The sequence below is a fragment of the Kribbella sp. NPDC026596 genome (assembly GCF_040638415.1).
Lineage (GTDB): Bacteria > Actinomycetota > Actinomycetes > Propionibacteriales > Kribbellaceae > Kribbella.
Window position 1 is genome coordinate 1 of the sequence record NZ_JBEZYF010000056.1, and the last position, 57,671, is coordinate 57,671.

The following is a 57,671-nucleotide window of genomic DNA, read 5'->3' on the forward strand; positions in this document are numbered from 1 at the left end:
GGAGCGCCTCGCTCGCGGCGCCGATCCTGTCCATCTCCGCGATCGCGGGTTCGATGGTGCTCAGTCTCAGCTTCGCCGCCGACAGCGCCGCCGCCACGATCCGTGACGCGGTCCGCGCGCCGATCGTGGTCACCGGAGCCCCTGATCTCTCAGCGATCCCCGGTGTGGGGGTTGTGGATGCCGGACTGCCGATCCAACTGGTCCGGATCGATCGAGACGACGCCCAGCTCGAGGACGCCGAGGGCATCGACCCGGCGATCGCCGCCCGGACCCGCGACCTCACCACGCTGTCCGGCGACCTCGGCCGGCTGACCGGCAATTCTGTTGCCATCAGCAAGGAGATGTCCGGTCTCGAGCACTACCGGGTCGGCGACGAGATCCCGGTGACATTCCTCGACCGGACCGCGGCCAAGCTCCGGGTGGTCGCGATCGTCAAGGACGCATTCGGCGTGAATCCGTCGCTCCTGCTCCCGCTTCCCCTCGTCCGCGAGCATGCTCCGAAGGCCGAGCCCGAGCGGCTCTTCGTCTTGCCGACGGAAGGGGTCGCCGCGACCGAGCTCCTGGCCCGGCTCCCCCAGGCACAGCCGGCGACCGACTGGGAGAACGAGCAGGCCGAAGGTGTCCGCAAGGGGAACCAGTTCGGGCTGATCCTGCTGCTCGGCCCGGCTGCGCTCTACAGCGCGATCGCCATCGCGAACACGCTTCTGATGGGCAGTCTGCAGCGGCGGCACGAGTTCGTCACCTCACGGTTGCTCGGCGCGACGCCGGCCCAGATCCGCCGGATGGTGCTGTGGGAGTCCTCACTGGTGGGAGCCGTCGCACTCACGCTCGGTACGGCGATCACGGTGACGGTCGGGATCCTGATCCGGCATGCGCTGACGGCGGGGGTGGCCGACGTACCGGTGACCGTGCCGTGGGCGATCCTGCTGGGGATCGCGGGAATCTGTCTGCTCCTGGCGGTAGGGTCCGCTCTGGCCCCGACGACGTACATCCTGCGCCGGTCGCAGCCGTCCGCAGCGGTGGAATAGACCGGTATCGGGCGGATCGACGGTCGCAAGGGTGGGTCGTGGCCGGGAAATTGCCGTTCACCAGGGACAATGGGCACGGCGCCGGACCGTCGCGGCGCCGTACCGGTTTGATCGAGGAGTTCGTAGACCCGCATGGCACGCCGTACCAGCACCACCGCCGAGCCCGAGGACTTCGAGGAGCACATCCTCGACGTCGATGTCTCCGACGAGATGCGCACCAGCTACCTGGAGTACGCCTACTCGGTGATCTACTCCCGGGCGCTGCCGGACGCGCGGGACGGGCTGAAACCGGTCCAGCGGCGGATCCTGTTCTCGATGGCGGAGAACAACATCCGCCCCGACCGCGGGCACGTGAAGTCGGCCCGCGTCGTCGGTGAGGTCATGGGTAAGTACCACCCGCACGGCGACGGTGCGATCTACGACGCCCTGGTCCGGACCGCACAGCCGTGGTCGATGCGGGTCCCGCTGATCGACGGGCACGGGAACTTCGGCTCCCTCGACGACGGCCCCGCCGCGATGCGGTACACCGAGTGCCGGATGGCGCCGCCCGCGGTGGCGATGACCCACGGCCTGGACGAGAACGTCGTCGACTTCCGGCCGAACTACGACGGCCAGGAGGAAGAGCCGTCCGTGCTGCCGGCCGCCTTCCCGAACCTGGTGGTCAACGGCGCCACCGGGATCGCGGTCGGGATGGCCACCAACATGGCCCCGCATAACCTGGTCGAGGTGATCCAGGCGCTGCGGCACCTGATCAAGACCCCGGGCGCCGATCTGGACGACCTGATGCGGTTCATCCCCGGCCCGGACCTGCCGACCGGCGGCAAGATCGTCGGCCTGGAAGGCATCAAGGACGCGTACGCGACCGGCCGGGGCAGCTTCAAGATGCGCTCCACCGCCCGGATCGAGAACGTCACCCCGCGACGCAAGGGCATCGTGGTCACCGAGCTGCCGTACGCGGTCGGCCCGGAGAAGGTGATCGAGAAGATCAAGACCCTGGTCCAGGCCAAGAAGCTGCAGGGCATCGCCGACGTCAAGGACCTGACCGACCGTACGCACGGCACCCAGCTGGTGATCGAGGTCAAGAACGGTTTCGTCCCCGAGGCCCTGCTGGAGCAGCTGTACAAGCTGACCCCGCTCGAGGACTCGTTCCACGTCAACAACGTCTGCCTGGTCGACGGCCAGCCGCGCACCCTCGGCCTGAAGGAACTCCTCGAGGTCTACCTCGGCCATCGGTACGACGTGACGCGCCGGCGCAGCGAGTTCCGCCGGAAGAAGGCGCAGGACCGGCTGCACATCGTCGACGGCCTGCTGATCGCGATCCTGGACATCGACGAGGTCATCCAGATCATCCGGTCCAGCGACGACGCGGCCGCCGCCCGGACCAGGTTGATGGACATCTACGACCTGACCGAGGTGCAGACCAACTACATCCTCGACATGCCGCTGCGCCGGCTGACCAAGTTCTCCAAGCTCGAACTGGAGACCGAGAAGGGCGAGCTCGAGCGCGAGATCGAGCGGCTGACCGCGATCCTCGAGGACGAGGCCCTGCTGAAGAAGACGGTCTCCGACGAGCTGGCCGAGGTCGCCAAGACCTACGGCACGCCGCGGCGGACCGTGCTGCTGGAGTCGTCCGGCGCGACCAAGACCGCGGCCGTGCCGCTCGAGGTCAGCGACGACCCGTGCTGGATCCTGATGAGCTCGACCGGTCTACTCGCTCGGACGAACGGTGTGGAGCCGTTCGGCACTGGCGACACCCGGGCCAAGCACGATGCGATCGTCTCGGCGGTGAAGAGCACGGCGCGTGGTCAGTACGGTCTGATCACCAGTGCCGGTCGCTTGATCCGGCTCGAGTCACTCGACCTGCCCGCCGTGCCGACGACCGCGCATGCGCCGAACCTGCAGGGTGGCGCGCCGGTGGCGGAGTTCGTGTCGCTGGAGCCTGGTGAGAAGGCGCTCGCGCTGACCACGATGGACCCTGACTCGGTCGGGGTCGCACTCGGTACGACGGGTGGTGTGGTGAAGCGGGTCGTGCCGGACCACCTGAGCAACCGGGACTCGTGGGAGATCATCCGGCTGAACGACGGCGACGAGGTGATCGGTGCGGTCGAGCTGACCACGGGTGAAGAGGCGCTGTGCTTCATCACCTCGGACGCGCAGCTGCTGCACTTCTCGGCCTCGGCGGTGCGGCCGCAGGGTCGGACCGCGGGCGGTATGGCGGGTGTTCGGCTGGCCGCGAAGGCGAAGGTCGTGTTCTTCGGTGCCGTCGACACCAACCGCGAGGCACAGGTCGTCACGATCGCCGGCTCGTCGTCGGCGCTCCCGGGGACCGAGGTCGGCGCGGTGAAGGTGACGCCGTTCTCCGAGTACCCGGGCAAGGGTCGTGGCACCGGCGGTGTGCGGTGCCAGCGGCTGCTGAAGGGTGAGGACGGGTTGCTGCTGGCGTTCGCCGGTTCGGCGCCGGTTCGAGCCAGTGCGAGCAGCGGTGCTCCGGTCGAGTTGCCGCCGATCGACCCGCGGCGCGACGGTTCCGGCGTACCGGTGGCTCAGCCCATCGCCGCGTGCGCTCCCGATCTGGCAGGCTGACCCCCGTGAAGAGACTGCTCGCGCTCGGCGCGGTCCTGGTGCTGGCGCTTGCGGGCTGCAGCGACAAGAAGGATTCCGGTGGCAGCGACGGCGGTCAGTCGGGTGACGACGCTGCCGCGCTGCTGACGGCGGCGAAGAAGTCCATCGACGACGCGGCCAGCGTGCACATCGTGCTGGCCGGGCGGGACCTGCCGGACAACGCGCAGACCCTGGCGAGTGGTGACGGCGTCGCGACGCACGCGCCGGCGTTCAAGGGCAAGCTGACCGTGCGCTCGGGCGGCTCGCCCATCGATGCCGATGTGGTGGCGGTCGGGAGCAAGGTCTACGCCAAGCTGCCGTTCACGCCGGGCTTCATCGAGCTGCCGCCATCGCAGCTGGCCGGCCTCGGCGCGCCCGACCCGGCGATCCTGCTCGACCCGGCGAAGGGTCTCACCGCGGTGCTGCCGACGGTGAAGGACCCGAAGGTCAAGGGCGAGAGCCGTGAGGGTGCGAAGGTCCTCACCGAGATCACCGGCACCGTCCAAGGCAAGTCGCTACAGGGCATCTTCCCGAAGGCGCCCGCCGACCAGGACTTCCCGAGCACGTTCAAGATCGACAAGGACACCAAGCAGCTGGTCTCCGCGACCATCACCGGCCCCTTCTACGCCGGCGCGACCAGCAGCTACGACATCACTCTCGACAAGTACGGCGAGAAGGTCGAGATCACCAAGCCGTGAGCGAGGACTCGCCCGTCGGCCGCGCAGTGCCGGTGAGCAGCCCGAGGACCCGGCTTACGCTCGCCTCGATCGCCGTCGCGTTCGCGGCCGCGGATACCTACGTCGTCGTGCTGGCGCTACCCGACATGATGGCCGGGGTCGGGCTGTCGGCGGATGAACTGCAGCGGGCGGCACCGATCATCTCGGGGTTCCTGCTCGGATACATCGCGGTGCTGCCGCTCATCGGGCGGATCGCGGACGTGGTCGGGCGGACGCCGGTGCTCGTGGGCGCGCTGGTGCTGTTTGCGGTCGGGTCGCTGATCACAGCCGGCGCGTACGACCTTCCGCTGGTGGTAACCGGTCGGTTTCTTCAGGGTGTCGGCGGCGGTGGACTGGTGCCGGCGACCCTGGCGCTGGTGGCTGACCTGTGGCCGGCTGATCGGCGAGGGTTGCCACTCGGTGTCGTCGGTGCGGTCCAGGAGCTCGGCTCAGTACTGGGGCCGTTGCTCGGCGCGCTGGTGCTCGCGGTCGCCGACTGGCGGTACATCTTCTGGCTCAACCTCGTCGTGGCAGTCGTGCTCGCGGTGTTGCTGCGGGGCTTGAAGCTGCCACCTTGGTCCGCGGTCGTCGGGGTGCTGGCGTGCGTCGCGCTCGGGCTCACTCTCACCGCACCCGAGCGACTGGCGACCGGTGTCACGCTCGGCCTGCCCTTCGTGCCGTTCACCGGTTCGTCCCGGCTGCTCACGCCGATCGGAGTCGCCACGCTCGTACTGGCGCTCCTCTGGCTCGGCCTGGTGCTGTGGCGGAGTCGTGGTCACCTGGCAGACGTCTTGTCGCGGGTCGATCTCGTCGGGGCTGTCCTGCTGGCTCTCGCCCTCGCAGGCGTCGTACTCGCGTTCGCCACCGCGGATCCCGAGCGTGAGTTGATGGCGCCGGCCGGTCCGTGGTTGCTGGTCGCCGCTGCTGGCTTCGCGATCGCGTTCGCGGTGTGGCAACGCCGTACGACGCGAGCGATCGTGCCGCGTGGACTCTTAGGTGCGCGGCCGGCTTGGGGCTCGCTGGTTGTCAGCTTCCTCGTCGGGTGTGCGCTGATCGCCGCGCTGGTCGACGTACCCGTGTTCGCTCGTACGACACAGGGCGGCGGGCAGTTGGCCGCAGCGCTCGTACTGCTGCGGTTCCTGATCGCGCTCCCGGTCGGTGCGGTCGTCGGCGGCTGGCTGACCCGACGCTACGGCCTCGGCCTGATCACGGGCGCCGGCCTCGCGTTGTCCGGCGCGATGTTCGTGCTGATGGCGTTCTGGAGTCGTACGGCGCTCGACCACTGGCCTGCCACCGTCGTACTCCTGCTGTGTGGCTTCGGCTTCGGCCTCGCCCTGTCACCCGTCAACACCGCCATGCTCGGCGCAACGCCGGCCGACAGCCACGGCTTGGTCAGTGCACTGGTCGTGGTCGCGCGGATGGTCGGCATGCTGGTCGGCGTCTCCGCCCTCACCGCCATCGGACTCCGCCGGTACTTCGCACTCGCCGACGACATCCCATCCCCGAACGAGCTGTGCCCGTCCTCCCCCGGCAACTGCCGCCCGTTCGTCGACGCCCTCCGCGACGCCGCCGTTTCACAAGTTCACGCAATCTTCGCCGGCGCCGCCATCTCCGCCTTCCTGGCCGCCACCCTCGCCGTCCTACTCCTCGGCCGACGTGGTGTTGTGCACAGTTGATGATCATCATGCGGGAACCTGTCTCATCTCGCGTACCGTGATGCTGTGACCCGACCTCCCGACGCCACCGGCCGCGCTGGCCTGTGCTCGACGTTCTGCCGGGAGTTGCGTGAGCCGCTTCCTGGTACGGCGGTCGTGGCCGCGGGATGGGTGGTCGTCGAGCAGCCCGGCCCGTGGGGTGCGAAGGCGCCGACGCAGAGCCACCTGGACCCGGAGTTCGGCGGTGACTTCGACGACGCGTGCAAGAAGGTCGACGTGCGCTTCGGACTGATCCGCTCCCCCGGTCGGCACTCGGACGCGACCGAGAGGTCACACCAGGTCTTCGTCGCATCGACCGCGCCAGGGCGGACGTGGCTGCTCGGCGGCTGTGTCGGTGATCCCACCGAGCTGGATCAACTCGACCTCGACGCGGTGGCTCGCGGTGACCTGGGCTCGGTGACGGCATCGCTACCTGCCCTCGCTCCGGTCGAGGGTCCTCTGGTGCTGGTCTGCACCAACGGCAAGCGGGACGAGTGTTGCGCGCTGCTCGGGCGGCCGCTCGTCTCAGCCCTGGCCAAGATCGCGCCGTGCCGGGTGTGGGAGGCGAACCACCTCGGCGGTCACCGGTTCGCGCCGACCGCGACCTTCCTGCCGGCCGGCACCATGCACGGCCACCTCACCCCCGAGAGCGCCGCCACCGTCCTCGACGCGGCTGCTCGCGGCGAGACGGTGCTCACCGGCTTGCGCGGCCGGTCGACCTGGACCAAACGCGGTCAGGCCGCGGAGATCGCCGTACGCCGCCTGACCGGAGAACTAGCGCTGGATGCCCTCACCGTCGCGGGCGAAGACCTCGAATCCGTGACGGTGTGGCACCGCGACGGCCGGTTCTGGACCGTGCCGGTGACCAGCGCACCCGCCGATCCACCTCGTCCGGAGTCCTGCGGAAAGGAGCCGTTCGCGATGTCGATCCTGCAAGTCGGAACCCCTGTGCCAGGTGAGGCCCGATGACCCCCGGGTTCGAGGACCTGCTGGCCGCCAACGCGGAGTACGCCGCCGACTTCCATTACGGCGGTTTCGACGGCATCGCGCACGCCGGCGTCGGTGTGGTCACCTGTATGGACTCCCGGATCCCACCGCTGGAGATGCTCGGGCTGAAGCCGGGCGACGCGAAGGTGCTGCGCAGCGCCGGCGGCCGGGTCACCGAGGTGACGATGACCGGTCTGGTGCTCGGCGTGCAACTGCTCGGCGTGCGCCGGGTCATGATCATCCCGCACACCCGCTGCGCGATGGCCGCAATGTCCGAGGACGCTCTGCGTGCCAAGGTCGAGCTGGCCGCCGGCAAGCCGGCCGGCTACCTCCCGATCCACGTCATCCCCGATCAGCTCGAGGCACTGCGCCGTGACGTCGCCGCGGTCCGCGAACACCCGCTGATCGGCGAGGACATCCTCGTCGGCGGCTTCATGTACGACGTGGACAACGGCCACCTGAGCCAGATCGACTGACGCCCGAGGAGACCAGCCAGTGACGGGTGGCCCGCTCGCCACGCCTGCCCTGCGGACGTTGCCGTTGGGAACCTTGCGACCAACCGGTTGGTTGCTCGAGCGGCTGCGCCTGCAGGCCGACGGGATGGCCGGGCATCTGGACGAGTTCTGGCCGGACGTCGCGCGAAGTGGCTGGATCGGTGGTGACGCCGAGGGCTGGGAGCGCGGACCGTACTGGCTCGACGGCATCACCGGGATCGCCTACCTGCTCGACGACGATCGGCTGAAGGCGAAGGTCCGGCGCTGGGTGGACCACATCCTCGATCACCAGCACCCGAACGGCTGGTTCGGGCCGCGCGCGGGCGAGGCGACGTACGCCGATCACGACGTGTGGCCGCGGGTCATCGTCTTGAAGGCGTTGCTGCAGCACCTCGACGCGACGGGTGACGAGCGGGTGGTTCCGGCGGCCCTGAGGTTCCTGCGGTTGCTCGACGGCATGCTCGACGAGTGGCCGCTGCTGGAGTGGGCGCGGTCGCGATGGACCGATGTGGTCTGGGTGATCAACCAGGTGCACGATCTCACCTGCGAGGACTGGCTGCTGCCGCTGGCGGCCAAGTGCAAGGAGCAGGGCTTCCACTGGATCGAGTACGCGCCTCCCCCGGAAAGGGTGCCGCAGGCAACCTTGCTCGCGGCTCAGGAGCGGCACGGCGGCAACTGGATGAACGACGACTACCTGTCGTCGCACGTCGTCAACGTCGCGATGGGCCTCAAGGCGATGCCGGTCTGGTGGCGTCACGACGCATCCGCCGATCAGCAGCCGCGCCTGCTCCGGCTGATGGCGGACCTGGACGAGTACCACGGGCAGGCCACCGGCGTCTTCAGCGGCGACGAACACCTGGGCGGCCGCCACCCCAGCCAGGGCATCGCCCGGCATCCGATCACCGACAACCCGTTCGCACCGACCACAGCGCCCCTCGGTGTGCAGGTCCGCGGGCGCCGCATCCCCTGGCCCCTGGAACACGGCGCCGCGGCTGCACCTCCGTCCGGAGTTGCCTCAGCCGACGCACCGCTCGAAGACCTGACCCTGATCCCTTACGGCTGCACGAAGCTCCGCGTCACCGAACTCCCCCGGACCACCGGCTAACGCTCGTCGACCACCTCGATCTCGTCGACGGCCGACGTACCTTCGCGGACCAGGGCGAAGGCGGCCTTGGTCTCGGCCAGGGTCGGGGCGAGCTCGCGAGCTGCTTTCAGGTCGTCGGCCGACTCCCAGCGCCAGACGCCGACCCACTGATCCTCGAGGCGTCCCAGGCGAGCCTCGGTCAGGCCCGGGATGGTGGCGCGGACCGCGTCCACGAGGTCGTTGTGCCGGGTGCGGATGTCAGCGGCGTCGTCGGTGGTGGCTTCGAAGCGGGTGATCGCGATGAGCGACATGACTAAACTCTTTCTCTAGAGTTGGCTTATAGTGAACGAATCTAGAGATAGACTCTAGTCATGACTGTTGTCAAGCGACCTAATCGCCGGGCGGAGAAGGCCCAGGAGACCCGGCGGCGGATCATCGAGGCCGCGGCCGACCTGTTCGTTGCCGACGGGTACGGCGCGACCAACCTGCAGGATGTGGCCGACCGGGCCGGCGTCGCCGTACAGACGATCTACTTCGTCTTCGGCAACAAACGCGTGCTCCTGAAGGAGCTGGTCGACGTCACGATCGCCGGCGACAGCGAGCCGATCGCCACCATGGACCGCCCGTGGTTCACCGACGCGCTGGCCGCGCCCACGACCCAGAGCATGCTGACCGCATACGTCCCGGGGTCGAGCGCCGTACTCGCTCGCGTCTCACCGATCCTGCGCGTCCTCGAAGCCGCCGTCGCGAACGATCCCGAGGTCGCCGCCCTCTGGCCTCAGGACGAGGACCTCCGGTACGTCGTCCAACGCGCAGCCGCTGACGCCCTCGTCACCAAGCCCGGCGCCCGCAAAGAGGTCACCACCGACGAAGCCGCGGACGTCCTTTACGCCATCCTCAGCCCCGAGCTCTATCTCCTCCTCACCCGCGACCGCGCCTGGCCCCACGACCGCTGGGTCGACTGGGCAACCTCAACCCTCCACAGCCAGCTCTGCGCGCCAGGCGTTTAGCTGACGGTCACCTTGCCGGTGTCGAGTTCGTAGTAGGCGGCGACGAATTTGAGTCTGCCGGACTTCTCCAGCGGGCCGACCACTGGCGACTGGCGGAGTTTGGCGAGGACCATGTCGACGTTGGCCTGGATGGCATTGGTGAGCAGGTCGCCTGGCTTGCCGGCGACCTGGCGGACCGCCGGAGCGAGCGTGTCGACAAGGTAGCCGATCGCGCCGGCCTTGGAGGTTCGGTGGGTGGCGTCGAGCGCCTTGATCGTGGCGTCGAGGGCACCGCAGCGCTGGTGCCCGAGAACCATCAGGAGTGGCGTGTGCAGCTCGGCGACCCCGAACTCCACGCTCCCCGTCACCGAGTGGTCGAGGGCTTCACCAGCACTCCGTACGACGACCAGATCGCCGAGGCCCTGGTCGAAGACGAGCTCGATCGGGACGCGCGAATCAACACATCCGAGGATCGTCGCGAACGGGTGCTGCCCCTTGCTCACCGCGATCCGCCGGGCGATGCCCTCGTCGAGCTCCTCGTCCCGCTCCGCGACGAACCGCGCATTGCCCTCCATCAACCGCACCAACGCTTGATTGCCATCGACAACCAAAGGCGCCGGCACAGCTGGGTCCGGCGGTTTCGTACCGCCCGCGGGCCGGCCGGACGTCGTACCTGACGTGGTGCTGTCGGCGCATCCGGCGAGGGCTCCGGCGGCGAGAGCGGCGGCAGTCAGGAACCGCCGGCGGGATGGAGTGCTCACGGGTACTCCTCACAGAAAGGCGGCGTGGGCGATCACCGCCTGTCGAGGGTATCTTATTGCATACTGTCTGCAGTACGCCAGGTTGTTCGGAGTCTCTTAACCCGGACCGGGAAATCTGATAGACACCCCGTTTGACGTCCTCCCCGCCTTCGAGGACGGGGATTCCAATCACTACACGGAGGTAGCGAGTTGAGGTTCACGCTTCAACGAGATCCGTGTTGGCGTCTCTCGGCGTGCACTGACGGCCCGTCCGGCCGCGATATTCACCGCCGCGTTCACATCCGCATGCGCCTGATGCCCGCAGGCTCTGCACCGGAATACCGCTTGGCTCTCACGGTTCTCCGGTGCGCGATGCCCACAGACGCTACAGGTTTGCGACGTGTACGCAGCCTTCACCTTCTCCACACGTCCAGCAGCCTTGTCCTCCAGACGACACACCAAAGCACCCCAGCCGTTGGCCAGAATGCCGCGGTTCAGACCGGCCTTGGCACGGCGCCGGTTCGACATGTACCTGCCTGGCCGTTGGGGATCTGGCTTCGGCTTCGGACGGCTGATCATCTGGGTGATGCGCAAGTCTTCCACCCGGATGACATCGAACCGTCGCGCAAGATCGGTGCTGATCTTCTCCACCCAATCCTTACGGCGGTCGCCGGCACCCGCATGCAACTTGGCGATCGCGGCCTTCACTCGCTCCCGCCGATTGGAGCCACGACAGCACCGGGCGAGGCGGCATTGCAAGTACTTGAGCCGTGCCTGTTCGGTCTCCGACAGCCTCGGAGAGGTCAGAAGCTGTCCGGTGGACAGGGCGGCCGAGACGGTGACGCCACGGTCGACACCGACGACCTCACCGGTACCAGGTGCGGGTATCGGTCGGGGGATGACAGCGAACGCTATGTGCCAGCGGCCGGCTCGGTCACGGGTAACCCTGTACGACTTCGCGTTGGGGATGGCACGGGACAGGCGCAGACGCACCCAGCCGACTTTCGGGACGTTGACTGCCGCCCACTTCCGATTCACCGCGACCGTCCGGGACGCCTGGGGCCCGACAATCCGGAACCCTTCGTGCAGCCCAGCTCTGCGCCACCTCGGCCGCTGGTGAGTACCTGCGTAAAAGCTTCTCACGGCCTGGTCGTAGTCTCGTAGGGCCTGCTGCTGGACGGTCTGCGAGCCTGCGCGCAGCCAGCCGAACGCGTGTCGTGCCTCGGTCAGTTGCCGCGACTGCTCTACATACCCGGGCGTCGGGCCCTTGTCGCGGGTCCACATTGCCCACTGCTCAAGCGCCAGATTCCACACGTACCGGGCGTGCCTGCACTGTTCCAGCAATGCAACGTGCTGCGCGGGAGTCGGGTACATCCGGAAGCGGGACATAAGATCCATCCAATCAGTCGGGACCGACAGTCCCCGATCCCCGAAGGGAGGCGGTCGCGGCTTCTCTCCGCCCTGCGAAGCGGGATTCTCCGCGACCAACCCGTATGAGACTCCGCCCCAGCTCGTTCTCACGTTCACTGCTCGTCGGCGCGATCGCCCTCACCACGGTTTTGTCCGGCGCTCCGTCGGTCCAGGCGACCACCATCACCGGCTGCCTCGACGAGTCCGTCACCGGGACGGTCGAGGAGCAACGTCTCGACAACGGCGTCGCCGGCGGGCCGTCGGTCCCGGCCGAGATCCTCCGCCGCTCCGGCTTCGACCGCCAAGTGGCGCTCTTCAACCGCCTGCTCTGCTCGGTCCCCAACCCGGACGCGGCCGCGGCTCTCGTCGGCACGCAAGGCCAGGCCCTCTGGCGCACGGCGATTCACCGCGCCCAGCACACGCCCGTCGGAGCCGACGCCCTCCCCGCCACCGACGACCGCGGCCTGTACTGGGCGCGCCTCTCCATGGCCCTGGCGCTGCGGCAGTGGCAGCCCGGCTTCGGCCTCGGTACGACGGAACGCGCCGACTTGATCCGATCTCTCGAGTACACCTCTCGCGGCATCACGAGCAGCCGGTTCGCGCCCGGCGTACGGAAGATCCTGGTCACCGGGTTCGACCCGTTCACGCTCGACGCGGACATCCGGATCGGCAACCCGTCCGGAGCGAACGCACTCACCCTGGACGGACAGCGCTGGACGATCAACGGCAAGACCTACGAGATCCAGACCGTCATGTTCCCGGTCCGCTACACCGACTTCGACGAGAACATGGTCGAGAACGCGCTGGCGCCGCACTACCGTCCCGGCCCGCAGCGGGCGGACCTGGTGATGACGGCGAGCCAAGGCCGTGTGGGGATCTTCGACCTCGAGGTGTTCAACGGCCGGCGTCGTTCGGTCAGCTCGATCGGTGACAACAACAACATCTGGGGCGGCGGCACGATCTCAGCACCCGTCGTCTCCCCCAGCATGCCGGCCGGACCGGAGTGGATCACCTCGAGCCTCCCGCTGGCCCGGATGGCCCAGGCTGACGTCACGCCGTTCCGGACCCGCGTCAACACCTCGGTGCTCGAAATCCCGGCCGGCCAGACCCAGCCGGTCCGCCAGCCGAACGGCCCGACCCCAGGCTCGATCGCCTCGGAGGGCACCGGCGGCGGTTACCTCTCCAACGAAGTTGCCTACCGCAACACCCTGCAGCGCGATCTCCTCGACCCGTCGATGCCGGCCGGTCACCTGCACGTCCCGGTGCTGTCCTTCGACCCCGCCAACAAGACCGCCATCACCGACCCGACCTATGAAGCCAACCGCGAAGCCATCGTGAGCGGAACCCACGCGGTCCTCCGAGCGGCGCTCGGGTAGTACAGAAAACTGATCATCACTACGTATGGCGTGCTCAGTTTTCTGATCACGCCATACGTAGTGATGGCCACTCAAAGATCCAGTACGTCGGACGTTGGGACGGGCTGGCCGGTGGTGAAGGACTGGTTGGCCGCCAGGCCCGTGACCAGCGCCAGGGCGGCCTGCCGGGCGTCGGCAACGTCCGCGTCCTCGGTCGGGTCGTCATCCAGAAGAGCCGCGAGAACTCGGGCGTCGGCACCGCCGTGACCCGCATGGTCGTGAGGGACGGTGTGATCGATCGGCGGTGACCAGAGCGGCCTGAGGGTGATGCTGGTTCGACCTGCCGTTGGTGCGGCGAGGTCGCCGTGGACCGCTCCCCTGGCCGACTCGACCCGCTGGTTCGGCATCGTCCATGTCGACTCTTCGACATTCAGCTCCAGCCGGCCACGCGAGCCGTTGAACATGACGCGATAGCCCTCGGCCGGTGAGTAGGTGGTGAGGTGATAGGTCATCGTTGCCCCGGAGTCGTACGACACCAGGACCGCCATGTCGTCCTCGATCGATACGCCCGGCGCGAAGACGTTGCGATCGCGGTGATAGCCGTCCTCGGCTTCGGCGTCCAGATAGAGCTCGCGCAAGGTGGCGTTGTCGGCAAGGTGGAGCGCGAACGGATCATCCAGCGCGGCCGAGGATCCATGGACTCTCGAGTAATCCCGCGCGTACCCGTGCCGCTGGTCAGGACCGTAGAACGCCAACTGGCCTTGGGCGTAGACGATGCGTGGCTCCGCGGCGAGCCACCAGTTCACCAGGTCGAAGTGGTGGCTCGCCTTGTGGACCATCAGGCCACCTGAGTTCGCCTTGTCGCGGTGCCACCGCCGGAAGTAGTCGGCGCCGTGCGACACGTCGAGCATCCACTCGAAGTGCACCGAGTGCACGTCCCCGATCGCGCCCTCGGCCAACAGCTCACGCACGCGGCGATGCACCGGATTGAAGCGGTAGTTGTACGCCACGGCCAGCTCGCCGCCGGTCTCCCGGACGGTGTTCAGGATGCTCTGCGCCTTGGTCGCGTCGGTCGTCATCGGCTTCTCGCTGATGACCCGTACGCCGGCCCGCAACGCCTCCTCGATATAACGGTCGTGAGTCGCGTCGACGCTCGTCACGACGAGCAGCTCGATCCGCTCGACCCGCAGCATCTCGTCGAACCGCGCCGGCGGCCACTGATGCGCAGTACGACGACCTGCCGCGAGCAGCATGCGGTTGTGGAAGGCCATCCGGACCGAGTTCGGGTCGCACAACGCGACGACCTCGTACCCGTCCCGCTTGGCCAGGCCTTCGGTGAAGAGCTGGGCGCGGTTGCCGGTGCCGACGATCGCGGTCCGTACGGGTGTTGGCATTCAGGACCTCCTATTGCTTGACCGCGCCGGCCAGGCCGTTGACGAAGAAACGCTGCAGCAGCACGAAGAGCAGGATGATCGGCGCGAGGGTGATGACGGTTCCCGCACACAGCAGCGTCCACTCGGTCGAGTTCTCGCCGATGAACGCGTACATGCCGATCGCGAGGGTGCGCAGCTCGGGCCGCCCGAGCGTGAAGACGAGCGGGATGAAGAAGCTGTTCCAGGCCGTGATCGCGGTGAACAGACCAACCGTGGCCAGCATCGGCCCGGACAGCGGCAGCATGATCCGGGCGAACGTCTGGTGGAAGTTGGCCCCGTCCACCTGGGCCGCGTCCTCGAGCTCTCGGTCGATGGCCATGAAGTAGCCCATGAACAGGAACGTCCCGAAGACCACGCCACCAGAGGCCTGCACGATGATCACCGACCACAGGCTGTTCAGCAGATGCAGCCGCTGCATCAGGTCGAACACCGGAATGATCGTGTAGCCGTGCGGCAGGAAGAGCGTCGCCGACACCAGCCCGAGACAGAAGCCCCGGCCCGGGAACCGTGTGCGGGCAAGTACGTATCCCGCGCAGGACGTGACTACTAAAGTGATCACTACCGTGCCCAAGGTGATCAGAATTGTGTTCATGAAGTACCGGCCGAACGACGCCTCCTGCCAGGCGTTGAGGTAGTTCGACCAGAGGAAGTGCGAGGGCAACGGACTGAGCCCGTCGGTGAAGAAGTCATCGTCGCTCTTCAGCGAACTGCCGAGCGCCCAGAACAACGGGTACAACCACGCCAGGCCGCTGACCAGCAAGGCGACATGCGTCATCACAGTGACCATGCGTCGACGAGTCATGCGATCCCTCCGGTCCCCCGCCGCCGTGCGAGCGAGCGCAGTACGACGACCTGGACGACGGAGAACGCGATCAGCAGGACGCCGTAGATGAACGACGCGGCCGACGCCAGACCGATGTCGGGCTGCACCGCGTTCGCATTACTGCCGCCGAACGCCAGATGGTAGATGTAGGTGTTCACGACCTCGGTCGCGAAGTACGGGCCGCCGCTGGTCAGCACCTGGACCAGGTCGAAGATCTGGAACGTCCCGATCACCGCCAGGATGACGATCACCACCCCGACGGCGCGCAGCATCGGGATGGTGATGTACCGGAAGGTCGCGATCCGGCCGGCGCCGTCCAGCCGCGCCGCCTCGTACAGCTCGTCCGGGATCGTCTGCAGACCGGCCAGGAAGTACACGAGGTTGTAGCCGAACGTGTGCCAGATCCCGACCAGGATGATGATTCCCAGCGCGAAGTGCGGATCCCCCAGCCAGTCGATGTGCTTGTCGATCAGGTGCAGCCTCAGCAACACGTCGTTGATCGAGTCACCGAAGTTCGACACCAGCAACTGGATCACGACGCCGATCACCGCGGCCGACGTCACCACCGGCAGGAAGAACAGCGTCCGGTAGAACGACGCGAACCGCAGTCGCTTGTTGTTCAGCACCAAGGCGAGTGCCAACGCCAGCACGAGCTGGATCGGTACGACGAAGGCGGCGTACACGAAGGTGTGTCCGAGGGACCGCCAGAAGATGCTGTCGTGGACGATCTGGCGGAAGTTGCCGAGCCCGACGAAGTCCGACGGGTCACCGATCCCGTCCCACTTGTAGAAGGTGTATCCGAGCGACGCGATGATCGGGTAGACCACGAACGCCAGCAGCAGCACCATCATCGGTGCGAGGTAGACGTACGACCACAGGTAGGTACGGCGACGCGCCCGCCGGCGCGCCACCGCGGGAGGCGGCCCACCGGTGGCGACCTCCTCCCGCACGGCAGTGGTCATGACCATCAGGCGCCCGGCTTCGTCGTGTACGGCTTGGTCAGATCCCAGTCGGTGAAGGCGAAGTCCTTCGTGCTCGCCCCGGCGCCCACCTTCTTCACCGCGTCGTCGAGCGCCTGGTTCATCTTGTCGGTCAGCGTCGTCAGCGCCCCTTGCACGTCCTTCACCTGTCCGCTGTAGACGCCGGACAGAAGGTCGTTGATGTCCGGTTTGACCGCGGGCAGTTGGAGTTTCGCCAGTTGCGGGTTGCGGATGGTCGGCTGCGGACCGACCACCGCGGCCCCCGACATGGCGACGTACTGCGCGAAGGGTGCGAACGTCACGCCCTTCGGGTCGTTGTTCTTCGCGTAAACGGACAAGCCCTGGCCCTGCTCGACCCACCGCTTCCCCGCGTCCGGGCTGTAGAGCCAGTCGAACCAGGCCCATGCCTCGTCGGCGTGCGCGGTCTTCGACGAGACCGCGACGAACTTGCCGCCGGGCGGTCCGTAGAACAGCGCCTTCGGCTCAGCGCCCGGTGCCGGCAGCGTCACCAGGCTGTAGTCGGTGAACTTGTGCTGGGTCCACTCCGGCTGGTTCCAGACACCGCCGACCGTCATCCCGAACCGGCCGCGCTCGAAGAACGCGCGGGCCTGCTCGTCGGAGATGCTCATCGAGTTCGGGTAGAACCAGTTTTTGTTCTTCCACTCCAGCAGCAGATTGATCACGTCGAGGTAGTTGCGGTCGGTACCGAACGTCCACCGGCCGACCCGGTAGTCCATCCCGTCGATCCCACCGACCGCGGCACCACCCGGCGAGCCGGCGCCGCGGACGAACAGATCCAGCCACCAGGCCAAGGTCGTGTTCGTCGAGTTGCCGAAGCCGAACGGCGCCACCTTGCCACCGCTCTTCGAGGCGATCGCGTCGGCCGCGCGGCTCACGTCGTCCCAGGTCTTCGGCAGTTTGACGCTGCCGTCGGCGTTGGTCAGGCCGGCGTCCTTGAAGACGCCGTGGTGGACGTACAGCTGCAGCGACGGTGCCGGCGCGGCGAACGGTGCGGTGTAGACCTTGCCGTCGAAGACGTCTACTCCCTCGACGAAGCTGTTCTCCGGGAAGCGCGACTGCCAGGACGTCGTCGCCCACTTGTCCACAGGCAGCAGCCAGCTGTCCGACACCTGCTGGCTGAGCTGGGGGCTCTTGGGCACCATCAGGATGTCCGGCGGGTTGTTGCTGCGGTACGCCAGCGAGACGAGGTCGGCGTACTTGTCGCTGACCTGCGTGGTCTTCTTCACCGCGATACCCGGGTGGGCTTCCTGGAACAGCTTGATCTCGTTGTCCACCCAGCCGGCCTGGCTGGCGTACCAGTCCCAGTAGGTGATCGTGGTCTTGGCCTTCGAGCCCTCGGAGTCGTTGCCCGAGGAACAGCCGGCGAGCGCGCCGGCCCCGGCCAGTGCGGCCGCACCCCGGAGCAGTGTCCGTCGGGAGATGGGTGATGACATGACAGTTCCTCCAGTGATTTAGGTGCAGGCCGGCGTAGCCGACGACGCGGTCTGGGTCAGGGATCCCAGCCGCCAGGTGAGCGGACTGCCGTCCCAGGTGACCGCGACGCGCCGCGGCCGTTGGAAGGGCAGGAACGAGACGGTCTGGCCGCGGTCGGCCGGTCCGGGACTGAACGCGTTGTCGGTGCCGACCGGAACCGGGATGTAGTAGTTGTTCGCGTTGCTGTAGCCGAAGTACGCCGTGTAGGTGTTGTCGACCGTGTTGTGGACGACGCAGGCCGCGGTCGGCTGCACGGGGTTGAACACGGTCTCCGCCGGACCCGTGCCACCGCTGACGGTCTTGGCCATCGGGGCGAACGAAGCGTCGTCCACCAGCAGGTCGCCGGTGCCGGTCGTGGTGCTGATCCACCATTCGGCCTTGGTCAGCGTGCCGGTCCAGGAGATGTTCGTGTTGGCGGCCGAGATCTGGGTCCAGCCGGTACTGCTGACCGGAGCGGAACCGAGTCTGATCGTCGTGGATCCGGTCGAGGTGGTGAGCTTGAGACTCACCATCGCGGTGTCCGATCCGCTGGCCAGCCGCACCCAGGCGGACGAGTCGTAGAGCCCGCCGTTCACCACCGACACTCCCTGCGCCGGGCCAGCCCACGCCGCGGCTCGGCCGGTCACCGACAGATCGCCGCTGCCGGTGTGCGGAGTCGTCGACGCGTTCTTCAACGTGCAGGTCCCCAGGCAGTACCAGCCGGTGGTGTTCGACTGGTTCTCCAACGTCCCGTTCCCGAGCACCGAGGGCGTCGGCAGGGACGGCGCTATCGCGGGTGGCCCCTGGGTAGGTGGTGGCGTACCGTCTGTCGGCGTGATGGCGAGGTCGTCGAGGGTGCACTCCGGCGAGCTCGAGCTCGGGTTGGACCAGGCGAACGCCTGAACCCACTTCGTCCCCGTCGGTGGGGTGAACGCTGCCAGCTTCTGTGTGTACGCGCGTTCGTCGGCATACGTGAGCGCGTACAGGAAGGTAGGCGTACCGGCCGTGGCGCCGCCGCGGACGCCGACGTAGCACTGGGTACCACCGCCGTTCAGACGACCCCAACCGGACAGTAGGTAGCTGGTGCCCGGAGTGAGGCCGGTGACGTTCTGGGTCACGCCGGAGCCAGGGCTGAGGGAGAGTGCGGTGTGACCGCTGTGGGCGTTCGCTGCGGTCGCCGGCCCGGTGCCGAGCGGTGTCCATCCACGTACACCGCTCTCGAAGTCGCCGTCGCCGATCGGGTTGGGCGCATCGGTGCGCACCGTGGTGGCGATGCCGTCGAAGATCACCTTGACCGAGGCACCGGCGGTGGTCGGCATCGGCACCTTGACCTGCTTCGAGACGCCGTTCGCGGTGACCGTCACCAGGTAGTCACCGAGAAAGCCGCGCGTACCGAAGGTTCCGGCGGTGGTCGTCTGGCCGGCGACGCTCGTGTGCCACTGGCGCTTGATCAGGTCCTCCCAGACCAGGGCGTTCGGCTTGGGTGACCAGTCCGCGTTGTAGAGCGCGACGCGGGGGTTGTAGATGTTGCTGGCCCAGATGCCGAAGTTGCTGATCTGGTTGACGTTCGGGTTCGAGAACATCGCGGTCATGAAGTCGCGGGTGTAGTCCGCCTGCAGCTGCAGATCGTCGGTGTCCACGTCGAACTCCGTGATCGCAACCTTCACACCGAGCCCAGCGAACTGGTCGACAATCGCCATCAGATCGTCCGGCGACGTCAACTGGAGTCCGTTGAAGTGACTCTCGAAGCCGACCAGGTCGATCGGCGCACCCGACGCCTTCAGCGATTCCACGGTGTCGTAAACGTGGTCGCGGTGGCGCTTCTCCCAGCCGTTGTTCTCCACCAGCCCGTAGTCGTTGAGGGCGAGCTTCGCGTTCGGGTCGACCTGGTGGGCGAGCTGGAACCACGAGGCGATCTCGTCGGTACCGAGGATGTCCTGGACGCTGTGCTCGGAGTACGGCTCGTTCACGACGTCCCACTCGTCGACGATGCCGGCCAGGGCGCTCGCCTCGTCGGTGATGTGGGTGTTGATGCGCGCTCTCAGCGCCGCCGGGTCGTTCTGCAGGTTGACGACATCGGGTTGCATCAGACCCCATGACGGCCAGATCAGGTTGTGGCCGCGGATGCGGATGCCGTGTTCCTTCATCCACTGCAGCGCGGGCAGGGTGATGGTGTCGCGTTCGGTCTGGTTCTCCCAGTGGTTCCACTTCAGGTTGTTGCCCAGGGCCCCTTGGTTGAAGAGCGTCGAGGCCTTCGTCTGGTACTGCTGCAGGTCGGTGCCGCTGATCCCGCCGGACGGATCGCCGATCAACCGGGCTCCGTCGGACGCGGCTCCGAACTTGAACGCGCTGGTCTGCTGTACGGCGGACACCTTCGCGCCGCTGACCGGGTTACCGGCCGGGTCGACGACCGAGACGTTGAGATTTCCCTTGCGGTACTGGTCGATCCGGGCGCTGGCCGCCGTACGCCAGGCAGCGTTCGCGTCCCGACCGTCGTAGGTGACCTGCGGATAGCCGGCCGGAGTGCCTGGTCCCCAGTCCTGCACCGAGACTCCGGCGATCTGGAACTTCTGAGCGCCGTACCCGAGCCAGAGATTCAGGTGCGCGGCGGTGGTCGTCCCAGCGGTGTAGGTGACGGCCGCGCGGAACGGGAACTCGAACCTCTGCCATCCCGTGCCGTAGAGCAGCGCTGCGTTCAGCGACTTCTTGTACGGCGATCCGTCCGTTTCGAAGACCAGGTGGGCATTGCCGGTCGTGGCACCCGGGGTCGGCTCGATCGAGCGGGCCCAGACGGTCGCGACGAGGGCATCGCCCGCGGTCACCGTCGCGGCCGTCGGTACGCCGAGGGTGATCTCGTACTCACCGTCCAGGCCGGGGCTCTGCGGCGCGTTCGGGACGGTGATCTCGAGGGCCTTGGTGAAGTTGGGATTCCCGCTGATCGGGACCTGTGCGGTCGCGTCGGCGGGAAGACTCTTGAACTCGGTGAAGTTGGCGAGTGGGTCGGCCGGCAGCACCTCGAAGGGCGCCGCGTCGGCGCGGGCTGTGGGCTGGATCGCCACCGCGGCGAGCAGGGCAAGGGTCACACCGGTGGCCAGTTTTCTGATCACTCCGGATCCTTCCAGAGGGCGCGCAGCAGCACCTCCCCCGCCGGCCGTGGGCCTGGGGCTGTGAGGAGACTGCTGGGTGAACTGTCGGTGGTCGGGCGGGACCTCGATCCGGAGGATCAGGCCTTGGTGGTCTGCGAGCGTCCGCGCGGGGACCGGGTCACGGGCACCGGCCCGCAACTCGCCCGGACGATCAAACTCGTGGGCATCACCAGGCGCGGCAGGTCGGCCGCCGGCTCCGCGCCGGCGTCCTCGCCGTCCGGTGCCGCGTCTGGTTCTTCATCGTTCGGGCCGATGGCGGCGAGCAGCATCTCGGCGGCTCGCCGGCCCATGTCGACGAACGGTTGCTGGATGGTGGTCAGCGGCGGGCGGATCTGCGCCGCCGACTCGATGTCGTCGAAGCCGATCACGGACACGTCCTCCGGCACCCGCAGGCCGGCCTCGGCCGCCGCGGTCATCACCGCGTACGCCGTCACGTCGGAGTGCGCGAACACCGCGGTGGGCCGCTGATCGGGCGGGAGTGCGAACAGTTCGCGGGATCGGGACCGGATCTGGTCGGGCAGGAAGTCACCGGGTTTGGTGAGTTCCGGATCGGGCTGGATGCCCGCGCCCCGTAGCGCGTCCAGGTAGCCGCGGTAGCGGTCCTGGCAGCAGCGGTACACCATTCGGCCTTGGACACAAGCGATTCGTTCGTGCCCCAGCTGCATGAGGTGGTCCATCGCCGTCAACGCGCCGTCGTAGTTGTCGGCGGTGACCGAGGGGAGGTCCACATCGGCGTCGATGGTGTTCACCAGGACGACCGGCAGGCCCTCCTGGTGCAGCTGGACGAGCGGTTCGAGCGGCTGCTCGTGGCTGACCACGAGCAGGCCGGACGCCATGCTCGAGGTCAGGATCCGGTCGATCAGCGAGCCGTAGTCACGGTCGTTGGTGGCGGTGTAGAGGATGATGTCGAACCCGCTCCGCTCGGTCACCGCGGCCACCCCGATGTTGATCGAGGCAACCATGTGCCAGGACAGGCCGGGCACGACCATGCCGATCAGCCGGGTGCTCCCCTTGGCCAGTGCGGTCGCTGCGAAGCTCGGCACGTATCGATGCCGGCGCATCACCGCCAGCACGTGCCGCCGAGTCGCGGGATCGACCTTGGGGCTGTTGTTCAGCACCAGCGAGACCGTGGATTTGGACAGGCCGGACAGCGCGGCGATGTCACGAATCGTCAGCTTCGCCATCCGGTTCATCCTCTGCTAGGTCCGTTGGACTGGTCCAACGGCTGGTGCACCGGAACGTAACAGTGCGCCAGAACGCCGTCAACACCTAATGCGCAAACGGTTTCCATCCGAGGCATTGCGCCGTTCGGCCTTTTCGTGCCAGCATCGGCCCATCGTGTTGGACCGGTCCTACGCAGGCCGGGATCACCTGCCGGGACCGGTCCGGCACGTCACCTCACCGTGCTCCCACATCCAGCCGGCCCGGCCGGTTGCTCGTGCTGCCCAGGAAGGCCGCCCATGCCGCCGTACTCGCTCGACGACTTCGCCTTCGACCTCCGCCGCGCCGTACCTCCCGCTGACCTCTGGGTGGGCAGCGGCACAGGTACCGTCAACCAACTGACGGGCACCGTGTGCGGCGTCGGTGGTTGGTTCGCTCCCCCGCTCGCCGCCCCCGACAGCCGGCTGACGATCTCCTTCGACGTCGACGGCCGGCACATCCTCGACGCCGCGCGACCTGGAGCCGGCAACCGTGGTCTGCTCCCCGCCGGCGGCACCTGGCGCCCGGACCGGCTCGTCCGTCGCGGCACCTACCACCAGTACGACGCCGGCCGCCTGACCTCGCTGGCCGTCGAGTCCACGCTCACCCCACGCCACGGCTCCCCCGGCTACGACCTCACCCTCACCATCCGCAACCGCTCCGCCAGCACCCACCAACTGACGATCCACCCGGAGCTCGCCGCGACCCAAGCCAGCCAGGTACCGCTCTCCGACTGGGGCTGGGTCCCGCCCGAAGCCGGCACCGGTCTCCCGGTCACCTTGGAGAAGGACAGCCTGTCCGCAACCCTCCAACCCCATGGCGAGGTGACCATCACCCTCGACGTCGGGACTAGTGCCGCGGTCACCGACGCTGAGCACACCACCCGCCAGTGGGAGTCCCGTCTCAGTCAGGCGCTCGGCAGACTCCCCACTCTCACGTCCGACATCCCCGGGCTCGAGCAGTACTACCGCCGTTCGCTCGCCAGTGGGCTCGTGTGCTGGTGGGACCACCCGGACTTCGTCTCCCAGCCGTTCATCGCGACCTCCGGGCTCGACGGTGGTGCGCTGTGCGCCTACGCCTGGGACACCGGCGGCTACGCGCCCAACCTGCTCAGTCTCATGCTCGGCGACAACGTCCTCGGCATCATCGAGTCACTGCTCGACGCCGACCTCACCGACCGCTACGCGATCGCCCCCGACGGCACCGGTCTCGGCGTCGCGTATGCCTACAGCGGCTGGTCCCTCGTCGCCCTGACCCGGGCCGCAGCGGCCGAGCACCGGCTCGATCCCACGGTGATCGCTCGGCTGTACGACGTACTGATCGCGCTCGACAAGCGATTCCAGCCTGACGACCAGACCGGCGTACTGCGCGACTACGGCGACCAGAGCAACTTGCTCGAGATGCGTAGTGCCGGCTGGGAGAACGTGGTCGCCAGTCCGAACGCCGAGCGCGCGTGGGCACTCGACACCCTCGCCGACCTCTCGGACCTCACCGGGGCCGCACTGCCGGCCGACGACCTGCGGGCATCCGCGCAGCAGATCTGCGCCGAGGTGATCCGGCAGCTCTGGGATCCGGAGGCGGGCTGGTTCCGCAGTCGCTACCCGGATGGTCACACCGAACTCACCTACTCGATCCAGGCCTTCGACGTACTGCGTTCCGGCGCCTGCCCACCCGACGTTGCTGCCACGTTGACCAAGAAGGTCGGCGCCTTCCTCGGCGAGTACGGCGTGAGCAGTGTCAGCGCCGAGGACGAATTCCACTACGAGACCGCCGACATCGACTGGTCCGGCGCCGGCGCTTACACCGGCGAGGGCCCTCAACTCGCTCTCACGCTCTGGGACCGTGGCGAGTCAGCTCTCGCGTGGGACGTGCTGCGCCGCCACTTCTGGATGGGCGACCACTACCCGTACTTCCCCCAGGACCACTACTGCGACAAGCCGGGAGCCCCCGCCACCGGCCGCCGCATCAACATCATCGCCGGCCTCACCGGCGCCGAAGCCATCCTCACCGGCCTGGCCGGAATCCACCCGCACCCCGACGGCTCCCTGACCATCGACCCCAACCCTGTCGCGTCGGGCACCGTCAACCTCCACGGCCTGGTGTTCCGCGACCACACGATCGACCTCTCCATCGCCCCCGGCCACAGCGAGGTCACCGTCGACGGCCGCCCCGTGCACGCCGGGACCGATGGCGCGTTCGACGCCGTAGCACCACGCTCCGCGACGAAGTGACCCATCTGACCCCTCCGGCCCCTCACAGTGAGTCACCGTTAGGCAATTGTGATTGGAGACCGCGAGAGTAGGCTCAGAGCCAAGAGCCAGGTGATCACGGAATTCCAAGGCTTCCTGCTCCGACAGCACATACGTCGGCGAGAGCACGACCTACACCTGCACGGTCGTGATCGACCTCTAAACCCCCACTCCCAGGCCCACCGGCGCATAACCCACACCGCTGGGCCTGCGCTCTGCCATCGCCCCGATCTTGACAAGCCTTCCGCCCGGCGACGACTGTCGACTCAACCGCTGCTGCAGGATCCGAGGGGGGACCTCAGATGCGCCGTCTCCACGTCTTACCTGTACTGTCCGTAGTGTCAGCAGTCCTCGTTGCAGGAGCGCTTGCCGGGCCGTCGACCAGCCTCGGTGCGCCGGCTCCGAGCAGCGTCGGCGCCGCCCAGCGGGCGCTGATGTTCTCCTCCGACGGTATGCGACCCGACCTGATGGAGAAGTACGCCGCCGGCGGCGCGATGCCGACGTACGCCGCGCTAATGGCGACAGGGGTCAGGGGCGCCAACGGGATGACCCAGGCGTTCCCGCCGAATACCGGCGTCGGCTGGTACACGATGGCAACCGGCGCGTACCCCGCCGAGCACGGCTCCACGAACAACACCTTCCACCGCGTCGGCGAGGGCAACTTCAACAACCGGACGTCGTTCTCCGGCCAGGGTGTATTGCAGGCCGACACGATCGCGGCCGCGGCCGAGCGGGCCGGCAAGAAGGTCGCCCAAGTCGAGTGGGTGGGTGGTGCCCAGGCCGGGATCGCCGGGCCGACGGTCGACTTCGCCAACTTCTTCTCCACTCGCGGAGTGCTGACGAGTCCCGCCGTGCCCGATGAGCAGGCCGGCGCGGCGGCCTTCGGGATCTCGTACCAGGTCGCGTCGTTCGCTCCGGCGTCCGGATGGACCAACGTGCCGTCTGGCGACCCCGCGGCGCCGCCGCAGCAGACCGCACTCACCGTCGCGACGACCTTCGGGAGCGTCAACCCGACCAGGCTCTACGACATCTACCTGTACGACGGCGTCGTCGACGGCACGGCGGCATACGATCACGCCCTGCTGGTTCGGTCCGCGGCAGCGAAGGACGGCACACAGGCATCGGCAGATCTGGCTCGAGGTGACTTCAAGGAGATCAAGCTCCGCGGCGCCGACGGCCTGATCGGCGCGCGGGCCGGCCAGACCGCGGGCTTCTACACCAAGCTGATCGACCTCGCTCCCGACCTGTCCAGCTTCAAGCTCTATTTCACCTCGGTCGAGCGGCTGATCGCGACGTGCGCGACCGCCGCCTGCAACACGCTGCCGGCCGGTGGCGCCGGTGAGAACCGGCTCGAGAAATACCTCGCCGAGAATTTCCCCACTGCGGTCGCGGCCGACTTCGCGCCGCTCGAGGCCCGCATCATCGACGAGGACACCTACGTTCAGCAGGGCCGTGACCTCGAGGCCGCGTACGGCGACGCAGTCCTGGACTACATCCTCGGAACGCTGCAGCCGGACACGCAGCTCGCGCTCGTCGGATACCCGGTGACGGACGAGTTCTCGCACCAGTTCATGGGGTTGGTGACGCCGACCGACATGGACGGTGCGGCAAACCCGTACTTCGACGACGTCAACGGTGACGGGACCAAGGACAACCGGATCGCCGTCCGCGAGGGCTATATCCGCAGCGCCTACCACGAGGCGGACGCCAAGCTGGCGCGGACGCGGGCCTTCCTCGGCGGCAACCCGACCACGATCGCCGGAAGCGACCACGGCTTCGGCGCCCAGTGGTACGCCGTGAACGCCGGCAAGGTGCTCTCCGACGCCGGTCTCCAATCCCCCGAGCAGCCGAGCAACTGCCGGGCCGCCGCGACGACGAACCTGGCGAAGGCGTGCTGGGCCGGCGGGACCGCTCAGATCTACGTCAACCTCGCTGGACGCGACCCCGGCGGCACGGTTCCGGCCGCCCAGTACGAGAACGTCCGGAATCAGATCATCAGTGCGTTCCAGAACCTGACCGACCCGGCGAACCCGGGCAAGCAGGTCGTGCTGAAGATCCTCAAGAAGGAGGAACTGCGCGACGTCGACGGATCGGATTCGCTGCATCCGTCGCGGAGTGGCGACGTCGTCGTGGTCACGCGTCCGCCGTACCAGTTCGACGCCGCGACCCCCGGGCAACGGATCGCGTTCAGCCAATTCTTCGGGCAGCACGGCTACCTGCCGAACCTGGTGGACATCGCGCACAACGTCAACATGCACGCCACCTTCGTCGCCGCCGGTCCTGGCATCCGGCACCGCGATCCCCTGCCGGGCGTGCGAGCCGTCGACCTGGCGCCGACGCTGTCCGTGCTCATGGGCATCCCCGGTCCGCAGAACGCGCGCGGCCGGATCCTTTATGACGTCCTGAACTCACCGGGCAGCCTGAAGGAGATCACGGTTCTCGACATCAGCGACTACCACGGCCAACTCGTGCCACTGGCGGACACCGCCGACAACGTCACCGGCACCGGCGCTGCGAACCCGTCGTTCGGGATCGGCGGGGCCGCATTCCTGAAGCCGTGGTTCGACCGCTACCGCGCCGAGGCGCCGAACGGTTCGATCACGATCGCGGCCGGCGACTCGGTCGGCGCGACGCCACCGATCTCGTCGTTCTTCGGTGACACGCCCACGATCGAGCTGATGAACTCGATGGGCTTCGGCTTCGACGGCCTCGGCAACCACAACTTCGATCGAGGCGAGGCGTACCTGCGCACCACGCTCATCCCGCTGGCGCAGTTCCGCTACCTGTCGGCGAACATCGTCGACAGCGCCGGGCGCACTCCCGCGGAGTGGAACCCGTCGGCGATCGTCGACACGTACGGCGGTACCAAGGTCGGCTTCGTCGGGTTCTCCAACGACGACATCCCCGAGCTCACCAAGCCGGACGCGCTCGGCCCGTTCCACGTCGCCAACTCGACCGCGGCGGTCAACGCCGAGGCGGCGCGGCTGCGAGCCAAGGGCATCACGACGATCATCGCGCTCGGGCACCTCGGCGCCGACTCCGGCACACTGACGAACCCGAGCGGTCCGCTGGTGGACCTCGCCGACAACGTCACCGGTGTCGATGCCGTGATCGGCGACCACACCGACTTCCAGGTCGTGTCCACCCGGCCCAACGGCGTACTGATCACCGAGAACCGGAGCAAGGGCATCCGGTTCACCCGGGTCCGGCTGGTGGTCGACACGTCGCGCAAGACGGTCGTCTACAAGACCGCGGACTTCCACAAGCCGTGGGACATCGGGATCACCCCCGACCCGGCGATCCAGCAGCGGATCGACCAGCTCAACGCCCAGCTCGCACCGGTCCTCAGCACCGTGATCGGCAGCTCGACGCGCTTCATCCCGCGCACCGACGCCTGCGGCAACGCGGCCGGCCGGACCTGTGAATCACTGGTCGGCAACGTCGTCACCGATGCGATGCGGCAGACGTACGGCGTGGACTTCGCCATCACGAACTCCGGTGGCCTGCGTGACGCGCTCACCTGTCCGACCACGGACAATCCCAACGACTTCTGCCCGCCATACACACCACCGCCGTACCCGATCAGTCGCGGCCAGGTGCTGACCGTGCTCCCGTTCGGGAACGTCGTCACCACCCTGCAGGTGAACGGCGCGGAGCTGAAGACCATGTTGGAGAACGGCGTGTCCCAGATGCCGGCCGCGAACGGCCGCTTCCCGCAGGTGTCCGGCCTGTGCTTCGGCTACGACATCTCGGCGCCGGCGGGTTCGCGGGTCCTGTCCGCGGTCCGGCAGGCAGCCGACGGCTCGTGCACCGGCGCGACTGTGGATCTGTCGGCGGCGTCGTCGTATGCGATCGCGGAGAACGACTTCATGACGAGCGGCGGTGACGGCTATCCGAACTTCTTCTCCCGCGCGACCACCCGCGACGTGATGGATCAGGTACTCGCCGACCACATCACGGCGAACACCCCAGTCGCACCGGCCATCCACGGCCGCGTCACCTGCACCACGAGTGGTACGACGCCTTGTCCGGTGGTGGTGCCCTGAAGGGTCGGCTCAGCCTGGATCCAGGCACAGCCGGCCGTAGCCACCGATGAGAGTGGTCCGGCTCGCACGACACGGGAACCATTTCAGGCTCTTCGGCTCGATGTATGGGTGACGTGGGCAGGTCTTGACTGGTGTGTGCTCCGCCCGCGCTGCGAACCTGATCAGCTGGCCAGGATCACCGCAAACGCATCGTGGATCGAGGTGAAGTGGTGGTCTGCCAGCGGTTCGCGGACCTGGTGCTGATGACCGATGCGGATCGTGCTGAGGTTGGCGTTCTTCCCGCCTGCGATGTCGTACGACGGGTGGTCGCCCACCATCCACCCGTCAGCCAGGGAGGCGCCGGCCTCCGAGGCTGCGATCGCGAAGATCCGCGGATCCGGCTTGCGTACTCCCACTGCTTCCGAGATGCAGCAGTAGTCCACGGCACCCGCGATCCCGGTGTGCTCGAGCTTGCGGGTCTGCTGCACCACACCGCCGTTCGTGACCACGGCTACCCGCCAACCCGCCGTACGCAAGGACTCCAAGCCCGCGAGCACCGCTGGCTCGACCCACGTGAACGACGGATGCTCCCGGTCGTACTCGTCGACCGAGACGGCGACCCCGAACCGTTCCCGGAACGCGGCGAACAGCTCATCCCGCGGGGTGAACCCACCGTTGTCATGGGCAACCAACCACTCGACCGCGTCGGGACCGCGCCCGGCGCGATCCACCCACCACCGAGCCCAGGCCAGGAACGCGCGGTCCCGATCGATCAGCGTGTTGTCGAGGTCGAAGCAGACCAGCCGACGCATCAGACGTCGATGCGGTTCTCGTCCAGTTCGTAGGCGCCCTGGACGATGAACTCCTTGCGTGGCGCGACGTCATTGCCCATCAGCAAGTCGAAGACGGCGGCGGCGGCCTCGCCGTCGTCGACGGTGATCCGGCGCAGCGTGCGGTGCCGCGGGTCCATCGTGGTCTCCGCCAGCTGGTCGGCGTCCATCTCACCGAGGCCCTTGTAGCGCTGCGGCGGCTCCTTCCAGCGGACGTTCTTCTTCATCAGCTCGGCCGTCTTCCGCTGGTACTCCGCGTCGCTGTAGGTGTACAGGTACTTGTCCTGCCCCTTCTTCGGGTTGGTCAGCTCGAACCGGTGCAGCGGCGGTACGGCGGTGTAGACGCGACCGGCATCGACGAGCGGCCGCATGTACCGGAAGAACAGCGTCGCGAGCAGGCAGCGAATGTGGGCACCGTCGGAGTCGGCGTCCGCCATGAAGATGATCTTGCCGTAGCGGGCCTGCTCGAGGTCGAACGTCCGGCCGGAGCCGGCGCCGACCACCTGGATGATCGAGGCGCACTCGGTGTTCTTCAGCATGTCGCCGACCGACGCCTTCTGCACGTTCAGGATCTTGCCCCGGATCGGCAGCAGCGCCTGGAACTCAGAACTCCGAGCCAGTTTGGCCGTACCGAGGGCCGAATCACCCTCGACGATGAACAGCTCGGACCGGTCGACGTCGTTGCTGCGGCAGTCGGCCAGCTTGGCCGGCAGCGCCGACGACTCCAGCGCGGTCTTCCGCCGCTGCAGCTCCCGGTGCTGACGAGCCGCCACCCGCGTGCGCGACGCGGCGACGACCTTCTCCAGCACCGCGCGCGCCTGGGCCTTCTGGGCGGCCTTGTTCGAGGTGAGGAATGCCTCCAGCTCGCTCTGCACGACCTTCGCCACGATCCGCGAGGCGGCCGGTGTCCCGAGCACCTCCTTGGTCTGGCCGTCGAACTGTGGCTCGGCCAGCCGCACCGTCACCACCGAGGTCAGGCCTTCGAGAACGTCGTCCTTGATGACCTCCTCGCCGTTCTTCAGCAGCCGCGTCCCGTCGAGAGCATTGGTGAAGCTCTTCGACAGCGCGCGCTCGAAGCCGGCCACGTGGGTCCCGCCCTTGGGCGTGGCCACGATGTTCACGAACGAGCGGACCTCGGTCTCGTACCCGTCGCCCCAGCGCACCGCGATGTCGACGTCCAGGTCGCGCTCGACGTCGGTCGGCGTCATGTGCCCGGCGTCGTCGAGCATCGGCACGGTCTCGGTGAAGTGCCCGGTCCCGGTCAGCCGGACGACCTCGGTCACCTTCTGGTCGGTGGCCAGGAACTCGCAGAACTCGCTGATCCCGCCGTCGTGCTTGAAGTGCTCCTCGGTGGGTTCGTCCCCCCGCTCGTCGCGGATCACCAGCTCGAGCCCCGGCACCAGGAACGACGTCTGCCGCGCCCGGGTGACAAGCTCGTCGTAGTTGAAGGTCGCGTCGCGGGTGAAGATCTGCCGGTCCGCCCAGTACCGGATCCGGGTGCCGGTGACACCCTTCTTCGCCCGGCCGGCCTTGCGCAGCCCCTTGGCCGGCGTGAACGAGGCGTTCGCGCCCGGGCTGTCGAACTCACCGGCCACACCGCGCCGGAACGAGGTGGTCCAGACCACACCGCCGCGGTCGACCTCGACGTCCAGCCGCGCGGACAGCGCGTTCACCACCGAGGCACCGACACCGTGCAGACCACCGGAGGCGTTGTACGACCCGCCGCCGAACTTGCCGCCGGCGTGCAGCTTGGTGAACACGACCTCGACACCGCTGAGCTTGGTCTTCGGCTCGATGTCGACCGGGATGCCGCGGGCTCGGTCGATGACCTCGACCGAACCGTCCTGATGGAGCACGACATCGATCCGCTCGCCGTGCCCGGCCAGGGCCTCGTCGACGGCGTTGTCGATGATCTCCCACAGGCAGTGCATCAGACCGCGGCTGTCGGTGGACCCGATGTACATGCCGGGGCGCTTCCGGACCGCCTCGAGTCCTTCGAGGACGAGCAGGTTGCGGGCGTTGTACGTCGGGTCGAGCTCGGTACTGCGAGGCGTCGGGGCGGCCACTGGGCTCCTTCACTGGTTCACACACTCAGGCCACACATCCGGGACCGGCCAGGTTCCGAACGCATGCCGACAGCCTATGCGGCCCGACCCCCGAATCCCTGCAGGCGGGGCTGTGCAGGCCATCAGATGGTACTTAGGTCCTCAGCGGATCGCTCGACCAGAAAGGTGTTTCGGCAGGTATCGATCCGGAATCGATCCGGGATCGATCCGGAGTGGTGTACGACACTCCGATCATCAGCACACGGTGATCGCACCATGGCGCACAGTGAGAGAAGACACGCCCGACACCCGCCGGAAACAAGAATTCGCCCGCTTCCGAAACGATTCCTCGTCAAGATGCGTCATACGGGAACAGGTGGTTCGTCTCACATACGGACACGTTGCCCCACCCGGGAAGCGATCCGCATGTCAGGATGTTGCTATCTGGTGAGTACGGAACTAGATGAGATGAGGCCTCAATGACTACAGCACTCGCCCCGAGTTCGGCCCTGTCGGCCGCGGATCGTTGTGACCGCTGCGGTGCGCAGGCCTACGTCCGAGTCACCCTGACCAGCGGTGGTGAGCTGCTCTTCTGCGCGCACCACGGCCGGGAGCACTCGGAGAAGCTGCGCCACATCGCGATCACGATCCACGACGAGACGGGACGGCTCGAAGCCAGTCCCAGCATCGCCACGGAAGACGAGCGGTAAGAAGGACCAGACTTCCAAACGCGCCAACGGCGGCGCCAAAGTCATACAGGCTTCGGTGGCGGTCACCCCGAGAGGGTGGCCGCCATCCTTCATTTACACGACAGGTACGCCGGGCGCCGGGCCATGCCGGCGCAGTTCGCGCCAAGCCCGGGCCAGCCGAGTGACCGCATCATCAAGCACTTGCTCCGAGTAGGCGAACGGAACTCTTAAGTAGTCGTCATGGAAGCCGGTCGGATCCATCGCATGACCCGCCACCACCTCTACGCCGTGCCGCAACGCCACCTGGGCGAACACTCGCGCATCGGTCTCCGGCAGCCGGATCCACAGCGCCGATCCCCCGACAGGTGCGGACCACTCCCATTCGGGCAGTCGTTCGGTCAGCAACTGTCCCATCAACTTCTTCCGCACCGTCGACACGCGAGCCCGTTCAGCGGTCAGCTCCGCGAGCCGCGGCAGCAAGCGTGCGGTGAGGGCCTGATCGATCACCGGGCTTCCCAGGTCCGCCAGCGCCTTGTGCCTCGCCAGCCGTTCCGCGAGTGGTCGTGACGCACGGATCCACCCGATCCGGAGCCCACCCCACACCGCCTTCGACACCGATCCGATCGACAGGACCTCGGCCTCGTCCGGCGCGTACGCGGCCAACGGCGGCGGGATCGACGGACCGGCCGGGTCCCACGCCGAGTACGCGTTGTCCTCGACCACGACGACACCGTGCCGCGCGGCGATTTCGGCGACCTGCCGACGCCTGTTGGCCGACATCAGCCGGCCGGTCGGGTTGTGGAACGTCGGCATCACGAACAGCATCGCCGGCTGGTGCTCGGTGAACGCGGCCGTCAGCAGGTCCGGCCGGATCCCGGCATCATCCAGCGGTACGCCGACCACCTGCCCGCCGGCCGCTCCGAACAGATCGAAGCAGCCCGGCCAACTGGGCTGCTCGATCGCCACCGCGGCACCGGTCCGCAGGTACATTTGCGTCACCAGCGCGATCGCCTGGTGCGCGCCCGTCGTGACCACGATCTCGTCCGGCGAGGTCGGCAGCCCGGACTCGGTGAAGTGCTCGGCGATCCGTTCCCGCAGGACGAGCAATCCGCGCGGGTGGTACCCAACATCGTCGAGCAGCGCTGGGAGATCACTGGTCGCCAGGTCGATCAGTTCCTCGGCAAGTTCGGGCAGCCCGGGGTCGACGGCGTACGTGAGCGAGATGACCTCCCCTGGCCCGACCGCGATCCGGTGGAACAACGAGTCGCCGTACCCGGCCGGCATCCGCTTGTCCGCTCGTGAACGACCACGTCCCGCCGATCGCGCGACCGTCGTACCGCTGCCGCGCCGGCTCTCGACGAGACCGCGGGCACGGAGTTCGTCGTACGCCGCGACCACGGTGGAGCGACTGATCGCGAGGGACTCGGCGAGCCGGCGTTCGGCCGGGAGGCGGGCGCCGACCGGGAGCTCGGCCGAGCCGATCAGGGCCGCGATCTCGTCGGCCAGCCGCCGGTACAGGCCGCCGGCGCGACCGGACAGCCGGTGGCCGATCAGGTGCGCCAGCGCGGCGGGATCTCCAGAACGGTCCACTTCTCCTCGGATTGGCTCGGGTGGACTGCTTCTCGCGCCGCGAGGCTAGTACGAGGAAGCAGTCCAGTTCTAGAGAAAGGCGGGATGATGGGGATCGGGCAACTGCTGGGGTTCGCCGGCGCGACGGTGGTGCTGGTCGGAATGCCCGGCCCGAACAACCTCTACATCTCGCTGCGCAGCCTCACCCAAGGACGGCGTGCCGGAGTGGTCTCGGCACTGGCCATCGAGACCGGCACCATCGTCTACATCGTCGTCACCGCGCTGGGCCTCGCGACGCTGGTGGAGGCCTCCCCCACGTTGTTCACCGCGATCACCGTCGCCGGCGCGCTGTACCTGGCGTACCTCGGCCTCAAGCTCATCCGGACCCGGGCAGCCGAGCACTCCGGTGGAGTCCAGGCCGCACCACTCGGCCGGGTCTTCCGCGACGGCGTACTGGTAAATCTGCTCAACCCCAAGGCCGCACTGTTCTTCCTGGCGTTCCTCCCGCAGTTCACCACCCGCGATGCCGGACCGGACCAACTCCGCACTGAGATGCTGCTGCTCGGCGTCGGCGCGATGCTCATCGGCCTGACGCTGGACCTCTGCTACGCCGTCGGCGCGGATGCGGTCGGCCGACGCTTCCGCTCGGCTCGTACGACGAGCCGCAGCCGCAACCTGGTCGTCGCCGCGATCTACCTCGGGCTGTCGGCGTTCGCACTCGTCAGCGCGCTCTGAGGTCCCTCCAGCACAGTGAGGACATCGTCCTCGACGCGCACGGACAGTACGTCGTCGCCGAGCCGAAGCCCGGTGATCTCGAGAGCACGCCAGGGAGATTGCGCCGGATTCACCACCAGCGTCTCCCCTGGCACGTCCGGCTCGATGCCGAGTGAGGCGACGATCGCCGCGACCGCCGAAGCAGCGGCCCAGGCTTGCGGCCGGCACGACAACGGGTACGGCGTCGGCGTGTTCTCCTCGCCCGTACCGCGACCGCCGTACAACTCCGGAAGCCGGTAGTCGAAAGCTTCCGCGGCACGGATCAGACCGTCCACGTACGACGACGCCACCGCCGCGTGACCGGTGGCGTACAGGCCCTGGATCGTCATCGCGGTGTCGTGCGGCCAGACGCTACCGGTGTGATAGCCGAGCGGGTTGAACCGGGTCATTGCCGTGGACAACGTTCTCAGCCCGAAGCCGCTGTTCAGATCCGCGCCGGCCAGGACATCGGCGACAGTCTGCTCCTCGTCCGCGTCGAGCAGGCCGGTGCCGAGCAGGTGGCCCATGTTCGACGCGCGGCCGATGACCGGGTTCTTGGCGCCGTCGAGCGCGATGGCGGGATAGCCGTCGACCCAGAAGGCGCTCCGGAATCGCTCCTGCAACGCGGCCGCCCACTCGCGCCACTCGTCGCCGGACTCACCGTGCGCTTCGAGAAGCTCGGCTCCCTTGACGGCGGCCGCGTAGGCGTAGCCCTGCACCTCGCACAACGCGATCGGTGCGGTGGCGAGTGTGCCGTCGGGCCATTGCACGGCGTCGGCGGAGTCCTTCCAACCCTGGTTGGCCAGTCCGTGGCCGGACTCATCGACGTACTCGAGGAAGCCGTCGCCGTCGGGATCGGCGGACTCCTTCATCCAGGTGAGCGCGCGACGGAGGTTCGGCAGGAGCTCGCGGACCTCGGCGGCGGGCATGCCCCAGCGCCAGGCCTTGTGGAGCGTGATGATCCAGAGCTGGGTCGCGTCGTGCGTGCCGTAGTACGCCGCCGGCAGGACGAGGCCGCCGCCGTGGTCCGCGACCTCGGCACGCAGTTCGTGCGGGATCTTGCCGGGCTGTTCGGCGGACTCCGGGTCGACCGTCGTGCCTTGCCAGGCGGCGAGCGCCCGGAGCGTGCCGGCGGCCAGACTGGGGTCGACCGGGATCAGCATGCCCGACGAGATCAAGGAGTCGCGGCCGAAGAGGGTGAGATACCAGGGCGGGCCGGCGCCGAGGTAGCGGTCGTCACCGACGGCCAACTGCAGTGCCTGCACGTCTTCCAGAGATCGGGTCAGCCAACGCTCGACCCGCTTGTCGTCGCAGGTCAACTCGACGGCGTACGGCGCTCTGTCCGCAGGCGGCTCGATCGAGAAGCCGGTGGTGGACTTCGGGAAGTCGGCGGTGACCCGCAGGGTCAGCGTGAACTCCTCCCCCGGCTCGACCCGAGGTGTCGCCGAGATGCCCGGGTCGGCGTTCACACTGACCCGGGTTTCGCCGCTCTCGAAGCGCATCCGGCGGAGACCGTCGGACAGCGGCGGCAGCTGCGGCAGGCTGGTTGCCGCGCCGCTGCGGACGGCCGCCGTGCCGGCGAGATCGGTGCCCAGGGCAACATCCAGCCGGCACTCGATCGGCACCCGGGAACGGTTCACCAGCGTGATCCGCTCGGTCAGCCCGTCGCTGTCCACCTCCCGTGTCCGGTACAGCATCACGGTCGGATCGTGCCGGGTGTCGCCGAGACCTTCGACCATCGCGACGTACTGATGGGCGGCCGCGCCGACCTCGACGGCGTGCACCGGGACCGGCTCGCGGCCGTCGACGGTGACGCTGAGCCGGGACAGGATGCGCCGATCACGGGCGTACACCCCCTCGGCGCCGGAGCCGGTGAGCTGACCCGACCTCGGCGAGAGGACCACCCAGGGAGCAGCCAGTGCGGTAACCAGTTCGTGCAGCTGGGACATACCTCCACCCTAAGGGGCCTCGTTTGCGGCAGAGTGTGGGTGTGAACACCGTGGCGACCATCCTCGTCGGCGTGGCGATCTTCGTCGGCATCCTCGGCATCATCATCCCGATCCTGCCGGGCGCGATCCTGAGCCTGGCGGCGATCCTGGTCTGGGCACTGGAGGAGCAGAGTGCGACCGGCTGGATCGTGCTCTCCGCCGCGATCGTGCTGATCGGGGCCAGCCAGGTGGTCAAGTACGTCGTACCGGAGCGCAAGCTCCGCGAGTCCGGCGTACCCCGGCGATCCATGCTCGTCGGAGTGGTGCTCGGGATCGTCGGGTTCTTCGTGATCCCGGTGGTCGGTATGTTCGTCGGTTTCCCGGTCGGCGTGTACCTGTCCGAGCGGCAGCGACTGGGCGCCCACGAGCACGCGTGGACCTCGACTAAGCACGCGCTGCGGGCAACCGGTCTGTCGATCCTGATCGAGCTGATCGGCACCTCACTCGCCGCAGCGGTCTGGCTGACCGCCGTACTGTTCCTGGTCTGATTGCCAGGCTTTTCTCAGCCGCACCGGAGGCCTGTCTCAGGTCGGAGGGGCAGCGTGGAAAGAACCAGTGCCAGGTGATGGCCTGGCACAGTACGGAAGGCAGGCAGCATGAAGCTTTCAGAGAAGCGGTGGAGACTTCTCGGCACGGTGGCCGCGGTCGCCGTGACCACCACCGCCGGCGGGGTGGCCTGGGCGGCGAACAGCGCCGATCCGACGCCGTCCCCGTCCAACTCGCCCTCGGCGTCACCGTCGGCCCCGAACCAACAGGGCCAGCCTGGTCCCGGCAAGGGCTTCGGGCACCGCGGCGAGTTCGGCCTCGGCGGGGCGCTGCACGGCGAGTTCGTGGTCCCGAAGGACGGCGGCGGGTACCAGACCGTCGCCACCCAGCGCGGCGAGGTGACCGCGGTCAGCAAGGACTCGATCACAGTGAAGAGCGAGGACGGCTACAGCCGCACCTACCAGGTCGCCGCCGAGACCTTGGTGAACTCGGCCCGGGACGGCATCGCGTCGATCAAGACCGGCAGCACCGTGTCGGTCAGCGCCGTGGTGGCGGACAACACCGCGACCGCGACGTCGATCAACGACGGCACGGCCCGGGACGCGGCCGGTCAGAAATGGGGGTTCAAGCACGGGCCCAGATGACGACTCACAGCTGATTGCCAGGAACCTTCCAGGATTCACACGGATATCGGCGGCAGACTGAGGGCATGAGTCCGCACCTGCTGGTCGTCGACGACGAGCCGAACATCGTCGAGCTGCTGTCCGCGAGTCTGCGTTTCGCCGGGTACGACGTGACCACGGCGACCCATGGCGCCGAGGCGCTGCGCAAGGCCCGTGAGGTGGAGCCCGACCTGGTCGTTCTCGACGTGATGATGCCCGGTCTGGACGGGTTCGAGGTAGTCCGAAGGCTGCGCGGTGAGGACCGGCATGTGCCGGTGCTGTTCCTCACCGCTCGCGACGCGGTCGAGGACAAGGTCCTCGGCCTGCACACCGGTGGCGACGACTACGTCACCAAGCCGTTCAGTCTGGACGAGCTGGTCGCCCGGGTCCGCGCGCTGCTGCGCCGGTCCGGTCATCGTGAGCAGACCACCACCGAGGCTGCCGTACTGCGGTACGCCGATCTGGAACTGAACGAGGACAGCTACGAGGTCTTCAAGAGCGGCGAGGCGGTCCAGCTGTCGCTCACCGAGTTCAAGCTGCTGCGTTGCCTACTGGAGAACGCCGAACGAGTGATGTCGAAGGGCCAGATCCTCTCCGCGGTCTGGAACTACGACTTCGCCGGTGACGCCGGTGTGGTCGAGTCGTACATGTCCTACCTGCGTCGTAAGGTCGACACCGGCGACCAGAAGCTGCTCCATACCGTCCGCGGGGTCGGCTATGTCCTGCGCACCCCCCGAGGCCCCAACTGATGCAACTGACCCACCGGCGCTTCGCCGACCGGTACCCCCTCCGCGTCACCATCGTCGTCGTCCTGCTGACGTTGGTGGCGCTCGCGCTTGCCGCCTCCGGACTCCTGGCCACCACGATCATGCGCGGCTACCTGGTCGACCGGGTCGACGACCAACTGACGAAAACAGCGGCCGCGTTCCAGCACGACAACGCCCCCGCCAATCGGCCGCCCCGGCCCGGTCCCGGCCGGAACCGACCGTTGCCGAGCCTCATCGTCATCCAGTTCAACGACTCTGAGGGCACCCCCGACGATTCAGTGTTCCGTGCTCCGCTGGCCGAGACCGATCCGCTGCCGAACCTGCCGAAACTCAACCTCAACCAGGTGCGAGCCCTCGAGGGCCAGCCGTTCAACACCGACGCCGTGTCCGGCAACGCGACCTGGCGCGTCGTCGCGCTGTCGCTCGACAACGGCACCGGTTCGGTGACTGTGGCCCAGAGCCTCGGCGACATGGACCGCACCATCCAGCGACTGATCGGCGTCCAGGCCGCGGCCGGCGTCATCTTGCTCGTCCTGCTGGCCGGCGTCGGGACGTACGTCGTACGGCGAAGTCTGCGCGGACTGGAGGACGTCGAGCACACCGCGGTCGCGATCGCCGGCGGGGATCTGAGCCGGCGGGTGCCGCAACGCGATCCGCGGACCGAGGTCGGGCGGTTGTCGCTCGCGCTGAACCAGATGCTGGGGCAGATCGAGACCGCCTTCGCGCAGCGGACCGCGTCGGAGCTCGCGGCCAGGCGGTCCGAGGAAGCGGCTCGTCAGTCCGAGGACGTCGCCCGCCGGTCCGAGGAGGCGGCGCGGCAGTCGGAGGACCGGATGCGCCGGTTCGTCGCGGACGCCTCGCACGAGCTGCGTACGCCGCTGACGTCGATCCGCGGATTCGCGGAGCTCACCCGGCAACGCGGCGACGCGGGAGACGCCGACACGATGCGGCGGATCGAGGACGAGGCGAAGCGGATGGGACTCCTCGTGGACGACCTGCTGCTGCTCGCGCGGCTCGACCAGCAACGTCCGCTGAAGATGGAGCCGGTCGACCTGCTCCCCATCGCGGCCGACGCGTTGCACAACGCGCAGGCCGTGCAGCCGGGTCGCAACATCTCGCTGCGGATCCTGCCGGACTCGGAGGCGCCGGTGGTCGAGGGCGACGAAACCCGCCTGCGCCAGGTGCTCGGAAACCTGGTCAGCAACGCGCTCCATCACACACCGCTCGAGGCCCCGATCACCGTGTCCGTCGGCACCCGCGGCGGCGAGGCGATCCTCGAGGTCAGCGACACCGGCCCCGGCCTGAGCGACGAGCAAAAGACCCGCGTCTTCGAACGCTTCTACCGAGCCGACTCCGCCCGCACCCGCTCCACCGGCGGCTCCGGCCTCGGCCTCTCCATCGTCGCCGCCCTGGTAGCCGCCCACCAAGGCCAAGTCCTCGTCACCGACACACCCCCCACCGGCGCCACCTTCACCGTCCACCTACCCCTCAGCACGTAGGTTTCGTCCCCACGCGTGCTCCAGCAGTCACTCATTCGTCGCGCCTGCTCCGCGCGCTCCCACCCGCCCTCCGGCTCAGCGCCGGCTCGTCGATGCCCGGCTATCGCCGGGCTGGGCGGGCTGCCGCCCGCGGTCGAGTGCCTCGCGGACCGTGGTGGGCCAAGCGACTGTGCTGAGGCGTGCTGGGTTGAGTCCTGCGTGCTGCGCGCTGTCGTGCGCGATCAACCACCCCGGGCCGGCACACGTTCCGCGAGACGACCGCCGTTGCCGACCGACAGCTACCCGTAGACCGGGGAGGGTTTTACCCCCGATTCGGGGAGAAACCCTCCCCAGTCCATCGCGAGTTCACATCTCTGGGAACACACCTGGAGCTGCTGCCTCGGGGTGTACCGGGCTGTGGCTCGGCGGTCCGGCTTGTCGCTGACTCCACCCGCGCTGCGCAGGGTGTCGGCTGCGGTCGGCTTGCTTAGCGCCGGTGCTGCCGCCTGTTGTCGGCTGACATTGTCTTGTGGGATTGAGCACTTCAGGTGACGGGCGAGTTGATCTGGTTGGCGACGGTATTTGTGTGTGTCTTGGCACGTGGTGTGCATAGGATCGCCGGCATGGGTACGCGGCTTGTGCAGGTGAATATCAAGGCTCTGGATGATTCCGCGCTCGGGGCGTTCTGGGCGGAGGCGCTCGGCTGGGGGGTTTCCAGCGAGGGTCCCGGCGTGACGAACCTCGAACCCGTGGGCTTCGTCTGGCCGGACCCCACCGCTGTCTGCGTTGATCTCGTTGTCGTCCCGGACCCGGAGACGGTGAAGTACCGGGTGCACCTCGATCTCGCCACCACCTCCACGGCCCATCAGGCGGAGTTGGTCGCGCGCCTGATAGAGCTTGGCGCGACGCCGGCCGACGTCGGGCAGGGCGACGTACCGTGGACGGTCCTGGCCGACCCAGAGGGCAACGTGTTCTGTGTGCTGGAGCCTCGCGAGATCTACCGGGACACCGGGCCGATCGCTGCGGTGGTGGTCGACTGCGCGGATCCGCGGGCGATGGCCGGGTTCTGGGCCGAGGCAGCGGACTTCACCCTGCACGAGGTGACCGACGATCACGCGAGGTTGCGTTCGGCCAAGGGTGTCGGGCCCTATCTGGAGTTCCTCCGTACGCCCGGCGAACCGGCCGTCTGGAACCACATCCACCTCGACGTCCTGCCGTACGACGGTGACGATCAAGCGGTCGAGGTGGCCCGACTGCGGTCCCTCGGCGCCACCGACGTCGACCTCGGCCAGGGCGACGTGGCCTGGAAGATCCTGGCCGACCCAGAAGGCAACGACTTCTGCGTCCTCGCCCCACGCTGACCGAGCGCCCTACAGGGCCGGGAAAACCCGGGTGGCTGACTCGCCGTGTTCCAGGACTTGGGCGGCTGGGCCGAGGATCTTGGGGTCCGGGGTGCCGACGAGTTCTACGTCTTTGTCGGTGTAGTCGTAGAGGCTGAGGACGTGGCGCATGGCTTCCAGACGGGCGCGTTTCTTGTCGTTGCTCTTGACCACGGTCCAGGGGGCGTGCGGCGTGTCCGTGTAGTGGAACATCGCCTCCTTGGCCTCGGTGTAGTCGGCCCACTTGTCCAGCGACGCGAGGTCGGTCGGCGACAGCTTCCACTGCCGGACCGGGTCGATCTGCCGGATCGTGAAGCGGGTCTGCTGCTCGGCCTGTGACACCGAGAACCACAGCTTCACCAGCAGGATCCCCGAGCGGACCAGCATCCGCTCGAACTCCGGCGCCTGCCGCATGAACTCCTCGTACTGGTCCTGCGAGCAGAAACCCATCACCCGCTCGACGCAGGCCCGGTTGTACCAGGACCGGTCGAACAGCACCATCTCCCCCGCGGCCGGCAGATGCTCGACGTACCGCTGGAAGTACCACTGGGTCTGCTCGCGGGAGGTCGGCTTCTCCAGCGCGACGATGCGCGCGCCGCGCGGGTTCAGGTGCTCCATGAACCGCTTGATCGTGCCGCCCTTGCCGGCCGCGTCACGTCCCTCGAACACGATCACCAGCTTCTGCTGCGACCGCTTCACCCAGTACTGCAGCTTGAGCAACTCGATTTGCAGCAGCCGCTTGTCCCGGTCGTAGATCTCCCGCGGCAGCCGTTCGCCGTACGGATAACCCTCGCGCCAGGTGTCGACCGGCGTACCGTCGGCGCGCAGCAGCACGGGGTCGTCGTCCTCCTCGTCGACGACGCGGAAGCCGAGCTCTCGAACCAGATCGGGGGTACTCATGAGCCCAAGACTCAACTCCAACGATGACATCCAGGTGAACAACTCATCGGGGTAATTCAGTGAGAGTCCAGCGGACGCGAGCCCTAGGATCAAGAGTTCACGCACTGGAATGAGGCTTTGTGATCGACGAAGGTGAAGAGATTCCGCTGACCGGCGGTGACGTGACCGAGGGTTTGGTCCGCGTCGGCGACACGGTACGGCGGCCGCCCGGTGAGCGCGCCGAACTCGTCCGGGAGGTGTTGCTGCACCTCGAGTCGGTCGGGTTCGACGGTGCGCCACGGTTCCTGGGCGTCGACTCCGCCGGGCGTCACGCGCTCACCTACATCGAAGGCGAGGTCGCCGGCCGGCCACGCCCCGACTGGATCGCGGACGAGGAGCGGATGCTCTCGGTCGCCCGACTGATTCGCGCGTACCACGACGCCGTCGAAGGATTCGGGATCCCGACGGACCTGCCGCCGCCGATCGAGCCGCCCGGTCTGCCGGATCTCGCCGATCCGCCGGAGCTCGTCGGGCACCAGGACATCACGCCGGAGAACGTGATCTTCCGCGACGGGCGCGCGTACGCGTTGATCGACTTCGACCTCGCCCGCCCGGCCAGCCGGGCCCGCGAGCTCGTCAACCTGATGCTGTGGTGGGCGCCGTTCGGCGCGGACGCCGACCTCGACCCCGCGATGCGCGGTCTGGACCGCCATCGGCGGTGCCGGCTGATCGCTGATGCGTACGGCCTCTCCCTGGAGGACCGGAAGCGGCTGATGGGACTGGCGATCGGGCTGGGCGGGCGGGGGTGGCACGTCATGAAGTACCGGGCGGAGACCCTCGGCGGCGGCTGGCAGCGGATGTGGAGCGAGGGAGTCGGCGACCAGATCAAGCACCGCCAGATCTGGCTCAAGGAGAACGCCGACTCCCTCACCACCGCCCTGATCAGCTGAGGCCAATTGAACGCTGGTCAGGTCCTGCACGGCGTTCAAGGGCTGAGCTACTGTGGGCCGCATGGCGACCGAGGAGTACTCATCGGTCTGGACGCGGCCCAAGCGCGGGCGCCGGCGGGAGCAGCCGGCGCTCGGTCAGGAGAAGATCGTGGCCGAGGCGATCAAGTTGCTGGACACCGACGGGCTCGAGGCGCTGACGATGCGCAAACTCGGCGCCGCGCTCGGCGCGGTGGCGACCGCCGTCTACTGGCACGTCGCGAACAAGGACGAGCTGATCGAGCTCGTCGTCGACGAGGTGTACGCCGAGATCGAGGTGCCCGAGGTCTCCGATCCGGCCGAGTGGCGGACGGCGGCAGAAGCGTCCGCGCGGAGCCTCCGGGCGATGATCGTGCGCCACCCCTGGTTCGCCCAGACCCTGTCCGACGTCGGGATGAACTACCTCGGCCCGAACCTGATGCGTGTCTCGGACGACATGCTGGGCACCTACCTGACCGCAGGCTTCGAGCTGACCGAGGCCGACAACGCCTGCAAGACAGTGCTCGGGTACGTCATCGGCATCGCCTCGGTCGAGGCGGCGACGATCAGCAAGCTGCGGCGCAGCGGCAAGGACATGGCCGCGTGGCAGGCGGCGGTGTGGCCGGCGGCGGTGCGGGCCGCCGAGCCGTACGCGCGGATGCGCGCGCTGTACGCCGCGTATGGAGAAGCTGACCTGGTCGAAGGGTCCGAGGACTCCTTCAGCTACGGGCTCAACCGGATCCTCGACGGCCTCGAGGCCCGGTTGGCCCGCAACTGACCATGGTCACCGCTTGATGGTCACCTCGGACCCGATCCGGGCGGACTCGTAGATCGCCGACAGGATGCGAGCCATCTCGAGGCCCTGCTCGGCGGTGGCGTCGGCCGGGATCTCCCGGCGGCAGATCTGCAGGAAGTGGTCGATCTGGTTGGCGAACCCGACGGCGAAGTCGAAGCCGAGCGAATCGATCTGCGGCTGGATGTGCAACAGCGTGTCGTGCCGCTCGGTGATCATCAGCAGCTCGGGCTCGATCTCCGCGCCGCCCTTGTCACCGTGGATCTTCACACTCGTCGAGTTCCGCGCGTGCAGCGAGTACGACGTGTCCACGTCGAGAACCGCCCCGTTCTCGAACCGGACCTGCGCGGTCGCGTAGTCCTCGACGTTGTTCACCCGCGTCTCGGACGCGGCCCGGTACCGGGTCAGGTGCTGGATGTTGTCCCGGGCACCCAGCGTCGAGAACGTCACCCCCGACACCGTGACCGCGGTCGGCATGCCCATCAGGTACCAGCACAGGTCGATGATGTGGACGCCCAGGTCGATCAGCGGGCCGCCACCGGAGATGTCGACGTCGCCGAACCAGCCACCGGGGTTGCCGGCCGCACGGATGATCGTGGCCCGCGCGGCGTAGATGTCGCCGAACTCGCCCTCGTCCAGGAAACGCTTGGTCACCAGGGCGTTCGGGGCGAAGCGCCGTACGTAGCCGATCTGCAGCGCCTGCCCGGTCTCCTGGGTCGCCCGGACCAGCGACTCGGCCTCGGCGACCGTCACGGACATCGGCTTCTCGACGAGCACGTCCTTGCCGGCACGCAGCGCCGCCTCCGCGATCTTGGCGTGCAGGAGGTTCGGCACGCAGATGCTGACGGCATCGACGCCGGGGTCGGCCAGCACCTCGTCGACGACATCCGTTGCCCGCGGTACGCCGAACTTGTCGGCCTGCGCCTTGGCCCGCGTCTGGTCGATGTCACACACGGCCACCAGTTCGGCCTGCGGGTTCTTCTGGTACGAGATCAGGTGCTGGGTCGCGATCGCGCCCACACCGATGACAGCAATTCGGGTCGTCATGTCAGGCAGCTCCTGCCAGTCTGAGGATGTTGTTGAGCGAGCGCTCGATGGCGTCCGGAGTCGACTCCAGACCCTCGAACTCGAGGCTCACCGGTACGTCGGGCTTGGTGCTGACCAGTGCCAGCAGGCCGGCCAGGTCCAGGTCTCCGTGTCCCGAGATCGTGCCGAGCAGGTAGTCGCCGGCCAGCGTCTTCAGCCAGCCGTCGCCCGCCGACCGGCGGATGTGGAAGTCCTTCACGCCCACCGAGGCCGCGATATCGATCAGTCCGGCGGCCGTCTTGCCGGGCACCTCGCCGACGCAGAGTCCGTTGCCGAGGTCCAGCGTGACCCGGAAGTTCGGGCGATCCACGGCGTGCACGAGCCGGGCGAGCCGGTCGCTGCCGTTCATGAAGAAGCCGTGGTTCTCGATCGTCGAGACGATGCCCAGCTCCGCGGCGTGATCCGCCACGGCCCGGCAGCCTTCGACAACCTGCGCGAATGTCGACTCGAACTCCCCCGGATCCTGCTCACGCCACGCCCACGGGGCGACGTCGTGGCGGAAGATGCGAGCCCCGAACCGGTGGGCGACATCCAGCTGCCGGCGAAGGCGGTCGATCTCCTTGTCCTCCGCCGTCCGCAGGTCGCCGCTGACCAGGTAGTTCACGATCGGTACGCCGACGTCATTCGCGTGCGCGGCCGTATCGCGCACCACCGCGTCGTTCTCGAGGTAGTACTCCCCGTCCATGGCCGCGATCTCCAGATGTCCCGCGGGTGATGCCGCGACCCAATCCAGGACAGCGATCAGGTCCATCTCACCGCTGGTCATGAGCGAGCGGAAGCAGTACGAACTGACTCCTAGCTTCACTGGGTGGTCCTCTCCACGTCGTGAGTGATCTGGCGCCACGGACTCGGGTAGTCGTGGACGCCGTAGATGCTTGAACCGAACTGGTCGAACGCATTGCCGACCGCCCCGAGCACCACTGCCTCATGACCCAGGGCCGAGGCGACGAACGGTGGACGCTCTGGGAAGAGCAACTCCCTCTCGACCGCGGCCTCGAGGGGACGAAGCAGCTCGTCGCTGTCCTGCGCCGGCCCACCCCGCACGACCACGACCTCGGGATCGACGACAAGCAGCACGGTGGCGATGCGCCCGGCGATCTGCCGGCAGAAATCCGCGATCTCGGCTCGAGCGTCCGGATCGCCGGCAGCCGCCGCCCGCACTACGGCCTCACTGGTCGGGTGTGACGTCCAGACCAAGTGACCCCGCTGCGCGTTCCGCGTCCAGCGCATGCCGCGTTGTGCTCCGAGCTCCCCGGCGAGACGGTGACGTCCTTGCCGGATGACTCCGTTCAGGACGATCGACACGGACAGCCGACGACCGATCTGGAGATAGACGACATCGGAGTACCCGCGGCCGGCGCCGCCGCGCTGCTCGGCAAGTGCCGCCAGCTTGATGTCGTTGTCGATGGCAACTGGCCGCCCGAGGTCCTGTGACACCTGGTCCGCGATCGGCAGGCCGACCAGCTCGGGCAGCGCGAGACTGGCGCGCAGGTGACCGTTCGTTTCGATCACCCCGGGCAGTGCCACGCCGACCGCCCGAAGTCGCTCGAGGTCGATCGAGTTCTCGTCCGCGGCGGCCTGGACCGCGCGCTGGATCACCGAGACGCCGGCGCGCCGGTCCGGCTTCAGCTCGGTGTGGCCGATCCGGCGGCCGGACAGGTCGCAAATGATGGCCCGCGCCCCACGCGGTCCGAGGTCGACGCCGGCCACCAGCCCAGCCTCCCGGGCGAACCGGAACGCCCGCGCCGGCCGCCCCGGCCCGACCGTTGACGGGTCGGTGGCCTCAACCAGGCCGGCCGCCAGGAGATCGTCGAGAACGGCGTGCACCGTGGGTCGCGACAGTCCGGTCTCCGCACTGATGACCCCGACAGTTTGCGCGCTGTCGGTGTCGGCCAGAACGCGCAGACAGGCGACCTGATTCGCCGTTCGTACGGCGTCCATCGGCCTCCCATCGCGGTTATGCAACCGGCTTTATTAAAGACGGTAGCAGAATAATCCGCTGCGCGGCAACGGCTGGTTCACCGTTGCAGGATGGTGCGTTCGGCGACCGTCCAGGCGGTGGTGGTGAGCAGGTAGAGGCCGGCGGCGAGCGGGAGGAACGACGCGCTGAGCAGCGTGCCGAAAGGCAGCAGCTGGGCGAGGCGCCGGGACAGCGGTGTGGCCGTCTCGTCCAGTTGACGCAGTGCGAGGCGCGCCGAGAACCAGGCCACCACTGCCAGCAGGACGGCGAGTACGACGAACGCCGGGGTGCCGGTGAGGATGGGCCAATGCAGGCCGAGTGGTGCGCCGAGGAGGCTGCCGCTGATCAACTGGTTCGACTCCCCCGCCACGACCGCGCGGGAGAACAGCATGTACATCAGCCAGAAGAACGGCAGTTGCGCGAGCGTCGGCAGGAACCCGGCGAAGAGCGTCGTACCCGACTCCGCCTGCAGCTTCGCGACCTCGCGCTGAAGCCGCTCGGGATCGCCACGGTGACGATCACTGAGCTTCTTCAGCTCGGGCATCAGCGCAGCGCGGGCACGCAACCCGCGATGGGCCCGCAGGCTGAGCGGAACGAGACACAACCGTACGGCGAGGGTGCACAGGACGATCGCGATCACGGCGGCATAACTGCCGGCGAGCGGCTGGATGGCGGTGACGAGGGACGTGAGCAAGTGATAGGCACCGGCGACCGGTGCCTCCAAGAAGGAAGGCACAGCGAAACTCCACGAGTGAGAAGGAACGGGTAGCGAGGTGGAGCGCTACCGTCCCGGTGCTCGTGGACGTGGCCTGCCGGCGGCGTCAGGGTCGCACAGCCGGAGGAAGACGGTCTGCTCGGCGCGGTCGCGGACCGAGGCCGCTCGCGCCAGGAGTGGGGTGGCCGCGGGCGCCGACGAGCGCGCGACCAGGACAAGCATGAACAGCAAGGCCGCCGCCGTGAACACGGCGGCGGCCACAGCGGCTGTGTCGGTGACACTCCAGGGGGCAGGCACCATCAGCGCGAGCACGCCGGCGATCGCCTGACCCATGGTCATCAGTCCAGGTAATCCCGCAGGACCTGCGAGCGGGACGGGTGCCGCAGCTTCGACATCGTCTTCGACTCGATCTGCCGGATCCGCTCCCGGGTCACGCCGTACACCTTGCCGATCTCGTCCAGCGTCTTCGGCTGGCCGTCGGTCAGGCCGAACCGCATCGAGACCACACCGGCCTCGCGCTCGGACAGCGTGTCGAGCACGGCGTGCAGTTGCTCCTGCAGCAGCGTGAACGAGACCGCCTCGGCCGGCACGATCGCCTCGGAGTCCTCGATCAGGTCGCCGAACTCGGAGTCGCCGTCCTCACCGAGCGGAGTGTGCAGCGAGATCGGCTCGCGACCGTACTTCTGCACCTCGATGACCTTCTCCGGGGTCATGTCGAGCTCCTTGGCGAGCTCTTCCGGAGTGGGTTCCCGACCGAGGTCCTGCAGCATCTGCCGCTGGACGCGGGCCAGCTTGTTGATGACCTCGACCATGTGCACCGGAATACGAATCGTCCGGGCCTGGTCGGCCATCGCGCGGGTGATCGCCTGCCGGATCCACCAGGTGGCGTACGTCGAGAACTTGTAGCCCTTGGTGTAGTCGAACTTCTCCACCGCGCGGATCAGACCGAGGTTGCCCTCCTGGATCAGGTCCAGGAACAGCATCCCGCGGCCGGTGTAGCGCTTGGCCAACGACACCACCAGGCGCAGGTTGGCCTCGAGGAGGTGGTTCTTCGCCCGGCGGCCGTCCTCGGAGATCCACTCGTACTCGTCGCGGACCTTCTCCTTCAGCTTGTTCGCCTCGTCGCCGCTCTGCTCCTCGGCGAACAGGCCGGCCTCGATCCGCTTGGCGAGCTCGACCTCCTGCTCGGCGTTCAGCAGCGGGACCTTGCCGATCTGCTTCAGGTAGTCCTTGACCGGGTCCGCGGTGGCGCCGGCGACCATCACCTGCTGCTCGGGCTCGTCGGTCTCGTCGGCCTCGGAGACGACGAAACCCTCGTCCTCGCGAAGCTCCTTCTCCAGCGGCTTCACCGCGTCGGGGCTGAAGTCCGACTCGTCGACATCGTCCAGCGCGCGGGGCTTGCCGGTCTTCGGGTCGATCGCCAGACCAGCCTCGGAAACAGCGGCCTTCTTCGCCGGCGCCTTCTTGGCGGCGGCCTTCTTCGCGGCGGGGATACCGTCCTCCTTGGTGCTGGCGGCAGACTTAACCGCGGCCTTCTTCACGGCCGCCTTCTTGGCAGCGGGCTCGGTCACTCGGGCGCTGGTCCTCGGAGCCGTGCTGCGGGCGGTGGCGGCCACCGCCCGGGCTGACTCGGCGGGAAGATTCTCGGACGAGCTGGACGACACGAATTACCTCTCGTCTGACGCAGGGTTTGTACGGCGGTACGTTGTGATGGTGCTGGTGGTGCCATGTTCTGGATATGACTCAGTGTGCGCTGCTCGCTGGTCAGGCGGCGGCAACACTACATTGTAATCCGCGAACCAAGCCCACGCCTCGCGCGACCCCCCGAACGACATGCTCAGGCCTCCACCGGACGGGCGTTCCCTTACCGGTAGAGGCCTGCGCACGTCAGCGAGTTCCTGCGCCGTCGGTCGTCCTCACCCGTTGCGGGTCTGCCGCAGCGGCCCGCGGGCCACGACCCGCTGCCGGACCAGCTGTTGTTCTTGTTTGAACTGCCGCACCCGCACCAGCGAGGCGACGTCGATCACGTCCGCGACGGACTTGTACGCGCCGTCCTCGCCGTACGGCTCGGACGCCTCGCGCCAGCCGCGCGGGCGGACCTTGAGCTGCTTGCCGAGCAACGCGACGAAGATCTTGGCCTTCTGCGCGCCGAAGCCCGGCAGGGCGGACAGCCTGGCCAGCAGATCGTCCCCTGACTTGACATCGGACCAGAGCCCCGAAGCGTTACCGCCGTACGCCTCGTCGAGGTGCTTGGCCAGGGTCTGGATCCGCGCGGCCATCGCGGTCGGGAACCGGTGCACGGCCGGCGGGCCGGCCACCACCTCCACGAACGCGTCCGGGTCGTAGTGCGCGACCGTGGCCGGGTCGAACGGGCCGTCCATCCGCTTGGCGATCGAGACCGGGCCCGCGAACGCCCGCTCCATCGGAATCTGCTGGTCCAGCAACATGCCCACCAGCAGGGCGAACGGATCTCTGCTCAGCATCTCGTCGGCGTCAGGCTGCTGTGCCAGGCACAGCTTCTTGCTGCGTGTCGAAGTCACCTCACTCCTCCCCTTCTTCGGCCTTCACAGCCAGCACGGGACACGGGGCATCGAGCAGCACCCGCTGCGCGTTGCTGCCGAGGATGAGCTTTCCGACCGGGGACCGGCGGCGCAGGCCGATCACGATGAACTCCGCGTGCACCTGCTCGGCGACGGCCACCAGGTCCTCCGCCGGATCGAGTCCACGCACCAGCTGCCGCACTTCGTACGGCACACCGGTCGAGTCGAGCTGCTCCCGTACTTCCGTCAGTGCGGCATCACTCGCCGCGGCCTCGTCACTGTCGAAGCTGCGTCCGCCCCGATGCGAGTTCACCACCACCAGCTTGGCGTCTCGAAGCGTTGCTTCTTCCGCCGCCCGCCGAAGGGCCGCACGGCCCTCCGCCTTCGGCACGTAACCCACGACGATGGTTGTCATCGCCCTGCCTCACCTCCGGGTGTCGTGTCGACCCGTTCCGAACGATACTGCTCCCGACCGTGGTCGGCATCCGCAGCGTTTACACCTGTTGTGTCGCGGCGGACACGGTCGGCTGATCGTCGCGCGGGTAGTACTCCACCACCGCCCCAGCCACCGTTGTGGCAGCCACGCCGGTGCCCGAGTACTACCCGCGACGGAACTCTCTAACCTTCCGGTGGCCACACCTTTGCAGGGCTGTCACCCAACGCGCCACCCCTGTAGTCCGGGTCGTTATCGAACTCGTCCACCCAGTTGCCCTGGGCAAGGTCGCAAGGTTCCACCCGAGGGACCCCAGTTCCGCCCGCTCAACCCCCGCCGAGCCAGGCGAGGCGTGCCCCCAACACTCCCGCCGAGCGAAGCGAAGCGTGCTCTTCTTGTCCTTCGTTGTCGTAAATAACTAACCGGTTCAGTCCACGGGCCACTCGTGCACGGGAGTGTTCTCGTGCATGTGATCGCGGTATCTACGCAGCATCCCGCGCAACGCGTCGCGTCGTCCGTACGATCCCTTTGTATACAGTCGATGAAACTCATCCGCCTGCCATGACGCACCGTTGCGGTTCATCAGGCAGCGCTGCTCGATGATCCCCAGCAGCCGATCACGCACCGCAGCGTCGACGCCCCACGCGTCGAGACCCCGGGAAGCCAATGGCAGAAGGCGTCTTAGCACAAGCTCGGTCGCCCGCACCGTACCGACACCCGGCCAGAACACCTCGGCGTCGATCCCGTTCTTGGCCGCGTTGTGGAAGTTCTCTTCCGCGGCGCTGAAAGACATCTGCGACCAGATCGGCCGTTCGTCATCGGCCAGCGCCCTGACCAGACCGAAGTAGAAGGCACCGTTCGCGATTGTGTCGACGACTGTCGGCCCGGCCGGCAGCACACGATTCTCGACGCGCAGATGCGGCTTCTCCCGGACAACGTCGTACACGGGCCGGTTCCAGCGATAGATCGTCCCGTTGTGCAGCCGCAACTCCGAAAGGGCCGGCGTGTCACCGCGGTCGAGGACCGCGATCGGATCCTCGTCGGAGGTGACCGGCAGCAGGGCCGGGTAGTACCGCGAGTTCTCCTCGAAGAGGTCGAAGATCGAGGTGATCCAACGTTCACCGAACCACACCCGCGGCCGCACGCCCTGCGTCTTCAGCTCGTGGGTGCGGGTGTCAGCGGCCTGCTCGAACAACGCGATCCGGGTTTCCCGCAGGAGTTCCTTGCCGAACAGGAACGGCGAGTTCGCACCGACGGCGAGCTGTACGCCGGAGATCGCCTGCGCCGCGTTCCAGTACCGCGAGAACGCCTCCGGGGTGACCTGGAGATGGAACTGTGTCGACGTACACGCGGCCTCGGGCACGATGCTGTCCGCGGTGACCTGTAACCGTTCGATCCCGTCGATGTGGATCTGCACGTCCTCACCCCGCGCGGCGAAGATCTGGTCGTTGAGCAAGGCATAGCGCGGATTCGTGCTGAGCGCCTCGCGATGGATGTGCTCGGTGAGCAGCGTCGGCAGGATGCCGACCACGACCATCGACGAGCCGGTCCGGGACGCCTTCTCCTCGGCCGCGTTCAGGCTGTCGCGGATGTTGGACTCCATCGTGTCCAGCCCGATGCCGTCGATCTGCCCGGGCGGCACGTTGATCTCGATGTTGAACTGGCCGAGCTCGGTCTGGAACGCGTCGTCCTCGATCGCGCTCAGCACCTCGGAGTTCTTCATCGCCGGGTCGCACTGTTCGTCGACCAGGTTCAGCTCGATCTCGATCCCCGTCATCGGCCGGTCGGGGGCGAACCGGGCCTCGCGCAGCATCCGCGCGAAGGCATCCAGATTGCGATGGACCTGATTGCGAAAAGCGGTCCGGTCTGCCCGGGTGAACTCGACCCGGTCGACTTCCTCACCCATTGCGCCTCCCCTGCTGGCTACTGGCCTCAGTCTGCCTGAAGGTGCCCGCTCGTGGGGTACGCAATCGCGTCGTGGGATCGGTCAGTCGGGGTAGACGGCGGGGTCTGCCGAGACGGTCGGCGGTTTGCGCGGCTGGAGTGACGGGTCGGAATGGGTGGCGTCGGCCAGGTCGCGGCAGCGTGCGAAGGTGATGCCGCCGGACGCCTGGGCGTACTCGATCAGCGACCGCAGGGCGAGCAGCCGGCTCGGGCGACCGGACAGGAACGGGTGCAGGCACAGGTTGAACAGGCAGCGATAGTGCCGCATCGCGTCCAGCTCCGCGGTCCACAGCTCCAGCACCTTCCGCGGGGACTCGATGACAGAGCCGATCTGCGGCGACGGAAGATACGCGGGCTCCCAGTCATCGAGCGACCAGTACACCGGCAACTCGACGATCGACCGGTCCGCGACATCCAGGACGTACGGGCGATCGTCGCCCATCAAGGACGAGTCGCACGCAAGGCCGTGCTCGGCGATCAGGTCGAGCGTGACCCGGGTCGCCTCCCACAGCGCGGCCCGGTGCCCAAGGATCTCGATGCCTTGCGCAACGAACACCTCCAGGGCACGTTCGAAGTGGCGAGTTCAGCTATGAACCGCCTGCCTCGCCACGTCTAGACCGGGTAGACGATGAAGTGGTCGCGCACGATCCGGGTCGGCTCGGGTCCGGCCTCGTCGAGCACGTCCGCGAGCTCGGTCAGTACGCCGGGCTCGAGCGGCAGCTCGTGTTCGCCGGGATGCCGGTCGGCGCCCATCTCGTAGTCACGGCCGGGCTCGCGGGTCAGCTCGATGTGCGCGCCGAGGATCCACTCCACCGGATTGCCCGAAGCAACGAAGTCGGCCAGTCGGCGCACGCTGGCGCGGAAGGCGGCCCAGTCCTTCACGTACAGCCGGCCCGGATAGAGGGAGTCGCCGGTCAGCAGCAGCCGGGTCGCCCGGTCGTAGACGGCGATGTCGGCGCCCTGATGACCTGGGATGGGAAGGATGTCGACGACCCGCTCCCCGAGGTCGAGCCGGCCGGCACCCTCCGGCCAGTCCAGACCGAAGTAGGTTGCGACCTCGTCGGCGGTCAGCCCGACGACGTGGTCGAACTCGGAGTCCCCGCCGACGTGGTCGCCGTGGCCGTGCGTGTGCGCGACGATCAACTCCTGGCCGGTCAGCAGGCTCTCCACGAGCGGGCGCAGCTGGGCGTGACCGGTGCCCGTGTCCAGCAGCAGGGCGCGTTCGGTGCCGAGGAGCAGGTACAGGAACGGGCCCTCGAAGTTGGTCCGGAGCGACTGGCGGATGATCGCCGTGCGGTCGTCGTACCAGTGGACCTGGTGCTCGGGACTGGCCGGATCGGTGCCGTCGTCCCAGTGCGTGGGGAAGCTCATTCCGGAATTGTCGGTCATACCGGGGACACTGGTTTCGTGCGAGGGGATCCGTCGGTGCTGCATGTCGATCTGGACGCGTTCTTCGCGGCCGTCGAGCAGCGGGACAAGCCGTCGCTGCGGGGCAAGCCCGTCGTCGTCGGCGGCGTCGGCGTCCGCGGTGTCGTGTCGACCGCGTCGTACGAGGCCCGCAAGTACGGCGTCCGCTCCGCCATGTCGACCGCGGAAGCGCGATCCCGCTGTCCGCACGCGGCGTACTTGGGTCCGCGCTTCGAGGTGTACCGGCGGGCCAGCCAGGCGGTGATGGCGGAGATGCGGGCGCTCTCGCCGCTGGTCGAGCCGCTGTCGCTGGACGAGGCGTTCATCGACCTGGCCGCGTCCGGTCTCAGCGGGCTCACGGTCGACGACGTGCAGGCGATCGCAGCGGATCTCAAGGAGGCGATCCGGAAGGTCAGCGGCGGTCTCACCGCGTCGGTCGGCGCCGGGACCTCGAAGCTGATCGCGAAGATCGCCAGCGACCTGGACAAGCCCGACGGTGTGGTCGTCGTGCCGGCCGGGACGGAGGCCGAGTTCCTCGCGCCGATGCAGGTCACCGTGATCCCCGGGGTCGGTCCGGCGACAGCCCAGCGGCTCAGCATGGCGGGCGTCCGTACGGTCGCGGACCTGCAGCAACTCGACGAGGACGAGCTGGTCCGGCAGGTCGGATCCGCCCACGGCACGAGCCTGCACCGGCTCGCGGTCGCGGCCGACGACCGCCCGGTGGTGAGCGACCGGGAGACCAAGTCGGTCAGCGTCGAGGACACCTTCGAGACCGACCTCATCGACCGCGCGCTGCTGGCCGCGATCGGCGACCGGATGGCCCACCGCGTCTCCGAACGCCTGCAGAAGGCACAGCTCTCCGGCCGGACCGTCACAGTGAAGACCCGGATGCACGACTTCACCACCCATACCCGCTCGTCGACGCTGGCCGGTCCGACCGACGATGCCCGGGTGATCGCCCGGGTCGCGCGCCGGCTCCTCGACGACAGCGAGATCGGTGGCGGCATCCGGTTGCTCGGCGTCGGGGTGTCGTCACTGGCTGACTGGATCCAGGACGACCTCTTCACCGAGAGCGAGCACGCCGAGACGCCGGTCGAGGTGGTCGAGTTGCCCGAGCGCGCCCGCGACTCGATCGGCTTCTACCCTGGCCAGGACGTCACGCATCCGGACTACGGGCCCGGCTGGGTCTGGGGCTCCGGCCGCGGCCGGGTCACGGTTCGCTTCGAGACCGCCGAGACCCCACCAGGCCCGGTCCGCACGTTCGCCGTCGACGATCCAGCCCTGGCAAAAGTCGTACCCGCCGCGGCGGATGAGGACGACGAACCCGAAAATGACCAGAATGGGTCAGGTGAATGAGGAACGGCGGGGGGTTTACCCGTTCTGTGGACCGTGTACGGCGTCGTCCGTGGCGTCGCGGGGCGTCGAGACGGCCAGGCCGATGGGCGGCCGCTTCTACGGGCACCACGACATCTGTGAGAACTGCGGCTCGTCGGTACGCACGCTGTACAGCACGATCCTGTGGGTCCCGGTGTCGAAGATCGGGCGGTACCGGATCATCCCGACCGGCGGCCGCAGCTACGTCGGCCGGCAGGTGATCGAGCAGCCGATCGAGACCGCCGTACGCCGGCCGGTGTCGGCGCTCGCGCAGCACCCGGAGCTCGACGGCGATCCGGCGTACCAGCGGGCCGAGGCGTACTGGGACCGGAGCGAGCCCGGTCAGGCGCTGCCCTTCTACCAGTCGGCACTGATCGAGCGCGAGAAGGTCCTCGCGGCCGACGATCCGGCCACGCTGCGGGTTCGGCTGCGGGTCGCGCAAGGGCTGCTCGCTACTGCGAACTACGGACGGGCGATCGCGTGGTTCGAGCTGGTGACGCCTCAACTCGTGGAGGTGTTCGGGCCGAACCATGAGCTGACCCGGGCCGCGGCCGAGGCGGTCGCCGGGGCACGGTTGATGGTCGGCGGTCCGCGCTCGGAGGCGCAACTCCTCGCGGACATCGTCGCTGTCGACGCCCGCGACCTGGAGCCGCACGACCCACAGCTGCTCCGCGACCGAGCGGCACTCGGCCGGGCGCTGCTCGCGTGCGGCGAGATCTCGGCCGCGCTCGAGGCACTGACCCGGACAGTCGAGGACGCCGCCGCGGGCCATCCCGACACCTCGGTCTATCGCACGGCACTGGTGGAGGCGTGCGACGTGGCCGAGGCGCGGGGCAAGAAGCGGGATGTGGTGGCAGCCGAGGAAGCGCGGCGGTTGCTCAACGGCGCAGCCGCACCGACAAGCAGGTGACACAGCCCTCGAGCTTCTCGAACTCACTGATGTCGACGACGACCGGCTTGTAGCCGAGCTGCTCGAACAGCTCGGCCGACTTCGGCGCGGACGCGGCCATCAGCAGCCGGTCCTCCCCGAGCAGGACGACGTGCGACCCCGCCACCTCGGGCACCGGCCGGAAGCGGTCGAACGCCGCCGGGTCGTCGACGAGTGGCTCATACCCGATCACGGTCCCGTCCGGCAGCGCCGTCACGGCCGACTTCAGGTGCAGCACCTTCCGCACCGGCACCGCGCGTACGTCGGTCCCGAGCGGCGCTAGCGCGTCTCGCAGTTGCCGGATGCCCTCTTCGTTCGTACGTCCGCCTTGGCCGACGTACACGGTCGATCCGATCTTGAGAACGTCGCCGCCGTCGAGGGTGCCCGGTTCGGTGATGTCCGTGAGGCGGTAGCCCAGTCCCTCGACCGTCTTTGCCGCTGCGGCGGATTCCGGCCGGCGTTCCTCGGCGCCGGACCGCGCGATCACCGCCAGATCGTCGTACACGACCATCGTGTCCTCGATGAAGACGCCGTCCGGGCACTCGTCGATCGCGGGCACCTCGACCGTGGTCCATCCGGTGGCCTCGAGTGCGTCGACGTACGCCTGCCACTGTCGTACGGCGAGATCGGCGTCGACCGGGGTCCGTTCGATGTGGGTGACGAGTCCGTCGGCGAGGCGCGGGCTGGGACGGCGAACCAAGGCGGTGGGCATGCTGCAGGTTAACGGGGGTACCGGGAGGCCCCTGAGACTGGAGGAAGCGGATGCCGAAGATCCTGCCGGCAACTGGTGGCGACGTGGTCGAGATCATCCTCGCGGACCACCGGTGGTTCGAGGAGGCGCTGCGGGAGCTGCGGGACGTGCGGAGCGATCGGGAGGCCGTGCTCGCCGACCTGGCCACCGTGCTGATCGCGCACGCCGAAGCCGAGGAGTCGAAGGTCTATCCCGCGCTGCGGAAGAAGGACGCGATCGACGCCGAGGAGGTCGAGCACTCCGAGCACGAGCACGCTGAGGGGAACGAGGCGCTGCTCGAGCTGATGGAGGTCGAGGACACCGACAGCGAGAAGTTCGGCGACAAGCTGCACGAGCTGTCCGAGGCGCTCTCCCACCACCTCGACGAGGAGGAGCGCGACGTCCTCAACCCGGCGCGGACGGACGTGACCGAGGAGGTCAGGCGGAAGCTGGGCGACACCTTCGCCGAGGAACGCGCCCGCCTGACCGACTCCGGTTGCGGTGACATCGCCAACGTGCGCAAGATCGTGTCCCACGCGACCTGATCCGTCGGTCGGGTCAGAGCGTGAGTACGAGGCCTTCCTCGGCTGCAATGACCTCGCCGTCGAACTCCTGTGCTGCCTCCGCGACCGAGACCGACCGATCAGAGCCCGGCCAGAAGTGCGTCAGGAGTAGGCGCCTCGCCCCGCGGGCACCACGGGCTGCCTCGGTGGCGGTCATGATGAAGCGGGGGGTTGTCTGTGGTGACGGGCCCTGCAGGGTCGCGTCGGAGATGAAGAGGTCAGTTCCGTCAGCCAGCTTGTGCAGGTCGGGCGACGGTCCGCTGTCGCCGGTGTAGGCAACG

The 57,671-nt window shown here is 68.0% G+C and carries 50 protein-coding genes (1 of these 50 running past the window's edge); 23 read left to right on the forward strand and 27 right to left on the reverse strand.

All coding sequences use genetic code 11. The features are described from left to right. The 7 genes from AB0E63_RS34055 to AB0E63_RS34085 all read left to right on the forward strand — a co-directional run. Nucleotides 1-1,028: ABC transporter permease (locus AB0E63_RS34055; RefSeq protein ID WP_360375323.1), on the forward strand; the 1,028-nt coding region annotated here is incomplete at its 5' end. Between the two features lie 132 nt (nucleotides 1,029-1,160). Continuing rightward, complete coding sequence (locus AB0E63_RS34060; protein ID WP_360375325.1) at nucleotides 1,161-3,611, forward strand: DNA topoisomerase IV subunit A; 2,451 nt, start codon at nucleotides 1,161-1,163, stop codon at nucleotides 3,609-3,611. Nucleotides 3,612-3,616: 5 nt separating this feature from the next. After that, the gene (locus tag AB0E63_RS34065) at nucleotides 3,617-4,327 is read left to right on the forward strand and encodes an LppX_LprAFG lipoprotein (protein ID WP_360375327.1); all 711 of its coding nucleotides are present in this window, start codon (nucleotides 3,617-3,619) and stop codon (nucleotides 4,325-4,327) included. A 32-nt stretch (nucleotides 4,328-4,359) separates the two neighbouring features. Beyond that, nucleotides 4,360-6,021: an MFS transporter gene (locus AB0E63_RS34070; RefSeq protein ID WP_360375329.1), complete on the forward strand. Its 1,662-nt coding sequence runs from the start codon at nucleotides 4,360-4,362 to the stop codon at nucleotides 6,019-6,021. Nucleotides 6,022-6,066: 45 nt separating this feature from the next. Next, nucleotides 6,067-7,008 (forward strand): sucrase ferredoxin, encoded by a 942-nt coding sequence (locus tag AB0E63_RS34075; RefSeq protein WP_360375331.1) that lies wholly within the window; start codon nucleotides 6,067-6,069, stop codon nucleotides 7,006-7,008. Next, a complete protein-coding gene (locus AB0E63_RS34080; protein ID WP_360375333.1) occupies nucleotides 7,005-7,502 on the forward strand; it encodes a carbonic anhydrase in 498 nt (165 codons plus the stop codon). The genes AB0E63_RS34075 and AB0E63_RS34080 overlap by 4 nt, the downstream gene beginning before the upstream one ends. Before the next feature lie 19 nt (nucleotides 7,503-7,521). Further along, nucleotides 7,522-8,625, forward strand: coding sequence for a hypothetical protein (locus AB0E63_RS34085; RefSeq protein ID WP_360375335.1), 1,104 nt, complete (start codon nucleotides 7,522-7,524; stop codon nucleotides 8,623-8,625). Here the strand turns inward: AB0E63_RS34085 and AB0E63_RS34090 are convergent. Next, nucleotides 8,622-8,915 carry an antibiotic biosynthesis monooxygenase gene (locus AB0E63_RS34090; RefSeq protein ID WP_360375337.1) on the reverse strand — a complete coding sequence of 98 codons (294 nt, stop codon included), beginning with the start codon at nucleotides 8,913-8,915 and terminating at the stop codon, nucleotides 8,622-8,624. The two genes, AB0E63_RS34085 and AB0E63_RS34090, sit on opposite strands and share 4 nt — an antisense overlap. Nucleotides 8,916-8,975: 60 nt before the next feature. Here AB0E63_RS34090 and AB0E63_RS34095 point away from each other — a divergent pair, with 60 nt between their 5' ends. Continuing rightward, the gene (locus AB0E63_RS34095; RefSeq protein ID WP_360375339.1) at nucleotides 8,976-9,614 is read left to right on the forward strand and encodes a helix-turn-helix domain-containing protein; all 639 of its coding nucleotides are present in this window, start codon (nucleotides 8,976-8,978) and stop codon (nucleotides 9,612-9,614) included. Here the strand turns inward: AB0E63_RS34095 and AB0E63_RS34100 are convergent. Further along, on the reverse strand, nucleotides 9,611-10,354 hold the full coding sequence (locus tag AB0E63_RS34100) for a carbonic anhydrase (protein WP_360375341.1): 744 nt from the start codon (nucleotides 10,352-10,354) through the stop codon (nucleotides 9,611-9,613). The genes AB0E63_RS34095 and AB0E63_RS34100 overlap by 4 nt on opposite strands. Before the next feature lie 171 nt (nucleotides 10,355-10,525). Continuing rightward, nucleotides 10,526-11,731, reverse strand: a complete 1,206-nt coding sequence (locus tag AB0E63_RS34105; protein WP_360375343.1) for a transposase — start codon at nucleotides 11,729-11,731, stop codon at nucleotides 10,526-10,528. Between the two features lie 95 nt (nucleotides 11,732-11,826). Here AB0E63_RS34105 and AB0E63_RS34110 point away from each other — a divergent pair, with 95 nt between their 5' ends. Beyond that, nucleotides 11,827-13,119, forward strand: a complete 1,293-nt coding sequence (locus AB0E63_RS34110; RefSeq protein ID WP_360375345.1) for a hypothetical protein — start codon at nucleotides 11,827-11,829, stop codon at nucleotides 13,117-13,119. A gap of 71 nt (nucleotides 13,120-13,190) precedes the next feature. On the opposite strand, the gene AB0E63_RS34115 is transcribed toward AB0E63_RS34110, so the two are convergent. The 6 genes from AB0E63_RS34115 to AB0E63_RS34140 form a co-directional block, all read right to left on the reverse strand. Beyond that, nucleotides 13,191-14,492, reverse strand: coding sequence for a Gfo/Idh/MocA family oxidoreductase (locus tag AB0E63_RS34115; protein ID WP_360375347.1), 1,302 nt, complete (start codon nucleotides 14,490-14,492; stop codon nucleotides 13,191-13,193). 10 nt (nucleotides 14,493-14,502) lie between these two features. Continuing rightward, entirely contained in the window at nucleotides 14,503-15,333 is an 831-nt protein-coding gene (locus tag AB0E63_RS34120; protein ID WP_360375349.1) for a carbohydrate ABC transporter permease, read from the reverse strand. Next, the gene (locus AB0E63_RS34125) at nucleotides 15,330-16,316 is read right to left on the reverse strand and encodes a sugar ABC transporter permease (protein ID WP_360375351.1); all 987 of its coding nucleotides are present in this window, start codon (nucleotides 16,314-16,316) and stop codon (nucleotides 15,330-15,332) included. Before AB0E63_RS34125 ends, AB0E63_RS34120 begins: the two co-directional genes overlap by 4 nt. Before the next feature lie 5 nt (nucleotides 16,317-16,321). Then, nucleotides 16,322-17,788 (reverse strand): extracellular solute-binding protein, encoded by a 1,467-nt coding sequence (locus tag AB0E63_RS34130; protein WP_360375353.1) that lies wholly within the window; start codon nucleotides 17,786-17,788, stop codon nucleotides 16,322-16,324. A gap of 18 nt (nucleotides 17,789-17,806) precedes the next feature. After that, nucleotides 17,807-20,914: an endo-1,4-beta-xylanase gene (locus tag AB0E63_RS34135; RefSeq protein WP_360375355.1), complete on the reverse strand. Its 3,108-nt coding sequence runs from the start codon at nucleotides 20,912-20,914 to the stop codon at nucleotides 17,807-17,809. Between the two features lie 116 nt (nucleotides 20,915-21,030). Further along, on the reverse strand, nucleotides 21,031-22,137 hold the full coding sequence (locus tag AB0E63_RS34140; RefSeq protein WP_360375357.1) for a LacI family DNA-binding transcriptional regulator: 1,107 nt from the start codon (nucleotides 22,135-22,137) through the stop codon (nucleotides 21,031-21,033). A 276-nt stretch (nucleotides 22,138-22,413) separates the two neighbouring features. Here AB0E63_RS34140 and AB0E63_RS34145 point away from each other — a divergent pair, with 276 nt between their 5' ends. Both AB0E63_RS34145 and AB0E63_RS34150 read left to right on the forward strand, forming a co-directional pair. After that, a complete protein-coding gene (locus AB0E63_RS34145) occupies nucleotides 22,414-24,384 on the forward strand; it encodes a hypothetical protein (RefSeq protein ID WP_360375359.1) in 1,971 nt (656 codons plus the stop codon). A 356-nt stretch (nucleotides 24,385-24,740) separates the two neighbouring features. After that, a complete protein-coding gene (locus tag AB0E63_RS34150; protein ID WP_360375361.1) occupies nucleotides 24,741-28,448 on the forward strand; it encodes an alkaline phosphatase family protein in 3,708 nt (1,235 codons plus the stop codon). Between the two features lie 161 nt (nucleotides 28,449-28,609). Here the strand turns inward: AB0E63_RS34150 and AB0E63_RS34155 are convergent, their stop codons facing one another. Next, nucleotides 28,610-29,239: an HAD family hydrolase gene (locus AB0E63_RS34155; protein WP_360375363.1), complete on the reverse strand. Its 630-nt coding sequence runs from the start codon at nucleotides 29,237-29,239 to the stop codon at nucleotides 28,610-28,612. After that, entirely contained in the window at nucleotides 29,239-31,323 is a 2,085-nt protein-coding gene (locus tag AB0E63_RS34160; RefSeq protein WP_360375365.1) for a DNA topoisomerase IV subunit B, read from the reverse strand. The genes AB0E63_RS34155 and AB0E63_RS34160 overlap by 1 nt, the downstream gene beginning before the upstream one ends. Nucleotides 31,324-31,781: 458 nt before the next feature. Between AB0E63_RS34160 and AB0E63_RS34165 the strand changes: the two genes are divergently transcribed. Then, nucleotides 31,782-32,012, forward strand: coding sequence for a hypothetical protein (locus AB0E63_RS34165; RefSeq protein WP_360375367.1), 231 nt, complete (start codon nucleotides 31,782-31,784; stop codon nucleotides 32,010-32,012). 93 nt (nucleotides 32,013-32,105) lie between these two features. Here the strand turns inward: AB0E63_RS34165 and AB0E63_RS34170 are convergent, their stop codons facing one another. Then, a complete protein-coding gene (locus AB0E63_RS34170) occupies nucleotides 32,106-33,581 on the reverse strand; it encodes a PLP-dependent aminotransferase family protein (protein WP_360375369.1) in 1,476 nt (491 codons plus the stop codon). An 87-nt stretch (nucleotides 33,582-33,668) separates the two neighbouring features. On the opposite strand from AB0E63_RS34170, the gene AB0E63_RS34175 reads away from it, so the two are divergent. Continuing rightward, nucleotides 33,669-34,295, forward strand: coding sequence for a LysE family translocator (locus AB0E63_RS34175; protein WP_360375371.1), 627 nt, complete (start codon nucleotides 33,669-33,671; stop codon nucleotides 34,293-34,295). On the opposite strand, the gene AB0E63_RS34180 is transcribed toward AB0E63_RS34175, so the two are convergent. After that, nucleotides 34,253-36,262: a glycogen debranching N-terminal domain-containing protein gene (locus tag AB0E63_RS34180; protein ID WP_360375373.1), complete on the reverse strand. Its 2,010-nt coding sequence runs from the start codon at nucleotides 36,260-36,262 to the stop codon at nucleotides 34,253-34,255. The genes AB0E63_RS34175 and AB0E63_RS34180 overlap by 43 nt on opposite strands. A gap of 41 nt (nucleotides 36,263-36,303) precedes the next feature. Between AB0E63_RS34180 and AB0E63_RS34185 the strand changes: the two genes are divergently transcribed. The 5 genes from AB0E63_RS34185 to AB0E63_RS34205 all read left to right on the forward strand — a co-directional run bounded on the left by AB0E63_RS34185 (nucleotide 36,304) and on the right by AB0E63_RS34205 (nucleotide 41,055). Beyond that, nucleotides 36,304-36,789, forward strand: a complete 486-nt coding sequence (locus AB0E63_RS34185; RefSeq protein WP_360375375.1) for a DUF456 domain-containing protein — start codon at nucleotides 36,304-36,306, stop codon at nucleotides 36,787-36,789. A gap of 108 nt (nucleotides 36,790-36,897) precedes the next feature. Further along, nucleotides 36,898-37,431 (forward strand): DUF5666 domain-containing protein, encoded by a 534-nt coding sequence (locus AB0E63_RS34190; protein WP_360375377.1) that lies wholly within the window; start codon nucleotides 36,898-36,900, stop codon nucleotides 37,429-37,431. A gap of 65 nt (nucleotides 37,432-37,496) precedes the next feature. Further along, on the forward strand, nucleotides 37,497-38,198 hold the full coding sequence (locus tag AB0E63_RS34195) for a response regulator transcription factor (RefSeq protein ID WP_360375379.1): 702 nt from the start codon (nucleotides 37,497-37,499) through the stop codon (nucleotides 38,196-38,198). Beyond that, nucleotides 38,198-39,715 (forward strand): ATP-binding protein, encoded by a 1,518-nt coding sequence (locus tag AB0E63_RS34200; RefSeq protein WP_360375381.1) that lies wholly within the window; start codon nucleotides 38,198-38,200, stop codon nucleotides 39,713-39,715. The genes AB0E63_RS34195 and AB0E63_RS34200 overlap by 1 nt, the downstream gene beginning before the upstream one ends. 602 nt (nucleotides 39,716-40,317) lie before the next feature. After that, on the forward strand, nucleotides 40,318-41,055 hold the full coding sequence (locus AB0E63_RS34205; protein WP_360375383.1) for a VOC family protein: 738 nt from the start codon (nucleotides 40,318-40,320) through the stop codon (nucleotides 41,053-41,055). Between the two features lie 9 nt (nucleotides 41,056-41,064). Here AB0E63_RS34205 and ppk2 read toward each other — a convergent pair whose 3' ends face one another. Continuing rightward, nucleotides 41,065-41,973 carry a polyphosphate kinase 2 gene (ppk2, locus tag AB0E63_RS34210; RefSeq protein ID WP_360375385.1) on the reverse strand — a complete coding sequence of 303 codons (909 nt, stop codon included), beginning with the start codon at nucleotides 41,971-41,973 and terminating at the stop codon, nucleotides 41,065-41,067. A gap of 119 nt (nucleotides 41,974-42,092) precedes the next feature. On the opposite strand from ppk2, the gene AB0E63_RS34215 reads away from it, so the two are divergent. Both AB0E63_RS34215 and AB0E63_RS34220 read left to right on the forward strand, forming a co-directional pair. Continuing rightward, nucleotides 42,093-42,902, forward strand: a complete 810-nt coding sequence (locus AB0E63_RS34215) for a phosphotransferase (protein WP_360375387.1) — start codon at nucleotides 42,093-42,095, stop codon at nucleotides 42,900-42,902. 61 nt (nucleotides 42,903-42,963) lie between these two features. Continuing rightward, a complete protein-coding gene (locus AB0E63_RS34220) occupies nucleotides 42,964-43,695 on the forward strand; it encodes a TetR/AcrR family transcriptional regulator (protein WP_360375389.1) in 732 nt (243 codons plus the stop codon). 6 nt (nucleotides 43,696-43,701) lie between these two features. Here the strand turns inward: AB0E63_RS34220 and AB0E63_RS34225 are convergent, their stop codons facing one another. The 11 genes from AB0E63_RS34225 to AB0E63_RS34275 form a co-directional block, all read right to left on the reverse strand. Then, entirely contained in the window at nucleotides 43,702-44,757 is a 1,056-nt protein-coding gene (locus AB0E63_RS34225; RefSeq protein ID WP_360375391.1) for a Gfo/Idh/MocA family oxidoreductase, read from the reverse strand. A 1-nt stretch (nucleotide 44,758) separates the two neighbouring features. Beyond that, entirely contained in the window at nucleotides 44,759-45,601 is an 843-nt protein-coding gene (locus AB0E63_RS34230) for a TIM barrel protein (protein WP_360375393.1), read from the reverse strand. Then, nucleotides 45,598-46,737, reverse strand: a complete 1,140-nt coding sequence (locus AB0E63_RS34235; protein ID WP_360375395.1) for an ROK family transcriptional regulator — start codon at nucleotides 46,735-46,737, stop codon at nucleotides 45,598-45,600. The genes AB0E63_RS34230 and AB0E63_RS34235 overlap by 4 nt, the downstream gene beginning before the upstream one ends. A 77-nt stretch (nucleotides 46,738-46,814) precedes the next feature. After that, nucleotides 46,815-47,492, reverse strand: coding sequence for a YidC/Oxa1 family membrane protein insertase (locus AB0E63_RS34240; protein WP_360375397.1), 678 nt, complete (start codon nucleotides 47,490-47,492; stop codon nucleotides 46,815-46,817). Nucleotides 47,493-47,537: 45 nt separating this feature from the next. After that, on the reverse strand, nucleotides 47,538-47,810 hold the full coding sequence (locus AB0E63_RS34245; RefSeq protein WP_360375399.1) for a DUF6412 domain-containing protein: 273 nt from the start codon (nucleotides 47,808-47,810) through the stop codon (nucleotides 47,538-47,540). Then, complete coding sequence (locus AB0E63_RS34250; RefSeq protein ID WP_360375401.1) at nucleotides 47,810-49,135, reverse strand: RNA polymerase sigma factor; 1,326 nt, start codon at nucleotides 49,133-49,135, stop codon at nucleotides 47,810-47,812. The genes AB0E63_RS34245 and AB0E63_RS34250 overlap by 1 nt, the downstream gene beginning before the upstream one ends. A 252-nt stretch (nucleotides 49,136-49,387) precedes the next feature. Further along, nucleotides 49,388-50,011 (reverse strand): HhH-GPD-type base excision DNA repair protein, encoded by a 624-nt coding sequence (locus AB0E63_RS34255; protein WP_360375403.1) that lies wholly within the window; start codon nucleotides 50,009-50,011, stop codon nucleotides 49,388-49,390. A gap of 1 nt (nucleotide 50,012) precedes the next feature. Beyond that, the gene (locus AB0E63_RS34260; RefSeq protein WP_355464225.1) at nucleotides 50,013-50,426 is read right to left on the reverse strand and encodes a universal stress protein; all 414 of its coding nucleotides are present in this window, start codon (nucleotides 50,424-50,426) and stop codon (nucleotides 50,013-50,015) included. Between the two features lie 445 nt (nucleotides 50,427-50,871). After that, complete coding sequence (locus tag AB0E63_RS34265) at nucleotides 50,872-52,350, reverse strand: glutamate--cysteine ligase (protein ID WP_360375405.1); 1,479 nt, start codon at nucleotides 52,348-52,350, stop codon at nucleotides 50,872-50,874. Nucleotides 52,351-52,431: 81 nt separating this feature from the next. Beyond that, nucleotides 52,432-52,944: a hypothetical protein gene (locus AB0E63_RS34270; protein WP_360375407.1), complete on the reverse strand. Its 513-nt coding sequence runs from the start codon at nucleotides 52,942-52,944 to the stop codon at nucleotides 52,432-52,434. 56 nt (nucleotides 52,945-53,000) lie between these two features. Continuing rightward, on the reverse strand, nucleotides 53,001-53,777 hold the full coding sequence (locus AB0E63_RS34275; protein WP_360375409.1) for an MBL fold metallo-hydrolase: 777 nt from the start codon (nucleotides 53,775-53,777) through the stop codon (nucleotides 53,001-53,003). 18 nt (nucleotides 53,778-53,795) lie between these two features. Between AB0E63_RS34275 and AB0E63_RS34280 the strand changes: the two genes are divergently transcribed. Then, nucleotides 53,796-55,151: a DNA polymerase IV gene (locus AB0E63_RS34280; protein WP_360375411.1), complete on the forward strand. Its 1,356-nt coding sequence runs from the start codon at nucleotides 53,796-53,798 to the stop codon at nucleotides 55,149-55,151. After that, nucleotides 55,144-56,079 (forward strand): tetratricopeptide repeat protein, encoded by a 936-nt coding sequence (locus AB0E63_RS34285; protein WP_360375414.1) that lies wholly within the window; start codon nucleotides 55,144-55,146, stop codon nucleotides 56,077-56,079. The genes AB0E63_RS34280 and AB0E63_RS34285 overlap by 8 nt, the downstream gene beginning before the upstream one ends. Here AB0E63_RS34285 and ddaH read toward each other — a convergent pair. Continuing rightward, on the reverse strand, nucleotides 56,048-56,809 hold the full coding sequence (ddaH, locus tag AB0E63_RS34290; protein ID WP_360375416.1) for a dimethylargininase: 762 nt from the start codon (nucleotides 56,807-56,809) through the stop codon (nucleotides 56,048-56,050). The two genes, AB0E63_RS34285 and ddaH, sit on opposite strands and share 32 nt — an antisense overlap. A gap of 50 nt (nucleotides 56,810-56,859) precedes the next feature. Here ddaH and AB0E63_RS34295 point away from each other — a divergent pair, with 50 nt between their 5' ends. Continuing rightward, entirely contained in the window at nucleotides 56,860-57,372 is a 513-nt protein-coding gene (locus AB0E63_RS34295; RefSeq protein WP_360375418.1) for a hemerythrin domain-containing protein, read from the forward strand. A 13-nt stretch (nucleotides 57,373-57,385) separates the two neighbouring features. On the opposite strand, the gene AB0E63_RS34300 is transcribed toward AB0E63_RS34295, so the two are convergent. After that, nucleotides 57,386-57,671, reverse strand: the final stretch of a protein-coding gene (locus AB0E63_RS34300) for an MBL fold metallo-hydrolase (RefSeq protein ID WP_360375420.1). Its footprint extends 446 nt past the window's final position; the window shows 286 of its 732 coding nt (coding positions 447-732); the start codon falls outside the window, past its right edge — the gene reads right to left on this strand; the stop codon is at nucleotides 57,386-57,388.

Coding starts and splice junctions, on each gene's coding strand:
- AB0E63_RS34165 (WP_360375367.1), top strand. CDS start 31,782: ATGACTACAGCACTCGCCCCGAGTTCGGCCCTGTCGGCCGCGGATCGT.
- AB0E63_RS34245 (WP_360375399.1), bottom strand. CDS start 47,810: ATGACCATGGGTCAGGCGATCGCCGGCGTGCTCGCGCTGATGGTGCCT.
- AB0E63_RS34220 (WP_360375389.1), top strand. CDS start 42,964: ATGGCGACCGAGGAGTACTCATCGGTCTGGACGCGGCCCAAGCGCGGG.
- AB0E63_RS34265 (WP_360375405.1), bottom strand. CDS start 52,350: ATGGGTGAGGAAGTCGACCGGGTCGAGTTCACCCGGGCAGACCGGACC.
- AB0E63_RS34205 (WP_360375383.1), top strand. CDS start 40,318: ATGGGTACGCGGCTTGTGCAGGTGAATATCAAGGCTCTGGATGATTCC.
- AB0E63_RS34275 (WP_360375409.1), bottom strand. CDS start 53,777: ATGACCGACAATTCCGGAATGAGCTTCCCCACGCACTGGGACGACGGC.
- AB0E63_RS34260 (WP_355464225.1), bottom strand. CDS start 50,426: ATGACAACCATCGTCGTGGGTTACGTGCCGAAGGCGGAGGGCCGTGCG.
- AB0E63_RS34130 (WP_360375353.1), bottom strand. CDS start 17,788: ATGTCATCACCCATCTCCCGACGGACACTGCTCCGGGGTGCGGCCGCA.
- AB0E63_RS34180 (WP_360375373.1), bottom strand. CDS start 36,262: ATGTCCCAGCTGCACGAACTGGTTACCGCACTGGCTGCTCCCTGGGTG.
- AB0E63_RS34095 (WP_360375339.1), top strand. CDS start 8,976: ATGACTGTTGTCAAGCGACCTAATCGCCGGGCGGAGAAGGCCCAGGAG.
- AB0E63_RS34175 (WP_360375371.1), top strand. CDS start 33,669: ATGGGGATCGGGCAACTGCTGGGGTTCGCCGGCGCGACGGTGGTGCTG.
- AB0E63_RS34080 (WP_360375333.1), top strand. CDS start 7,005: ATGACCCCCGGGTTCGAGGACCTGCTGGCCGCCAACGCGGAGTACGCC.
- AB0E63_RS34110 (WP_360375345.1), top strand. CDS start 11,827: ATGAGACTCCGCCCCAGCTCGTTCTCACGTTCACTGCTCGTCGGCGCG.
- AB0E63_RS34060 (WP_360375325.1), top strand. CDS start 1,161: ATGGCACGCCGTACCAGCACCACCGCCGAGCCCGAGGACTTCGAGGAG.
- ppk2 (WP_360375385.1), bottom strand. CDS start 41,973: ATGAGTACCCCCGATCTGGTTCGAGAGCTCGGCTTCCGCGTCGTCGAC.
- AB0E63_RS34155 (WP_360375363.1), bottom strand. CDS start 29,239: ATGCGTCGGCTGGTCTGCTTCGACCTCGACAACACGCTGATCGATCGG.
- AB0E63_RS34120 (WP_360375349.1), bottom strand. CDS start 15,333: ATGACTCGTCGACGCATGGTCACTGTGATGACGCATGTCGCCTTGCTG.
- AB0E63_RS34295 (WP_360375418.1), top strand. CDS start 56,860: ATGCCGAAGATCCTGCCGGCAACTGGTGGCGACGTGGTCGAGATCATC.
- AB0E63_RS34125 (WP_360375351.1), bottom strand. CDS start 16,316: ATGACCACTGCCGTGCGGGAGGAGGTCGCCACCGGTGGGCCGCCTCCC.
- AB0E63_RS34190 (WP_360375377.1), top strand. CDS start 36,898: ATGAAGCTTTCAGAGAAGCGGTGGAGACTTCTCGGCACGGTGGCCGCG.
- AB0E63_RS34235 (WP_360375395.1), bottom strand. CDS start 46,737: ATGGACGCCGTACGAACGGCGAATCAGGTCGCCTGTCTGCGCGTTCTG.
- ddaH (WP_360375416.1), bottom strand. CDS start 56,809: ATGCCCACCGCCTTGGTTCGCCGTCCCAGCCCGCGCCTCGCCGACGGA.
- AB0E63_RS34195 (WP_360375379.1), top strand. CDS start 37,497: ATGAGTCCGCACCTGCTGGTCGTCGACGACGAGCCGAACATCGTCGAG.
- AB0E63_RS34225 (WP_360375391.1), bottom strand. CDS start 44,757: ATGACGACCCGAATTGCTGTCATCGGTGTGGGCGCGATCGCGACCCAG.
- AB0E63_RS34090 (WP_360375337.1), bottom strand. CDS start 8,915: ATGTCGCTCATCGCGATCACCCGCTTCGAAGCCACCACCGACGACGCC.
- AB0E63_RS34115 (WP_360375347.1), bottom strand. CDS start 14,492: ATGCCAACACCCGTACGGACCGCGATCGTCGGCACCGGCAACCGCGCC.
- AB0E63_RS34200 (WP_360375381.1), top strand. CDS start 38,198: ATGCAACTGACCCACCGGCGCTTCGCCGACCGGTACCCCCTCCGCGTC.
- AB0E63_RS34140 (WP_360375357.1), bottom strand. CDS start 22,137: ATGGCGAAGCTGACGATTCGTGACATCGCCGCGCTGTCCGGCCTGTCC.
- AB0E63_RS34145 (WP_360375359.1), top strand. CDS start 22,414: ATGCCGCCGTACTCGCTCGACGACTTCGCCTTCGACCTCCGCCGCGCC.
- AB0E63_RS34105 (WP_360375343.1), bottom strand. CDS start 11,731: ATGGATCTTATGTCCCGCTTCCGGATGTACCCGACTCCCGCGCAGCAC.